The following is a 57,671-nucleotide window of genomic DNA, read 5'->3' as shown; positions in this document are numbered from 1 at the left end:
GCCTTGCAGCTGGATGTGGATGGTGTCGTCCGGCAAGCCGGCATGGCCGTATTTCTTCGCCACTTCGCCGGACAGCATGGTGCCCACCGTGCGGTTCAAGTTGCGTACGGGCGAGATGAACGAGACGCGCTCGCCCTTTTCCAGCGCCGCGCGCGCTTGCGCGATCAGCTTGTGATCGAGCGCTTTTTCCAGCGCATGGTCCTGGAATTCCACGTGGCGGCAGGCTTGGCCGCTTGGTGTTTCCGGCTTGTGGAAGATGGCCGAGAAGTCCAGACCTTGCGCCTTCCAGTGCGAAATCGCCTTCGATTTATCGAGCAAGTCGACACGGCCGATCAGCTCGTCATACGTACGGATGCCCAGCTGCGCCATCAATTGACGGGCTTCTTCGGCCACGAAGAAGAAGTAATTGACGACATACTCGGGTTTGCCCGAGAACTTGGCGCGCAGCACCGGATCTTGCGTGGCCACGCCCACCGGGCACGTGTTCAGATGGCATTTGCGCATCATGATGCAGCCTTCGACCACCAGCGGCGCCGTGGCGAAACCGATCTCGTCGGCGCCCAGCAGCGCGGCGATGACCACGTCGCGGCCCGTTTTCATCTGGCCGTCGGCCTGTACGCGGATGCGGCTGCGCAAGCCGTTCAAGACCAGCGTTTGTTGCGTTTCAGCCAGACCCAGCTCCCACGGCGTGCCCGCATGTTTCACGGACGACAGTGGCGACGCGCCCGTGCCGCCATCATGGCCGGCAACGACGACATGGTCGGCTTTCGCCTTGGTGACGCCGGCGGCGACCGTGCCGATACCCACTTCCGACACCAGCTTCACGGAAATCGAGGCGCGCGGATTGGCGTTCTTTAAGTCATGGATCAGCTGCGCCAGATCTTCGATCGAATAGATATCGTGGTGCGGCGGCGGCGAAATCAAGCCCACGCCCGGCACGGAAAAGCGCAGGCTGGCGATGTATTCCGATACTTTATGGCCTGGCAACTGGCCGCCTTCGCCCGGTTTCGCGCCCTGCGCCATCTTGATCTGGATCTGGTCGGCCGAGTTCAGGTAGGCGGCCGTGACGCCGAAACGTCCCGACGCCACTTGCTTGATGCGCGAACGCATGGAATCGCCTTCCTGCAGCGGAATATCGACGACGATCTGCTCGGCGCCCACGATGGAGGCCATAGTGTCGCCCTGGCGGATCGGGATGCCCTTCAATTCCTGCGTGTAGCGGTTCGGATCTTCACCGCCCTCGCCCGTGTTCGACTTGCCGCCGATGCGGTTCATGGCGACCGCAAGCGTTGCGTGCGCTTCCGTGCTGATGGAACCGAGCGACATGGCGCCCGTGGCGAAACGCTTGACGATTTCCTTGGCCGGTTCCACTTCATCGAGCGGGATGGCCTTGGTCGGGTCGAGCTTGAACTCGAACAGGCCGCGCAAGGTCAGGTGGCGACGGCTCTGGTCGTTGATGATTTGCGCGTACTCTTTATAGCTGGAGAAATTGTTGCTGCGTGTGGAATGCTGCAGCTTGGCAATCGCGTCCGGCGTCCACATGTGGTCTTCGCCGCGCACGCGGAACGCATACTCGCCGCCCGCGTCGAGCTTGTCCGACAGCACGGGGTCGTTGCCGAAGGCCAGCGCGTGCAGGCGCAGCGCTTCTTCCGCCACTTCAAACACGCCGATGCCTTCCACGTTCGAGGCCGTGCCCTTGAAGTATTTGTCGACCAGCGACTTGTTCAAGCCGATGGCTTCGAAGATTTGCGCGCCGCAGTAGGACATGTAGGTCGAAATACCCATCTTCGACATGACCTTCATCAAACCCTTGCCGACAGCCTTGGTGTAGTTATAGATGGCTTTGTCGCCCGACAAATCGCCTGGCAAGCCATGCGCCATGTCGGCCAGGGTTTCCATGGCCAGGTACGGGTGGACGGCCTCCGCGCCATAGCCCGCGAGCAAAGCGAAGTGGTGCGTTTCGCGGGCCGAGCCCGTTTCCACGACGAGGCCGGTGGAAGCGCGCAAGCCCTTGCTCACCAGGTGCTGGTGCACGGTGGACGTGGCCAGCAGCGCAGGGATCGCCACCTGGTCGGCGCAAATGGCGCGGTCCGAGACGATCAGGATGTTATGGCCCGACTTGACGGCATCGACGGCTTCCGCGCACAGCGAGGCCAGGCATGCTTCCACACCTTCCTTGCCCCAGGCCAGCGGGTAGCAAATGTCCAGTTCATACGATTTGAACTTGCCGCCCGTGTGGGCGCTGATGTTGCGCAGACGGGCCATGTCGTCAAAGCCCAGCACGGGCTGCGCCACTTCCAGGCGCATCGGCGGATTGACGTTGTTGGTATCGAGCAAGTTCGGTTTCGGGCCGATGAAGGACACGAGCGACATCACCATCGCTTCGCGGATCGGGTCGATCGGCGGGTTCGTCACTTGCGCAAACAGCTGCTTGAAGTAGTTATACAAAGGCTTCAGTTTGTTCGACATGACGGCCAGCGGCGAGTCATTGCCCATCGAGCCCGTCGCTTCTTCGCCGGCCACGGCCATTGGCGCCATGAGGAATTTCAAGTCTTCCTGCGTATAGCCGAATGCCTGCTGGCGATCGAGCAAGGACGGCTGGGCTTTTTCGCCCTGGGCGCGGTCCAGCTTTGCCTGGCCGTCGGCCAGCTTGATCTCGTCGAGCTTGATGCGCACGGAGTTGATCCACGCCTTATAGGGCTTGGCGTTGGCGTAGGTGTTTTTCAATTCCTGGTCGTCGATGATGCGGCCCGCTTCCAGGTCGATCAGGAACATTTTGCCAGGCTGTAAGCGCCATTTCTGGATGATTTTCGATTCGGGAATCGGCAGCACGCCCGATTCCGACGCCATCACCACGAGGTCGTCATCCGTCACGATGTAGCGGGCAGGACGCAAGCCGTTGCGGTCCAGGGTGCCGCCGATATGGCGGCCATCCGTAAACGCCATGGCGGCCGGGCCGTCCCACGGTTCCATCATCGCCGCGTGGTATTCGTAGAAGGCGCGGCGGTTGTCGTCCATCGTCGTGTGGTTTTCCCACGCTTCCGGAATCATCATCATCATCGCCTGGGCGATCGGATAGCCGGCCATCAGCAGCAGCTCGAGCGCATTGTCGAAGCACGCCGTGTCGGACTGGCCTTCATAGATCAGGGGGAACAGCTTTTGCAGGTCGTCGCCCAGCACGGCCGACTTCATCACGCCTTCGCGCGCGCGCATCCAGTTGAAGTTGCCTTTGACGGTGTTGATCTCGCCGTTGTGGGCGATCAGGCGGTACGGGTGGGCCAGCGGCCATTCGGGGAAAGTATTCGTCGAGAAACGCTGGTGGACCAGGGCCAGGGCCGAGATGCAGCGCGCGTCCTGCAAGTCCTTGTAGTACACGCCCACCTGGTCGGCCAGCAACAAGCCTTTATAGACAATCGTGCGCGCCGACATCGATGGCACGAAGAATTCTTTGCCGTGCAGCAGCTTCAAGGCCTGGATGGCGTGGCCCGACGATTTGCGGATCACATACAGTTTGCGCTCGAGCGCGTCGGTGACCATGATGTCCGGGCCGCGGCCGATGAAGATCTGGCGAATGACGGGTTCCTTGGCGCGCACGGTGGGCGACATCGGCATGTCCGTATCGATGGGCACGTTGCGCCAGCCCAGTACGACTTGTCCCTCGATGCGCACGGCGCGTTCGATTTCCTGTTCGCAAGCGATGCGCGATGCGTGTTCCTTCGGCAGGAAGACCATGCCCACGCCGTATTCGCCAGGCGGCGGCAATTCCACGCCCTGCTTGGCCATTTCTTCGCGGTAGTACTGGTCGGGAATCTGGATCAGGATGCCGGCGCCATCGCCCATCAGCGCATCGGCGCCCACGGCGCCCCGGTGATCGAGGTTTTTCAGTATCAGCAAACCCTGTTCGACGATCGAATGGGTCTTGTTGCCCTTGATATGGGCGACGAAACCGACGCCGCAGGCATCGTGTTCATTGGCTGGGTCGTACAGGCCTTGCGCTTTCATGGGCTTCTCCGCTGCATATGACTATCGAAAAACTAGAGTAGTGCAACGCAACAAAAAACTCAACCAGAACAATTAGGGTCGGAGTCGAATTAAATCTGATTCTGTAGCCCTGAAAATTTAATAGGGACACAGTCGAGGCGATTTCAATAAAACGTCAGAAAGGAGTCATTTTTTGTTTTAAATGCGAATGGGTTTCAATTGACGTGCGCTTCGGCCACGATTTTGCGGGGACGGCCCCGCTTGGCTGGCAGCACTTGCCGCTGCATTTTCTGCTCCAGGGCCTGCTTGAAAACGTCGGAACCCAGCGGCCAGCCCTTCAATACAGCCTCTTCCACCACTTTCACCTGGCTGCTGCCCAAGCCTTGCTCGAACAGGCGCAGATAGGCCGCCTCGCGGTCGAACGGCGTGTTGCCGAGCGCCCAGTACAGCGCGTGGTCGGTGATGACGGGGTCGGGCCGCACACCGGCATGGTGGGCATAGCTGGACCACGTATGGTCGAGTGCATGTGCCACCAGCCCCGTTTGCACGGGCACGCATTCGAGGTAGCGGCAGCAAGTGAGGAAGAAATTGTCGGGATCGATGACGGAAGTTTTGTAGCGTCCCTGCCACAACGCCCCTTCGCGTCCGTATTTTTGGTTGAAATGCGGCACGTAATAGCGTCCCAGCCACTGCATCAGCTGCCCCAGGCCCGTCGCATCGCTGGGCGTGGCCAGTAAATGTAGCTGATCAGGCAATAAAACGTAGGCGTGGATGGCCACCTTGAACATTTTCGCGCCCGTTTTCAGCCAGGAGAGAAATTGCGCATAGTCGGCCGCGTCCTGGAACACGGGCTGGCGGTTGCTGCCGCGCTGGATCACGTAATGGGGCAGTGCAGGAATGATAAGGCGGGGCAAACGGGCCATGGCAAGAGTCGGTAAAGATAGGCTAAGGCCTTGATTTTACACAATTGCGAGCACAAGACGCGACTCTGACCCTGTTTTATTTGACATGCTGGAAAAAGCGCTTGACTCTGTCCCTTTTATTGCGCCGACCACTTGCGGACGGCGCAATACGGCAAATCAGGACAGATTAAAGCTGGCCGAGAGGCTGTAACCCTCGCCATACGCGCTGCGCAGCGGCAAGTCCTGGCCCAAGCCCGTCTTGGCTTTCTTGCGCAGGCGGTAGACGAGCATGTCGACCCGGCGGCCCGCGTCGGGATCTTCGCCGCCCATGCCGGCCACGATGACATCGCGCGGCACGGGGCGGGTATTGATGGTCAACAGGTGCAGGAAGTTGAATTCCTTTTCCGTCAGGGCGATGACGGCGCCCATCAGCTCAAGTTGGCGAGCGCTTACTTTCAAGGTCCACTTGCCCGGCTCGGGCACGGGGTCTTGCGGGCCGACGCGGCGGTCGAGCGCCTCGATGTGGGCGGCCAGTTCGGGGAATTTGATCGGCTTGGTCAGATAGTGGTCGGCACCCAGGCGCAAGCCCAGGATGCGGCTGTCGAAAGCGACGCGCCCCGTCAGCACCAGCACGCCGATTTGCGGATACAGCTGGCGCATGCGGGGGATGACGTTGAAGCCATCCTCATCGGGCAAGCCCAGGTCCAGCACGACCACGCCAACATTGCCATGGCTCAACGCCGTCCACATCCCGCCAGCGGAGCTGGTGATATGAACTTCGTGTTCGAGCTCAACGAGAAACTCCGCCATGTCTTCGGCGTAGTCCAGATTGTCTTCGACGATCAGTATTTTCGTCATTGCAACGCCATTCTTCCGTTAGTGAGCTACCGTGGGCAAACCATGCCATTCACTTCTGCACCATGATGGACGGCACAATAGGTTTACGTCAAGGAATTATCACGGTTGCCTTCAGCGGAAGCAACTTTTTTCTAGTCTAGCCGGGAAGCGGCAGCCAAATCCGGAAAAGTGCCCCGCCTTCGGGCAGATTATGCCCCTGCAAACTTCCGCCATGCACCTCGACGACGGCGCGCGCCATGTACAGGCCCAGGCCCGCGCCAGGATGCGTGGCCTCGATTCCTCGGAAACCTTTTTCGAACAGCCGGGCCAGTTCTTCTTCCCGCAAGCCAGGCCCCGCATCACGCACGGACAGCGCCACGCCTCCTTCGGGCACCAGCCTGGCCGACACGGTGATGGCGCTGCCCGGCGGGCTGAACTTGACGGCGTTATCTAACAAGATTTTCAGGCACAGGGCCATGCCGGGCACGTCGCAGCGCAGCTTGGCCGGCAAGTCTTCATCGAGCTCCAGCTGCACGCGGTGGCTGGCCGGCACGGTGGCGGCCGCCTGCTGCAGCAAGGCCAGCGGCGCGATGCCGTCGGCGGCCCGCTCGCGGCCGATGGCCGCCATGCGTTCGGGCGACAGATAATCGTCGATCATGGCCAGCAGGCGATCGACGGCCGTCTGGATTTTCACGTAGCGCTTGCGCGTGGCCTCGTCCGCCTCGGTGGACGTCGAGACGAGGCGCTGGATGGCGCCATCGATGGTGGCCAGCGGCGTGCGAAATTCATGCGACAGCATCGAGGCGAAGCGCTTTTGCTCCTTTTCCCGTTCGGCTTCCTGCGCCTGGGCGGCGCTGACGTCGCGCACCGTGCCCACGACGGTGACGCTCCGGCCAGCCGCCGCGGGCACGATGGTCGAACTGATTTCCAGCGCCAGCTGGTGGCCGTCCGCGTGCGGCAGTTCCACTTCGCGCAGCAGGGTCAGGCGGCTGGTGTCGCCATCGCGCCAGCGTTGCAAGCGGGCCGGCACGTCGGCCGCCAGGCGCGCCGCATGCGCGCGCAAGGCAGCCGCGTCATGGCCCGTCAGCCGCAGCGCGGCGGGGCTGATGTAGAGCAATTCGAGGGTGGTGGCGTCGAGCAGGAAAGCCGCGTCGCGCCCGTGTTCGGCCAGCAGGCGGAACTGCGCTTCGCCCGCCCGCGCGCGCAGCAGGGCGCGGCGCAACTGGGCGAAACGCAGCGCCATGAGGATGGCGCCGGCAAGCAGCAGGAGGAAAATAGGCAGCATGCGTTATACCTGGCAAGAAAGAATCGCCAAGTATAAGCGTGCGGCAGCGTTAATCTTCCAGCGGGGCGAAAATCTGCTGCAAGTCTTCCTGCGTGAGGGCCATCTTCTGCGATTCGCCTTCGGCCAGGATCGATTGCGCCAGTTCCGATTTCTTTTGCTGCAGCAGCTGGATTTTTTCTTCCAGCGTGCCCTTCGCGATCAGCTTGTAGACGAACACGGGCTTGTCCTGGCCGATGCGCCAGGCGCGGTCCGTGGCCTGGTTTTCCGCCGCCGGATTCCACCACGGGTCGTAGTGGATCACTGTGTCGGCCGCTGTCAGGTTCAAGCCCACGCCGCCCGCTTTCAGGCTGATCAGGAAAATCGGCACGGCGCCCTGCTGGAAGGCCGCCACTTGCGCGCCCCGGTCCTTCGTTTCGCCCGTCAACAGCGCGTACGGGATGTCGCGCGATTCGAGCTCTTCCTCGATCAATTCCAGCATGCTGGTAAATTGCGAGAATACTAGGATCTTGCGCCCTTCGTCGAGCAAGTCTTCCACCATCTGCATCAGGTCGAGCAGCTTGGCCGAACCGGCCGACTGCTTCTTCGCCGGCAAGGATTTCACGAGACGGGGGTCGCAGCACACCTGGCGCAATTTCAGCAGCGCTTCGAGGATGACGATCTGGCTGCGCGCCACGCCCTTCTTGTCGATTTCTTCGCGTACCTTTTGATCCATCGCAAGACGCACGGTTTCATACAGGTCGCGCTGCGGCCCCGTCAATTCCACCTTGCGCACCATTTCCGTTTTCGGCGGCAGCTCCTTGGCGACATTGTCCTTCGTGCGGCGCAGCAAGAAAGGCTTGATGCGGCGGTTCAGCAGCATGCGGCGCAGCGGGTCGTCCTGGCGCTCGATCGGATGGCGGAACTGCGTGTTGAACGTCTTCTCGTCTCCCAGCAAGCCCGGCAGCAGGAAGTGGAATTGCGACCACAGTTCGCCCAGATGGTTTTCCAGCGGCGTGCCGGACAAGCACAGGCGGTGGCGCGCGCGCAGCAGGCCCGCGCTTTGCGCCGCCTTGCTGCGCGTATTCTTGATGTAGTGCGATTCGTCGAGGATGACCAGGTGGAAATCATGCTCGCGCAAGGTTTCCTCGTCGCGCGGCAGCAAGGCGTAGGTCGTCAGCACCAAGTCGCATTGATCGATCTGGTCGAATTGCTGGGCGCGGTCCTTGCCTTGCAGCAGCAGCACTTTCAGGGAAGGTGCAAACTTGGCCGCCTCGTCCTGCCAGTTGCCCATCAAACTCGTCGGTGCAATCACCAGGGCCGGATGCGTGAGACGGCCCGCTTCCTTTTCCACCAGGATATGCGCCAGGGTTTGCACGGTTTTACCTAAGCCCATGTCATCGGCCAGGATGCCCGCCAGGTCATGGTCGCGCAGGAATTGCATCCATGCCAGACCATCGGCCTGGTAATCACGCAAGGTCGCCTGCAGGCCGGCTGGCGCCGCCACTTTTTGCACGGAACCGAACTGGCTCAGCTTGCGGCCCATGGCGCGCAGCTGCTCGCCGCCCGTCCATTGCATCTCCAGGCCCCGTGCCAGCTCTTCCAGGCGCGCCGCGTCCAGGGTCGACATGCGCACGGCATGTTTGATCTTGTCGCTGAAATACAGTTCGCCCAAGGTGTTCAGGATGGGGCGCACACGGCCCCACGGCAAGGCCACGCGCGTACCGTCCGGCAAGGTTGCCAGCATCTGGTCATCGTCCGCATGCGCTTCGATGACTTTCGGATTGAAATCGTTGGGCGCGTTGCGGATCAGCTGCACCAGCACGGGCAACAGCGGCACTCTTTCGTGGTTGACGACGATGCCCAGTTCCAGCTCGAACCAGGCGTTGCCGCTGTCCGGGTCCTGGTCGTCGATTTCCGCGTACCAGTCGCCCACGTCGCTCACGTCGTAGCGGTACTTGGCCGTCTTTTCCACGATCCAGCCCTGCTCCAGCAAGGCGTCGATGCCGGACTCGGCAAAACGCAGCCATTCCGCCTGGGACGGCAGTTGCAAGGCGCCCTTCAAGCCGCTCAAGGGGGCCGAGCCCGGCTTCTTGAATTGCAGCTCGGCCAGGGTGGCCAGCGCGCGCGCTTCGTCGACCGTGTTTCTCTGGATGATTTCCGTCACGTCGCCCACTTGCCGCACCACGCGCTGCGACGGGTCGAACGAGACGCGCTCGCCATCGTAGTCGTAGGACAGCACGGCAAAATCGCTCCAGCGCTGGATGCTGCCATCGGCCAGCATGGCGCTATCGAGCAGCAGGACCGGTTGCGCCGGCACGTCCTTGCGCAAGCGCTGCGGCAACGGCTGCGGCAGCGGCATCAAATGCTGCAAGCCCTGCGCCAGCAGCAGTTGCGACACGCGCACCTTGTCGTTCGCGTTCAGGGGCGGCGCCTGCGCCACCAGCGCCTGCAAGTCGGCCAGGGAAATGTCGGAGCCGCCCTGGTTCAGTTCCAGCACGCCGCACGACAGATTGTCGATGTACCACGGCGGATCGGTGGGCAGCATGTAGTCGATCTGGTCGGCGCCATGGTGCTTCGCGCCTTCCGGTGGATCCACTTGCCAGCCCAGGCGCATGGTCTTGCCCTCGTCCCGCCAGAACAGGCGGGCGGGACGCACGGGACCTTCCTTCAACGGGTACACGAGGCCATTGCCGACATCGGCCCAAGAATTGGCCCACAACAGTTTATCCTGCTCGGCCAGCATTTTCAGCAGGGCCGCGCCCACCTTGCCCTTCGGCTCCGTGGCGCTGCCCGTCTGCGAATTCTGTCCGCTGCGCATGGCCACGAAGAAACGCACGAGGTCTTCGTCGGCCGGCGTCAAAAACGTGGGGGGCGCCGACAGCAGCGAGAAGATTTCGCTGATGGGCGACGCCGCCGCCACGTCGCCGTTCGGCCGCAGCCGCGCCTTGTACAGGCACAGGGCCACGTGGCGGCCGCCGCTGGTGGGCGCCAGCACGTAGATCAGGCGGTGCTGGTTGAGTTTGGGATCAGGCTCGGCAATCGTCAGCACGGCCTTCGGATGGGCGGCAGCCTCCACCCGCTGCAGCCAGGTGGCGACGGCATACGGCAAAGGCGCTCCCGGCGCGCTGGCCGGGGCAACTGGGGTTTCACTGGTTTCGTCGCGGGTAAAATCCATGGGGCGCATTTTTGTGTAAAGGTCGTATCCAAATCGGCAACAGGCAATATTATCCGCCATACAGCCGTTGCTGGCTTGATTCACACACGCTCTTTGAGCAGTTTTAATGCGCGATGCCTAAAAAATAAGTATTTAATACGACACTTGAGGCCCGCAGACGGCAAAAATGGCCCGTCACGGGCCATTTTTGCGTCCACTGGACGGCTTATCAGGCCGGCACAGTTTCTTCTTCTGCCACGCTGGCGGCCTCGACTACCGGTGCGGTGCTCGTATCGGCCGGCGTAAAGTTGCGCAAAAACAAGAAGAACTGGCCCATCATCTGCGTCCACAGTTGCAGATTGATATTCAGGTAGTCCTTGCTGACGCCGCCGGCGACCAGCACATCCATTTCCAGCACGACGAAATCGCCATGCTGGGCCACGCGGGCGAAACGCTTGCTGCGGTGCCATTCGGCCAGCAAGCCGGCCGGCAAGTCGCCGCCCTGCACGCGCAGCGGGCAGCTCAGGGTCAGATCCGCGTACTGGCCAGGCGCTGCTTCATTGCCCCACAGCACCTGGAAGCCGATGCCATGGCTGGCACTGTGCAGGCGCACGACGCCGTCGTGTTCGATGCTGGTCACGGCGCAGCCGGCCGCCTTGATGGCCTCGGCCGTTTGTTCCGCATTCAGGGTGGTCAGCAAATTGGTATTCGTGTTTTCCATCGTCATTCCATTCATTTCAAAAAAATTATTGGGGGGCCGGCGTTTCTGTTTGACGCGCATCAAAGCGGCCCTGGTACAGCTGGTCGCCGTACTGCTGCGCGATTTGCTCGAGTTTCACCCTGCTCTGCGCGGCGAAAGGCTGGCGCGCCTTCATGACGTCCAGCACGCCAAGACCTTCATACGCTTGCAGGATGTCCTGCCCGGCCGCATACAGCTGGGCATTCTTGCTTTCGCAGCGCGCCAGGGCACCGCGCTGGGCCGTCACTTCGCCGTCCAGGCGCGCACGCTCCGCTTCCAGCCGCTTGCCCGTGGCAGTCAATTGCTCGCTGGCCTGGCGGTACTGCGCCAGGCTGGCGGCCGCCTCTTGCGCGGCGGCCGTGCTGCGCTGTTGCTGCTCGCCCAGCTTTTCCCGCTGCGCGCGCTCGTGCGCCAGCTGCGACTGGCTGCGCGCCAGCTCCTTTTTCAAGCCATCGCTGGCAGGTTCGGCCGCAGCGGGCGCCGCCTTGGCGACAGGGGCACCCTTTGCTTTGAGCATTTCCAGCTCGCCGCGCGTCTGCTGCAATTGCGCCGTCACGTTACGCAACTCGGCCCGCAAGCGCTCTTCCATGCTTTGCCCCTTTTGTGCCTGCGCCGTACCGGCGGCCAGCAAGCTCAGCAGCAATAAAGGCAGGCGCATTTTGTTGGATATCAACATCATGGCTCCTTAGAAACGCGCGTTCAATTCGATTTGCAGCGTGTCGATCGACAGTGCCGAACCGAACACTTCGCGGCTCGACGTCCAGCGGCCGTTCAGCCAGGTATTCTTGTCGAGCGCATACGCGCCGCCCAGGTAGTAGCCGCGCGCATTCGTGCCGCCCAGGTGGAAAGTCGAATCGTTGTAGGCGTCAGGCAAGGCGTCCGGTTCGATGCGCTTGTAGCCCAGTAAGACGTTCCAGTCGCCGCGCGCCGCCGGGCTGGCCTTGCCCAAGGTCGCTTGCAGCATGTAGGCATTGCCGCCGCTCTTGAAATCGGCTTGCGATACGCCGCCCGTGCCGCCGAAATTGTTCATGATGCCGCCCTTGGCGCGCGCCCACATCTCGTTCTTGTCGTAAGCCATGTTGCGCACATAATCGCCTTCGATGCGCAAGTCCGTGCCGCCGGCGACCTTGCTATCCCAGCGCGCATTCAGGTTGGCCAGGCGGAATTTCGACGCCAGCCCCACGAATTGCGGCTGCGGCGTATTGGCCGGGTCCAGCGGGTTCAGAGCGATATTGCGCAGCAGCATCAAGCTATTGCCTTTTTGCATGCTCGACGGACGCGACCAGTCCGTGCCGCAGCCATCGGCGCCCGCGTACAGCGCACACGGCTGCGAGTACTCTCCGCTGATGTTGCGGAAGTTGTAGTAGGCCAAGGCGCCACGCAGCTGATGGTCGCTATTGATCTTCCACGACGCGCCCACTTGCGCACCCAGCAGCCATTTGTTTTCGCTGGCCATTTTTGCCTGGCTGCGGCTAGGCGCATTGTCGGATGAATACTCGAGCGGAATCAGGCCCAGGGTACCGAAGACGGTGACGGCCTTGCTCTCGCCGACCGGCTGCTGCACCTTGGCGGCGATGCCGTCGAAATTGAGTTCGCTGGAAAACAGTTCGTCGCCAGAGACGAAGGGATTGTCGAAGCGGCCCGCCGTCAGTTTCAGCCAGGAAGCGGGCTGGTAGGACAGCCAGGCCTGGTCCAGCCAGATGTTTTTCTTGCCCAGGCCGCCACCGAGGGTTTGCGTGGTGGACACAGGGCTGTCGTCATTGCCGCTGGCCAGGCGGATGCCTGCCTGCGTGGTGTCGGAAATATCGGCCAGGATGCCCAGGCGCGCACGCGCGCGCAGCAAGTGCTTGCGGTCTTCGCGCGTGTTCAGCAACGCCGGCAGGGTCAGGTTGGTGTTCGAGTTGACGTCGTAGCCGCTGCCGCTGTTGAGCGAGCGCCAGTCGATCTCGATATTGCTGTTGGCCATGTCGTAGTAGCGCGATTCGTAGCGCGCGCGCACGTCGCCTTCCAGGCGGATGCGCTTGGTCCAGGCCGGCGTTTCATTCGGCGCCGCCCAGCCGCTCGCTTTTGCCTCGGCCATGACCTGGCCCTTGATTTCGTCGCGGATCTGTTCGCGCACGGTTTGCGAAATATACGGCACGCGCACGTCGCCCGGCTGCACTTGCGCCAGGGCGGCCGGCGCGGCGGCCGGACGGGCTTGCGCTTGTGCCAGCGCTTCGCTCTGCGCCTGCGCCAGCAGCGCTTCGCCGGCATCCTTGTTCAGGGCGCCGCTCTGGATCAGGCCGCGGATCAGCTTGACCATGGTGCTGTCGGCCGGTGCCGTCTGGGCTTGTACCGCGCCTGCCGCCACACTCAGGGCCAGGGCAGCCAGCGCCAGCGGAAGGCGGCGCGCACGCTGTGGGGAAGAAAATAAGGAATTCATCGCTTCTTTCGGTAAATGAGGAATTAGTTCATGCGCTTACGGGCGCCGACCTTTAATGGAAACGCGGGCCGGGAAACGCAGGGATGCCGGTGGCCGCTCATCGGCGCGGAAATCGCGCACCATGGCCAGTACCTGCTCATCCGTCTGCGCATTGCCCGTGCCTTGCACCAGCTGCACTTTCGTCGTCTTGCCTTCCGCATCGAGCCACAGGTCGACGCGGATGTCGCTAAACGCCAGCTGGCGCGTGCGCGGATCGCGGGCAAAGGCCAGCTGCAGCGCGTTGGCCACATAGCGGCCATACGATCCCGCGCCGAGCCCACCGCCACCGCCGCCGCCCGTCATGCCGCCGCCGCGTCCGGCCTGGATGCCGAAGGCGTCGCTGCCAGCCTGCGCCGCGCCATCGATGGTGACAGGGTCGCCCTTGTCCGGCGACGGGCTTTCCGGCGCGTCATCCATGGGCTTGTCGGCCGGTGTCGGTTCCGGCTCCGACACTTCCGGCACCACCTTGTCCGGTGTCGGTTCCGGCAGTTTTTCCGGTTCCGGCGGCGGTGGCGGCGGAGGGGGCAGCATCAGCATCGGCGGGGCCGCCACTTCGCGCTTGGTGGCGGCCGTGTCCGACAGCAAATACCAGACCAGCGCGGCCAGCGCAGCGGCCAGCAGCACGCCGCCGGCCACGCCGCCCCAGCGGCGCCACCACTGCGCCGCACCCGACGATTCCGGGGCGGCCATCTTCATCATGTCGTCACGCTTCACCTTGCGCTCCTCATGCCGGCTTGCCGGTCACCAGGCCCACCTGGTTCAGGTCGATGCGGCGCAGCAAATCGAGCACTTCGACCACTTTCGCGTACTGCACGGCGGCATCGCCGCGCACGATCACGGGAAAGTCGGGCGTCAGGGCCTTTTCCGTGCGCAAGCGCTCTTCCAGCTCGGGCAGGGTGACGGGATAGGCGTCGAGAAAGACCTGGCCCGCGTTGTCGATGGTGATGGCCTTGGTCTTCGGTTTTTCCAGCGCCATGGCCGAGCTGGCCTTGGGCAGGTCGACCTTGATGCCGGGAATGCTGGCGTTGCTGGTCAAAATGAAGATCACCAGCACCACCAGCAACACGTCGACGAAGGGCGTGATGTTGATGCCGCCGCTACGCTTGCGGGGGGTAAACTTGGCGGAGGTGGCCATGGCTATGCCCCCCTCACGCCTGTTGCAGCACAGGACGCATCTGGCGTCCGTCGCCCTGCTCTTCGGCCAGGCGCGTGGCGAACTCGTCGACGAAGACGGCCATGTCGGCAACGATGGCGTCCGAACGCGAGGACAGCCAGTTGTAGCCGAACAGGGCGGGAATCGCCACGCCCAGGCCGGCGGCCGTACACAGCAGCGCTGCCGCCATGCCCGGCGCCACCGAGTTGATGTCCACGGCGCCCGCCATGGCCGCCACGACGAACACCAGCATGATGCCGATCACGGTGCCGAACAGGCCGACATACGGCGCGCCTTCGATGGTGGTCGACAGCCAGATCATGCGTTTGGACATGCGTTCGCTTTCGCGCACCATCACGCCATCCATGGCGGCGCGGATGGCGCCGATGGTCGCGTTCGAGACGGCGTTCAAGTCGTAGCCGCGGTCATGGCGGCGGCGCATCTCGTCGATGGCCACGTCATACAAACGCCACAGCGAGGAATCCGTCTTCACGGAAGCACTGAGCTTGCCGTTGCGCGACAGGTGGTCGAGCGGTGCGCCGGCCGCTTCGTGGAACGACTGCATGAATTGCGCATTGGCGCGCGAGATGGCGCCATAGCTGCGGCCCTTGCCGATCATGATGATCCACGACAAGACCATCATCAGGCCCAGCACACCGACGACGATCCACGCGTCGAGCGGCATGGCGGCGATGATGAAGCCGAAATGGCTCTTGCCTGCTTGCTGTTCGTCGGCGCCAAACACGGCCAGGCGCGATTCGGAACCTTGCGAGACGGCGTCGGCCAGCAACAGGGCATCGGGACGGGCCGTACGCGACAGGCGCAGCTCGTCGATGGCGCCCGTGAAGTTGGCCAGGGTGGCGGTACCGGAAGCGACCGGCGGCGCATCGGCGCCGACCGAGGCTGCCGTGCTGAACGCTGGCAGCGCGGTGGCCAGCGACACGGCCGGGCGGCCGCCCACGTACAAGGCCACGTTGGCTTTGTCGGCCTTGACAGCCAGGTGCGACCATTGCGCGGCCTGGATAGGCTGGCCCGGCTTGCTGCGCTGGCCATTCACCTGCACGAAGGGCACGCCCTGGTCTATGCCGATCAGCAATTCATTGGCGCCGTCGCGGCGTGCATACAGCACTTGCTGCGCGCCCAGGCTGTCAGGACGCACCCAGGCGGAAAACGTGAACGGCGCACCGGCGGCCAGCGCCAGCGATGGCGAGGCGGGCAGCATCAACGGCGTGGTGCCCAGGCGGGCGCCGGCACCGATGACGGAACCGTCGAGCGACGGCACGGCCGTCTGCGCATGGTTGCCGTAGGCGGTGCTGTCGCGCGAGGGGACGCCAGGCTCGGTGAAGTGGTACACGAGGCTGTAGTCGGGGTCGAAAGTGCGCTGGCCATTGCCGGAAGCGGGCGCCTTCGGATTGCCGTAGTACATCCACAACTGCTGCGGCGTACCGGCCGTCAGGGCCGGCACGTCGACCCAGATCAGGGCGATGCCCAGCAGCGGGTTGAATTGCTCGATCTGGTGGTTCAGCACCGTTTTATCGTCGCCCGCCACGAAGCGCAGGTCGGCGCCGTTGTCGCTGACGCCTTCGAAGTTGAAGTTACCCGAATGCAAGCGCAGCAGCACGGGAATGCGGCCGGGATCGCCGCCCACGGCGCCCGCCTTCGGGCCGGCGTCGACGGTGACGGGTTTGCGGTAAGCCCAGTCGGGCTGCCACCAGGCATGCGCCAGGCCGGGAACGAGCGTGCCCAGGATCGTGAGCAGGAAAAGAAAACGTTGCATGACAGTGATTCTCCGAAGAAAAGTCCAAAAAAGTGCAGTGCTGGTGAGCTGGCCCGTCAGTAGCTGGCCGACAGGTTGAAATTGATGCGGCGCACGTGCTTGTGCGTGCGCGGGCCATCGCGCAGCGGGTAAGCGAAATCGATGCGGCCATTCAGGTAGCGCAGGAACTGGAAGCTGCTGCCCACGCCCACCGAGGCCAGGCCGAACAGGTCTTTCTGTTCCGGCAACGGGTCGCGCAGACGCAGGCGCGCCCCATCGGCAAAGGCAAACAGACGCCAGTTCTCCAGGCGGCTGAAGTACGTCAGCTGGGGCGTGCGCCACTCGACGGTGCCCGAGACGCCGTAGTCGCCCGTCGCTTCGGCCGACAGGTAGCCGCGCACGGAATTGGCGCCGCCGGCGGCCATCTGCTCGCCCGACACGAGCGCCGCATCGGCCAGCTGGCCCGCCAGCTTGCCGTACAGCTGCGCGCCGCTACCCAGGGTGGTAGTGACGTTGGCGTCGCCCTTCAGCACGAGGAAGCTGGGCGAAGCCTTGTAGCGCTTGTTGTCATAGGCGGCGCTGTTGCTGCCATAGCCGAACGCGGCGCGCGTGCCGGCCACCAGCGACAGGCCCAGGCCGTAGGTCGCCGTCTCCGTCTGCGCAAAGCCGTTGTAGGCCACGCTGAACGGCACATACTTCAGGGGAACACTGGAGCCGGCGCCATTCAGCTGCAGCGCTTCCTGGTTATCCTTGAAATCGATGCCGCCGCTAAAGCTGTGCCACCAGATGCCGCTGTTGGGCACCGTGTAATTGAGCTTCATGCCCAGCGCATGGCCCTTGCCCAACACGCTGGTGCCGCCCGTGCTGGCCACGTTGCTGTTCGACTGGTAGCCGGTCGCTTCCACGCTCCAGCCCTGCGTGCCGATCGGCGCCACGTACGAGGCCGACCACACCTTGGTCTGGTTCAGGTCGCCCGGCGTGCCGAAAAAGCTGATGGTGGCGCTATGCCCCATCTGCCACAGGTTGTCGTGGCCGAGCGAGATGCTGCTGCGCAGCTTCTTGGTATCGGCGCTGTAATCGTTGTTCAAGCCCACGCTGGCGCGCCACGGGCTGCTGTCCTCGACTTTCAAGTCCACGTCCATGGTGCCGGGCAGGCTGCCCTGCTTGACCAAGGGCATCACCTGGCGCTTGGCCCCCCGGTTCAGGGCCGTCAATTCCACTTGCGCCTGGGTAAAATCGGGCACCTTGCCTTCCGTCAGGGCCGGCACTTGCTGGCGCACGTCGAGCGGCGAGTTGTATTGCGCACCGACCACGCGCAAGCGCCCCACCTTCGTTTCGCTCACCTGCAGTACCACCACGCCCTGCTCCACCTGCTGCTCGGGCAAGTCCACGTAGACGGACTGATAGCCGCGGGCTTGATATGCCGCAACGAGGGCGTCGCGCGCCCCTTCCACGTCCTTCAGGGTGCGGCCCGGCCCCAGGAAGGGCGTGACCGCTTCTTCGATGGCACGCGCGTCGAGCACGGTATTGCCGCGCACCAGGTATTCCTCGATCGTCACCTGCCGTTCCGGCGCGGCCACGGGGGCGACGGCCGGCACAGCGTCCTGCGCGCGCGCCATGCCGGGCAGCGCCAGCATGGCCAGGCACAGCATCGTCAAGGCCCTTGCAGGCGCCGCTGGCGGCACGCCCCTGCCCTTGGTTGTCATTTCACGCATCTTCCATTCACCTTAAAATCAAACGGTTGCCCTGTGTTGCGGCGCTGGGCCGGCGTTTTTTCTGTTAATGCTGATCTACTGATGCCTAGACAGCCGCCGCGCGCGACGACTGCCGAATGTCATCAAATGTTCATAAAACTCACGGCTGCAGGCCGCGCCGCTCGTTCGGCGTGAGCGCCTGCAACTGCGGCGCCGTCAACGGTCCCGCGCCCAGCACCTGCACCACGCCGGCCGGCTGGTAGCTGGACGCCTGCGGCTCGCCACCCTGGTGCTTGCCGGCACCGGCTTCGTCCGCCTGCTCGTTGCCAAAGCCCAGCACCTTCACCGTGAACAGCGACGGCAGCGCCTGGCGCGTGGCGGCCCGTTCCCGTTGCAGCACGTCTTGCGCCGCCGTGACGGCTTGCGTGGCGGCCGCGCTGGCATTGCTGAGCGCGCCCACGTTCACGGTAGCGATCACGGGCAGGCCCGCCGACTTGCCCTGCACCTGGACGTTTTCCGCATTGATCACCTGCAAGGCCGCCAGGTTGACGTTGCCCGAGACGCGGATGCCGGCCTCGCCCGCGTCGATGCTGCCCAGCGGGGCGATCAGGTCGATGTCGCCGGGCGGCACCTCCGGGATCGGATTCAGGGTGGCGATGCCGGCGCCCGTGGCCGGCGTGCTCGGCGACAAGCTGACGAGGCCGATGCTGTCGTAGGTGCGGCGCTGCGGCGTGTAGACGACGGTGGACTTGGTGCCGCGGCCCGCATTGATGTCGCCCGTGGCCGACCAGGCCAGGATGTTGCCGCCGAAGGTGGTGAAGATGCGGCTCTGGCCCAGCAGGATGCTGTCCTTTGCATACATCTGGATCTCGCCCGCGCCCTGCGTCAGCACGCCCGAGCCTTCGCCCGGCGCATAGCCGCCATCGACGCCGATCAGCGCCCGTCCGCCCGGCACCGTGATGCCGATATCGCCGCCGACATCCGTGTGGATGCCCGCGTCGTTGACGATCACGTGCGGCACATTGACGGTCGGACGGCCCGCCTCGGCCCACTCCTGCGGGCTCAGGTAGCGCACGCCCGCGACCGGCCGCTTGGTGTACACGCCGTCGTAGTCGTTGACCGTGTACAGCGCGCTGCTGAACATCGTCAGGTCGCCCTGGTACTCGATCTTCTGGCCCGCCTTGTCCTGCGCCGGGAACAGGGTGGCGATCGCTTCGCGGCCGCGCAGGTAGCTGCCCCGGCGCATGCCGTCCGGATCGTTGTATTCGCGTCCGGCCGCCTTCAGTTCGGCAAAGTAGACATTGCTCAGGTAGACCTGCTGCTGTTCCTTCGGCAAGGCGGCAAAGAAGCTGCGCGCATCGGTGGCCGGGTCGTAGCGGATGCCCAGGCCGCTGTCGCCACCGAAGCGCGTCGTCAGCCAGTTCACCAGGTGCAGCTGGCTGACCTGCGCATACTCGCGCGCCAGGTCGCGCCGCACGGCGCCAGATGCCGCGCCAGCCTTTTCCAGTTCCGCCTGCTTCGTGCCGAGGAAGGCGGACGCGCCCGCCTCGTCGCCGCTGTAGGCGAACTGGCCGCGCAGCCAGTCGGCCAGGGTCAGCTTGCCGCCGTAGACGTACACGGCACTGCCGGCCTGGTCGGCCAGCGGGCGGCCTGGGTCGGCCAGCTTGGCCGGGTCCAGGTAGCGCGCCGCGAAAGCCGCATAGTCGGGACCATTGCGGCCCACGCCGGCGGCCACGCTGATGCCGGCGCCATTGCCGCGTTCGCCGGGGCCCGTGTTGACGATGGAGCCGAGGCTGCGCAATTCCGCCTTGTCGGCCATGTACAGGTCGCGCCCGGCGCTCACGTTCAGCTGGCCCGGTCCCGCCACATAGAAGGTGCTGTAGCGGATGTCGCGCCCGGCGCTGACGACGGAAACGTCGTCGGCATTGCGGTGCACGAACAGATTGCCGCGCGCGGACGAGACGCCGGAGACGACCGGCTTGTCCGGAAAATCGGGCCGGCCGACGAAGCCCTGGCTGGTCCATCCGGCCGCGCCTTCCGGCACGCCTTCGACGCTGCCGAGCGGCGTGCCCGAATTGACGATGTCGCGCCCGGCCCGCACGGCCACGGCGCCGCCGCCTTCGTACCACACGCCCAGCGCGCCCGTTTCGCCCTTCAGTGTTCCCCGGTACACGATGCCGCCCGTACGCAGGCCGACGATGTCGCCGCTGTTGGCATAGAAATGCGCGGGCTGCTGACCCACCGGCACGTAGTCCGACACCGTCGGCGCCGTCATGCTGAACAGCGGATACAGTTGCTGCGAAGAATCGCTGGCGCCATTCGGCGTCAAGCCGAACCATTTCAGCGCCCCGGGCGCCAGCCCGTTGGCGCTGACGTTATGCAAGGGCAGCAGGCCGAACCAGACCGGGTCCAGTGCGCCAACGAAGCCCGGGTTGAATGGACTTGGCAACAGGCGCGGATCGGCGCCCGATGCGGTGATCGGATAGCCGGCCGCATGGATGGAGTCGGCCGCCAGCATTTCCAGCTGGCCCGTGCCCGTCTTGACAAATTGCGGCGCCACCGGCGACGGCGCCAGGATCACGCCGTTTTGCGGCATGTCGACCTTGCCGCCCTCACCCAGCCTGCCCAGGCTGGCATTGCCGTAATACAGGCTGCCGCTGGCGGCCACGGCGCGCAACACGGACGGCATGACGAAACGTGCATCCGTTGGCGCGTGGTTATCGCCCATGTCCGATTGTATCCAGGCGGACGTCGGCGTCAGATTGCCGCCGGCGCTGAACAGGTCGATGGCGGTGGCCGGCGTCCACAGCGAGAACCAGCTCCAGCCTTCGCCCTGGCGCTCAACGCCCTGGTAGTTGAACGGCGAACCATTGCCCAGCTGCTTGACGCGGCCCGCATCGGCCGTACCACCCAGCACCAGGTCGCCGCGCGCATCGATGCGCACGCCGCTGTCGCCCGGCACGAGGATGGGCCCGCCGCTGGAAATGGCCGTGCCCGCCGTATACGTTTCATACGGCCGCGATTCCTTCGGATCGGCGCGGTCGAAGCGCAGTTCGACGCCGCCCACGGCGCCCGCCTCCATGCGCAGCGCACCGCGCAGATTGGTGAAGGTGCTGTTGAGCGTCGGATACTGGCGCTCGAAGCGCGTGTCGGCATTCGGGGCATCGCTGTTGGCATCGAAGCTGCGCACCTCGGCGACAGGGTTGAGCCCGCCGCCGATGCGGATGTCGAGGTCGCCACCGCCCGTCAACAGCAGCTTGCCGTCCGGCGTCACCCTGCCCGTGCTGCCCACGGCCACGTTCAGGCCCTGGCTGCGCGGCGCGAACACGCCGCCCGGATCGGCGCGCGAGGTCAGCATGCCGGCGTTGCCGCCCGCCTGCAGCAGCACATTGCCGCCGCCGAGGGTGCCGATGCCCGTAAAGCCCGACACGACCGGCAGACCTGCAAACAGGTCGCCGCCTTCGGGACGCGCGACATAGGTGCCGAAATTGATCCACCATGCCGTTGGCACGCCCGCCCCCGTGCTGCCGCTGCCCTGGCGCCACAACCAGGCGCCGATGTCGCTGGTGTCCTGCTGCGCGCTCAGGGTGCCGATGGCATCCTCGCGGCGCTGCAGGGCGGTGCCCACGGTGTCGCCTTTGACGTCGCCCTGGGCGCGCAGCAGCAGGTTACCGCCGTGCTCGGGATACCAGGCGCGGTACAGGCTTTCGCTGCCGCCATCGACGAAACGCGTCAACTTGTCGTCGCCCAGCGCGCCGAGCAGCTTGCCCTTGGCGTTCAGGCCGCGCGGCAGGTTGAACAGATCCTTGCCATCGACCAGCGGCGAGGCCGACTGCGTGCCCGCCGTGTAGACGCCATACAGCGAACGCATGTCGAAATCGCCGGCAGCGAGCAAATCGAGGTCGCCCATGCCCGTGCGCAGCACGCTGAACAGGAGCTGGCGCGCCGGCTCATCCTTGGTCACCATTTCGGGCGGCGTACCGTCGGCAATCTTGGTCACCAGATCCGCATAACTCTCCAGCATGTTCGCTTCGGTACCAAACCACATTGTGATATCGACCTCGCCTTCCGGGTACCCCAACATGGTGGCGTACTCGTTGAAAATATAGGTGCTTGGCAAGCCCGTGCCCGGCTTGACCGACGTCCGTTCCTCCATGCCGTAATGCGTATCGGCCAGCATCAGATGGGCGTCCTTCGCATGCGGCCGCAGCGCGCGCGTATCGGCGGCGGCCGTATCGGCGCCGCCCACCAGGCGCAGCGACCACGCTTGCGAACCCTGGGCCAGCATGGGCGCCAGCGCCAGGTTGCGGCCCTGGCGGCCCGCGCCATCCTCGGCGCGCAGCGCCACCATGGTCGCGTCGCCAGGCAGCTTGACCAGCGTGCCGGCCGGCAGCACGCTGCCCTTGTCCAGCGCCAGCGCCGACGCCAGCACCACGCCGTTGACGGGATTGACGCTATCGCCCGTGTCCCGCGGCTTGCCTTCCGGGAAAGGCAAAGCCACATTCGCCGGCCACAGCATGGCCGCCACGCTGGCCGCGCCAGGCAGGCGCAGGCCGGGATCGAGCTGCATGCCGCTCGATAAGGCCAGCGCCTTCGGCAAGACCGTACCGGCCGCGTACAGCACCTTGCCGTCGGCATCGCGCACGGCGCCGCCCAGCACGCTGCCGGCAGGCAAGTTCAATTCCGCCGTCAAGGTGGCGCGCGCCGCCAGCAAGGTGCCGCCGCGCAGCTGCATGGCCTTCATCGGCACGGCGAAATTGACGCTCGTGCCCGATTGGAAATACGTGTCTTCGGCCAGTGTCACGAGGCCTGCTTGCGGCACGACGACCTCGCCGCCCCATGGCAAGCGGCCCTTCACCAGTTGCCAGCCCTTGTCGTCCGACGTGACGGGCAAGGTGCGGGTATCGAAGCCATCCGTGATACTGCCAAAGACGCTGAGCTTGCCACCGGCGCGCACGACCAGCGCGCCCGCCTCGCCCGAGCCGTACACGCCGCTCAGGCGCGCCAGCGGATTGACGCCGTCGTAGCGGTGGCCCGACAGGTCGATGTCGCCATCGATGTGCAAGTCGCCGCCCGGCGTGGCGCTGACGATCTCGACGCCAGGGCGCAGGTGGAAAGCGTTGGCATCGCCGCGCAAGCCGCGCAATTTGTTGTTCATCAAGTTGCCGTTGGCCAGCGCGTGGGCCATGAAGAGCTGGCTGTCCCCGTGTTTCTCGTCCAGATAGGCCTGGTTGATACCCTGGTAGCTGCGGCCGTCCGCATCCTTGCCTGTACCGGCCGGCGCATCCTTGTATTGCCAGAAAGCGTTGACGTTGATGGTGCGCGCGCCAGCGATGTTCAGCGCGCCAGCCGCATCGATGTCGACATCGTTGCCCGTGGCGCCGCCCAGGCGGCGCGCGTTCAGGTCGATGCTGCCATAGTTGCCGCCCTTGTCTCCGCTGCGCAGGTCGAACCGCGCGCCGTTTTCCAGGCTCAGGCGTCCACCAGGCGCGGCCAGTTCGATGACGGCGCGGTTCGGCGCCTCGATCGCTTGCCCGTAGCTGTCCGTGCGCAGCACCGTGCCATGCGCGTCGAGCACGGCGCCCGATTGGATGGTGACGCCGTCGCGGCCGGCCAGGCGGATGCTGCCCACCTGCTCGCCGCTGGCGTCGATACGGCCACTCACGCTCAAGCTGCCGCCATCGACGGAGACGCTCACTTCGCGCGCCTTGACCTCGTCGCCGATGGTCAGATTGCCCTGCTTGAGCTGGAAGCTGCGGCTGCCGAACACCTTGCCCGTGGTCAGGCGCTGGTTCAGGCCGGCGAAGTCGCCGATCTGTTGGGCGCGTACCTCCACGCCGCCGGCCGCGTACGGCACGAGGGTGCCGCCCGCGTCATAATGGCCGCTGGCGCCGCCCAGCAAGCTGCCGCGCAAGTCGGCAGTACCCGCCGCGTCGCCCGTGGCGATCACGCTCAGCTTGCCGGCACGGTTGTTCACGGCCGACACGTCGATCACGGAAGCGGCCGCCTGGCGCACGTCGCCTGCGCGGCTGTCGAGGATCACGTCGCCGCCCCAGCTGTACTTGCTGGTGTCGTAGAAATCGATCTTGCGGCCCGCCAGGTCCAGCTTGGCCTTGTCGCCCAGCAGCACATCGCGCTCGGCCGACAGGGTCAGTTTTCCGCTTGGCAGAACCACCGACGTATCCACGCTGACACTATTGCCGCTCAGCGCCACTTCCGCGCCCAGGGCGCCGGCCAGCGCCGCGTTCGTCGGCGTGGCGGGGGTGGCGGGGGTAGCGCCGGCCGGCGCGCTCACCTTGAGGTCGCCGCCCGCCGTGATGCGGTTGACGGAACCGGCCGCGCCCGTCAGCAGCGGCGTGTTGATCAGCAGATCGCCGCCGCTGTAGCGGTAGCCATTGGTGGCCGTATCCCACGCGCTTTGCGACTGGTAGACGTTCAGGCTGCCCTTGTTGTTGGCGGTCAGCTGCTCGCTGGCATTGAGCGCCACCTGGCCGAAGCCCAGTATCAAACGGTCGAGGTTGTGGATGGTGTCGGGGCGGCTGTCCGGCGTGAAGCCGAACTCGATGCGCTTGGCGTCGATCTGCAAGCGGCCGGTGCCCGTGCCGGGGCCGTTGGCAACGACGGCGCCAGGCGCATTCGTCGCGCCCTGCCACACAAGGGTGTCCGTGTGGATGCGCGCCAGCGCGTCCGTGCCGCCATAGCCGTAGATGGCGGGCGTGTTGAGCACCAGGCGCGACAGCGACGACTTGCCCGTCGCCGCATCGATGGTCGACAGCTGCGACGAATCATAGAAATTGAAGGAATTGCGCGCCGTCAAGCCCAGGCTTTCCAGTGCAGGCGCGCCCGTGCTGGTATCGCCGCGCAGCAGGCGGTCGAGCACGTCCTGGTTCAGCGCCAGGCCGTCCGGCAGGGCACCGCGGGCGCGGGCGTCCGCCAGCGACGCTGCGCTGCCGATATTGATCGAACCCATCCCCAGCACCAGGTTGCGCGTGCCGTAGCGCACGTTGTCGCGCAGGGTAAACGCGCGCTCCGTGACGGCGGCGATGGTGCCTTCCGAATACAGCGAAGTGGTGCCCGCGCAGGCGCCGCCCGCCTTGGCGCATGTGCCGATATCGATGATGCCGGGGCCACTCGAATCGGACGGCGTGCGCACGGCCGGCAGCATGTCCAGCCAGCCGTTCGAGACGGCCAGCACGCTGCCCATCGGCTGGTACACAAAGCCGTCGCGCGAATCCCAGGCCGCCTTGCCGCGGCCCAGCGTATTGATGCCGGAACCTTGCTCGAGGAAGATGCCGTCGTCGGTTTTCGTGGTCACCAGGAACACTTCGGCCGCCTTCAGCACGGCACCGTCGCGCAGCACGATGCCGCCCGCCGATTCGTTGATGGCGGCGATATTGGCACGCTGATTGGTACCCGTGGCGAAATCGCTGTAGGTGACGCGCGGCAAGCCGCCGATGCCCAGGCGCTGGGCGCCGAAGGCGTTGATCTGCGAAGCGTGCACGGAGACGCCATCGAAGTCCGCCTGCGCTGCCGTGCCGTCGGCCAGCACTTGATAGCGGGTACCCGCATGGCCACCCGTGCCCAGCAGCAGCGAGCCACCGAAGCCGCCCTCGGCCGGCGTGTACAGGGCGCTGCCATCCATCATCAATGGCGTGTGGTTATTTTCAACGCTGTGCAGCGACGGGGCGATCAGTTGCACCCGCACGCCCTTGGCGTCGCGTTCCAGCGTGGCGCGCGGCACGCCGTCGCGCGTGGCTTGCGCCACGGCAAAGGCGGCATAGCCCGTTTCATTGTATTGCGAGTAGGTACGCAGCACGTCGGCCGGCGTCAGGATGGCCTGGCTCGGCACGGCGTCGCGGATGGTCGTGCCGGCGATGCCCGTCTGCGCCGCCGTCGCATACGAACCATTGCGCATGGCCACCGTGCCGCCCGCCTCGACGGCGCCGGCCAGGCCATTCAATTCCACGCGGAAGGCGCCCGGCAGCAAGGCGAAATTCGATGGCAGCAGGGTGTAGGTACCGGCCGCCAGGCCGGGCACGCCCGCGGCGATGGTGATCTGGCGTCCCACGGCCGGCTTGCCCGCGCCCTGCTCGGCCGTCAAAGGCGCCACGTCCGGCTGCACGCCGGGAATGATGGCGTACACGGGGTTGGTATTCAGGCCGGGCAAGGTAAAGCCGCCATTCGGCTTCATCTGCACCAGCGGATTGAGGCGCGCATCGGTGGAGCCGCCCCGTCCGGCCAGGAAGGCCGCGCCCGTCAAGGTGCCGCCGCCCGACAGGTCGAGCACGGCGCCGGCTTGCACGTCGACGGCGGCGCCGACCAAGGCGATCTCGGGGCCGTTGCCCACGCCCTTGAAGACGACGTCGTTGCCGTCATACAGGTAGCTGAGGCCATCGAGCGTGCCGCCGTACGGCATCGTCAAGCCTTTTGCGCTGACGGACGTCAGGCTGCCCGGCAGCAGATTGACATGGCCCGTATTGGCTTCAAAGCCTTCGGCCCCCAGTGTGATCTGGCCCAGCGGCGCGCGCAGCACGCCGTGCTGGTTGATCGTGGGCGCGACCAGGCTCAGGCTGCCGAACACGGAAAACGGCTGGTTCGGCGTGGCGCTGCCGGCGCTGCGCTCGACAGTGAGCGTGCGCAGCGGATCGAGCGTGACGCGGATATTGCCGTATTCATCGACCCGGCTGCTCTGCCCCACCGTGACCATGCCGCTATCGCCCGTGGCCGGATAGATTTGCGCGGCGACCAGGGTGGCGTTGCCGGGCTGGTACAGGGCGGCGTTGTTCGACATGCGCAAGTCGCCGCGGCTATTCAGGGTCAGCTGCTCGAAGGCATCGCGTTCGACGGCCAGCGGCGTGCCGCTGCTCTGCACGATCTCGCCGCGCGTACCCATGTTGACCTCGCCAGCGAGGTCGAGCATGCCCGCATCGATCTGCAGCAGCGAGCCGTCGGCCACCAGCGGCACGCCCAGCATGCCGCGCCCCTTGCCCGAGTTTTTCGAGCCTTTCACGGCATTGGGCACGATGTAATTGTCTTTCTGCGCGCGCGCGGCCGTTCCCAGGCGCACATACGGCGCCGCCAGGCGCACCTGGCTGGCAAGGCTAGCCAACTTGTCCTGGCCGTCCGCATCGGGCTGTGGCGTCTGCGGAGGCTGCTGCGCCAGGCCCAGCGAACTGGCGCTCAGGCGCAGGCTCTGGCCCAGCGCCAGGCTGACGTCGCCATCGACGCTGAGCATGCCGTTCACATGCATGGCCAGGTTATCGAAGCCGCCTGCCTGCACGCGGTCGACGCCCAGGCGCGCACTGCCGTAGCGCAAGGCTTCATCCTGCTGGCCGGCGCGCAAATCAACCGGCAATACGCTGTCGCCCTGCACTTGCGCCAGCACGAATTCGCGCGGTACGCGCACCGCATTGTCGACGCTATCGCCTTCCAGCGTCTGGCGGTTCACCTGGCCATAATTGGGCGTGTCGAGCGCCATCGCCAGGGTGCCGCCGGCCGCCCCGGCGCCACCGGCCACCGCGCGCAGCGTGCCATCGGCAAAGATGCCGTTGTACGAACTGAGCGAAATCAAACCGCCGCTGCCGGCCACGTTGACGGCGCCCTGGTTCGGCAAGTCCAGCGTGGCTTGCGCGCCGCTGGCGTCGAGCAGCGCGCCCGGGCGCACGACGACAAAGGCATCGGCCGCGTCGACGCTGGCCGCGTCGGCCTTGTAGCGGGCGCCGATTTCGATGCTGCCGCCCTTGTCGGCGCGGCCATAACGGCCGCCGCGCATGTCGGTGGCGACGGTGGCGCGGCCGGCGACGTCGAGCACCGCGTGTTCGCCGATCCAGATCGACGTGGCTTGTCCCTTGCCGTTCGGCACATCGGCATCGCTGCCCGTGCCCAACGTGCCGGGCAGGATGGCGATCTTGCCGCCCCAGGCATCGAGGCGGCCGTCGATGCTGACCTGGCCATTGCTCGTCATGCTGATCTGGCGGCCCGGATCGACCGTGACGACGGCGCCTTGCGCCACCGCCAGGGCACCCTTCACGTACGGGCTGCCGGCCGTCAGCGTCAGGTCGGCGCCGGCGCGCTGCGTCAAGCGCCCCTTGCGCGCATCTTCCTGGTACAGCTCTGGCGTCCACACTTCCAGCGCGGCAGCCGGATCCGTGCCGCTCGCCACCGTGTGGCCGGTAGCGGGATTGAAGCGCAGCACGGGCATTTTCACATCGATCCGCGCATCCTTGACCACCACGACGCCGTCGCGGCCGGTGACGGCGTAGTCGGCAAAGCCGCTCTGGAACAGGCTGGCGTCCAGCGCCAGCATGGGCTGCACGGCAACGTCACGGCCCAGCATGGTGCCGGTCGGCAGCAGCGCGCCGCGCGGCGCGCGCACGTCGTCGGCGGCGATGCTGCCGGCCGCATACTGCGTCGTCATCGGCAAGATGGGCAGGCCGTTCGGGAAAGCCGCCGCCGAGACCTCGAAGCCCGTAGCAAGGCCGTTGATGGCCGTCACCACGCTGCCGGCGGGCGCGATGGAGCCGCCCCAGACATATGCCGTGCCGTCGATGACGACGTTCGCGCCCGGTGGCACCAGCAAATCACTCCCCAGCACCAGCGGTTTCTGCGCCGACACGTCGACCGTCACGGGCTGGTCCAGGATCTGGCCCGGCTTGATCAGGCTGCTGGTAAGCGCAAAATCGAAGGGAATCTTCTCGCCCTTGGCAATCAAAAATTCATCGGCCAGGCGCAAGCCGACGGGGGCGCTGCTTCCTCCTGGCAGCACGTCGCCGTCCTGCAGCTTGCCGCCGATGCTGACGGCCGTGCCGCTGTCGATCGTCAGGCGTCCGCCGCCCTTCACGCCATGGCCGCGCAACTCGCCGTCAAGCTTGAGCAAGGCGCCCGTCGGCGTTTTTTCGCGCGGCAAGTCGACGGCCAGGGCGATGTCGCCGCCGCGCCCGCCCTGCAGGCTGCCATTGCTCATCAAGGCAGCGCCCGACGAAACGTCAATGACGCTGCCGCCGGCCAGTTCGATGCCGCCCGAACTCTTCAATGTGACCTTGCCGCCATTCACGTACGGCAGGCCGGCGACCGCGCCCGGGTCCAGTTCCAAATTGCTCCACAGCCCCCGCGCATCGAGACGCACGCCCGGCGCCACGCGCACGCCGGCCGGGCCCGTGGCTCGTCCTTCCGGCGACACGGGCCCTTCCACCCACACGGCGCCCGCGTTCGCCAGGTAACGCGAGATGATGTCACCGGCGGCGATGCTGCCGCTGCGCGCGCTCACGTTCGCCTTGATGGCCACGTCGGTGGCGTGCAGGGCAATGTCGCCGCCATCGGCCACGCGCACGTCCGCGTTGACGTCGAGCTTGTCGTAGGCGTAGATATTCAGGACGCCCAGTTCCAGGCCATTGAGCCAGTCCGCATCGAGCTGCAAGGTCTTGCCGCGCGCGGCCGGCAAGGCCTCGTTCAGCAGCTGGCCATCGGCGACGGATGCCACCTTGCCGATCTCGACGTTTTCCAGCACGGCTTGCGGGCTGTCGCGCAACTGGCCCGCCTTCGTATCGAAGACGGGCGTCATTTTGCCGACGATCAATTGACCGGCGCGCGCGGCCGACGTCTGCGCCTGCTTGTAGCTATCGACGCCGTCGTCGCGCTTGCGCTGCTGGCGTTCGCCCTGGAATACGGACGTGTCGATATCGCCTTCGAGCACGGCGGCGCCCGTGGAGACGATCAGGCGGCCCGCATCGCGGCCCACCGTGTAGCCGTTTTCCAGGCGCTCGCGGGGACCGATCAAGGCATTCGCGTGGGTTTCCGTCGTGTTCGCGCCCCAGCGCGCATGCGTGCTTTCATAACCGCGGTACAAGCCCGTGTACAGATTGTCGCCAGGGGCAGTGCTCAGCTTGTACATCGCGCCATCGGCGCCTTTCAGCCACGTCTGCTTGACCATGCCCGTCTGCACGTCCAGCGAACCGCCGGCGATATTGATGCGCGAACCGGCCTGCGTCACCACTTCGCCGCCGCCAAAGCCGACGGTGCCGCCCTGGGCCGCCCATTCGCCGATGCCGTGGCCGCTGGTATTGAGGTAACCGCTCACTTCCAGCAAGCCGCCCGCCGTGTACCAGCGGTCCGTGGCGTAGCCGTTGGTGCCGGCCGGCACCAGTACCAAGTCGCGGCGGTCGACCCACACGTCGCTGTTGTTCAGGTATTTGGCGTCGCGGCTGCCCGGCGCGTCGCGCTGCTCGTTGCCCTGCACATTGATCAGCACATTGTTGCTGCTCATGTCGACCTTCACGCCGACGGCGCCGGAGACGTCGATGGCGGCGCCGCGCGCCACGTGGCTGCGGCGGGCCGCATCGGCCAGCACCTGGCCGCCCGTGGCCAGAGTCAGCGAATCGCCTTCGAACTCGATGTTGCCGGCGGAAACGATGCGCACCAACGACTGGTCGCGCCGGTCCTGCGGCGTGTCCGTGCCCTTGCCCGTGTCTTTCAGCAAGGTGTCGCGCTGCACGTCGAGCGCCGTGGCGCCATTGTCGTCGATGACGATGGCGCTGACGCTGCCGCGCGCCAGGGTCACGCCGGCGTTCTCGCCCGCCGCCGCCAGGTGGATCGTGCCGCGGCCATTGACGGTCGTGCTCGACAACAGCACGCCATCCTGGCGCACGCTATTGCCGCTGAGCGTGATGTCGCCCGTGGCCGCCTGGATCAAGCCGTTGTTGACGACGCTGCCGGCGCCGCTGTCGGCCACGCGCAGCATCTCGACTTCATTGCCGCGCGTGCTCGAATACTGGTTCTTGTCCGTGCCCATGCCCTGGCGCACGACGATGGCGTCGCCGGCCGCCAGGGTGGTCTGGCCATTCGGCGTGGTGATGGCGCCCGCATTCTCGACGGCGCGGCCGGCCAGCAGCACGTAGCCGCCGCCTTCCGTCACCGTCTGCGGCTTGCGCGTGTCGATGCGCGCGCCGGCGGCGACGACGACGTCCGCTTCGGCCGCCACATGCGTAAAGGTATTCTGGTCCAGCAACAAATCATTCGCGAAGGTCGGCACGGCGCCCGTGCCCTGCACCTTGCCGTACAGGCCGCTCTTGAACTGGCTGTCGCTCATGCCCATGGCGGCGGCCGCCAGGTTGCGCGTATCGATCTGGCTGCTGCCCGTAAACACGATGCCGTTGCGGTTGACGATCATCACCGTGCCGTCGGCCTTGATCTGGCCCTGGATCTGGCTGGGGCGCGCCAGCGGATCGTTGACGCGGTTCAACACGGACCAGTGCGATTTCTGGTCGAACTGCAAGGTGGTGTTCTTGCCGACGTTAAAACTTTCCCAGTTCAGGATTGCCTTGTCGTCCGTCTGCACGACCTTCACGACGGTCTTGCCATCGGCCTGGCTCTGCACGGGGCCCTGGGCGTTGAGCCAGCCCGCCGTCAGGCTGTTGCTGTCGACCTGCAAACCGCCCTTGACGAGGCCGTCGGGCGCGCCGCCGGCCGCCAGCGCCGCCTGGCGCGCGGCCGCCTGCACCGCCTGTTCGGCGGCGATGCCGCGCGCGGCCAGCAAAAGATTGTTCAGCGATTGCTGCAGCTTGCCTTCGGCCTTTTGCTGCTGCAACAAAGGGTTATTCAGCGCTGTGGCCGGCTGGCCATTCGGCAAGCGTCCCGTGGCGGCGGCCGTGCCCTGCTGCGCGCCCTTGCCCGCGAACCAGGCGCCGCTGAACGGCTGCTGCGCCTGCGCGCCGCCCGCCTGCAGCAGCATGGCGATGGCCAGCGCCAGCGGTTTCAAACGCACCGGGCGCCCGTTGTGGCTGCCCGCCATGGCGGAGGAGGATGCGTGTTTCGTGACCGACTTGCTTCGCTGCATGGCGACATTCCCTTTTCATGTTCCGTTGCTGACCGATATCGCGAGGCGGCGCGCGGCACGCACGGGGGCGGGCGGCAGGCACTGATTCGCGGCTTCCAGCAGCATTGACAGGGAACAAGGTCCGGGACTGCAAAAGGTCATGAAAATGTCATAATTGGCGCCAGGCCTTTGCGCTCAACCAAACAGCACGATACCGCCCGGCAAACGCGTCACGCGTGCGCCATACGCATCCTGGATCAGGGCGATCACGTCGTCGAGGCGGTCGAGCGAAAAGCTCGCTTGCACGCGCGCGTGTTTCAAGGCGTCGCCATTGAGGATCAGCTTGCCGGGACGGTAGCGGTTCACCTCGTCCACCACCTCGGCCAGGGTGCTTTGTTTGAAGACCAGCAGGCGCTGGCGCCACGCGCTGACGTCGCCCCTGGCCACGGCGCGGGCGATGCCAAAATGCTCGGGCCGGTAACGCAGCTGCTGGCCGGCCGCCAGTTCCGCATCGTTGCCGGCTTGCGCCACGCGCAGGCGGCCCGCCAGACACGTCACGCACACTTCCTGGCCGAACAGGCGGATATTGAAACGCGCGCTGCCGGCCGATACCGTGCCATCGCCCGCCTGCACACGCACGCTGGCCGCGCCGCGCAAGCCGGCCTGGAATTCCGCTTCACCGGCCAGCAACACCAGCGACGCGGCGCCGTCCTGCACGGGCGCCGCGTCGAGGCGCGTCTGCGTATTCATCTGCACCAGCACGCCGCCATCGAGCGCCACTTCGCGCTGCTCGCCCGTGCCCGTGGCGTAGTCGGCGGCCAGCCCCGCCACGGCCGGCCACAGGTCCGTGGGCGGGCGCAGCACCAGCAAGCCCAGCGAAGCAGCGACGGCGCCGCCGAGCCAGGCGCGCCGCGCCACGTTGACAGGCGCCTGCGCCCGCTTGACGGCGCGCGCGGCCGGCGCCATGGCGCCCCACACGGCGCGCGCTTCGGCAAACGCCGTCGCATGCCTGCGGCTGCGCGCGCACCAGTGACGGAACACTTGCGCGTCGCGCTCGCTGACCTGGCCCGAGGCCAGGCGCACGACCCACGCCTGCGCTTCCTTCTGGATGACACCCATGTCGTCTTCCGTTTGTTCAATCATGATGTTTAGACGTTTTTCCCGCGCCAGGACCGAAGCGCTGGATGAAATCGCGTCCCATGCGTTCGCAGCAATGTTCGAGCCCGGCGCGCAATTCCTTCTCCACCGTGCGGGCGGAAATGCCGAAGCGTTCGGCGATGTCGCGGTGCGGCAACTGGTCGACGCGGGCGGCGATGACGATGGCGCGCCGGCGTTTCGGCAACTCCTGCAAGGCCCGTTCCAGTTCTTCCAGTTCGGCGCGCGCGCTGAAGGTGCGGGCCGGGTCGGCCAGCTCATCGGCCATCTCGTACAGGTCGTCGATATCGGGCAGGCTGAGCAGGCGCGCATTGTCGCGGCGTTGATCTTCCGCAATGTTGATGGCGATGCGCATCAGGTAGGCGGACGGGTAGCTGATCGCCTCGGGCGCCGTCATCCGCTCCACCCGCAGATACGTTTCATGCAGCGCGTCATTGGCCAGGTCTTCCGAGCCCAGGCGGCGCTGCAAATGGCGGCGAAACTGTCCGTAGCGTTCCAGGAACAGCTTGCGCAAAGTGGCTTTCAGTAAATCCGACATGGTCAGGGCACCCCAGGCAAGAGGTAGGGTGCGCAATCGGCATCCGGGTCGGGCCGCGGCGTCAGTAAAATCGTCAGCGGCTGCGGCAAGCCCGCCGGCGGCGCGCCATCCATCAGCAGGCTGCGCAGGCGCTGCAGCACGGCGCGGTCGCGCTGTTCCACGCCGCTCGGTTCAAGCACGTGCACGGCGCGCACCTTGCCCCGCTCGTCGAGCCACAGCTGGAAGGCCAGGCGGTAGCGGCCGAAGGCGTCCGGATGCAAACGACACAGGGCGCGCGTGAGCGAGCGCTGCAGGACGGCCGCATAGCCTTGCAATGGTGCGGTGGCGGGGGCAGCTTCGGCCGGCACGGGCGCCGGCGCCACGGATGCATCGGCCAGCGCCAGCAAGGTGAACGCATTGCTGCCGCTGAAGCGCGCGCCCAGCTGGGTGCCCGCCAGCAAACGCTGCAGCGCTTCGGCAGGCGTGTAGTCGCCGCGCACGGGCGCCGCCACCCTGCCGGCCGCCAACTGGCTGCTGACGAGCACGGAATACCCGGTCACTTCGCCAAACGCCACCAGGGCCGCGTCGAGCGGCTGGGCGGGCAAGTCGAAGCGCAGGGTTGCGTGCGCGGCGGCATCAGCACCGTCCGCGCCCGCAGCCGGCCGCACGAATGTCATCAACGTCATCAATGTCATCAGCAAGCAGGCGGACAGGGCATTGCCCTTTGCGGCGCGGCGGTGGCTTAGTGTCATTTTCCAGGGGACGCAACGAAAAGTCCTGCTCATGAAGTGTCTTGACTGCAATAGTTCAAGCAGAATGGCAAGATGGTAGCTTCGTAAAATGACAACTGCATGACATGGCACCGGCCCACATCCCGGCCTGTGTCATCGCCGCGACACATGACTTTGCTATGCTGAACGCTGATTCCACCGTTCCGGGAGCCGCCATGGCACGCCTGTTCTTGACTGTTTTATTCGCTTGCGCCGCCCTGCCCGCGCAGGCGGACGAGCACACCGTCGTCGTGAAGGCCGCCGCACCGGATAAGGGCTGCGTGGAAGTGGAAGTCAATGGCCAGCGCGCGCAATCGATGTCATGCTTGAATGAAAAATTATTGCCAAATAGCAACACCATGAACCGGCAGCCGCCCACCCTGTCCGGCGCGGAAGCCGTCATGCAGCGCCCGTCGAACCAGCTGGGCCTGTACAACCGTGCCGCCCTCGAACACCGCATGGGCAATGCCTTTGGCAAGTCCGTCACGCCGCAGCGCCCGAGCACGCCACCACCCGCGAGCCCGCTGCTGCCGCCACGTTGACCTTGTTGTCAACGCACAGTCCATTTGCGCTGTCAAGATTGCGCAATCGCGCCGATTGCGTATCATTCCAGGCTTGATCGCTCTGGAAACAACCATGCTGCCCACTATCGAACAACGCCTTGCCCTTGAACTTGCCGCCAAACCGGTGCAGGTTGCCGCCGCCATCGAACTGCTCGACGAAGGCGCCACCGTGCCCTTCATCGCCCGTTACCGCAAGGAAGCGACCGGCGGCCTCGACGATATCCAGCTGCGCCTGCTGGAAGAGCGCCTGCGCTACCTGCGCGAGCTGGAAGAGCGGCGCGCCGCCATCGTGGCGTCGATCACGGAACAGAACAAGATGACGCCCGAACTGCTGGACGCCGTCATGCACGCGGAAGACAAGACACGCCTGGAAGACCTGTATTTGCCGTACAAACAGAAGCGCCGCACGAAGGCGCAGATCGCCATCGAAGCGGGCCTGATGCCGCTGGCCGACGGCTTGCTGGAGAACCCGGAACTGACGCCGGAAACGGAAGCGGGCAAGTTCCTGCGCGACGCGTTTACTAGTGCCGACGGCAACAACCCGGGCGTGCTTGACACCAAGGCGGCCCTCGACGGCGCGCGCCAGATCCTGATGGAACGTTTCGCCGAAGATGCGACCCTGCTGCAAACCTTACGCGAATACGTGCAGGAACACGGCATCGTGGAATCGAAAGTGGTGGAAGGCAAGCAGGACGAAGGCGAAAAATTCGCCGATTATTTCGATTACTCGGAAACCATTTCCACAGTCCCTTCGCACCGCGCGCTGGCGCTGTTGCGCGGCCGCCGCGAAGGCATCCTCGACGTCACCTTGCGCCTGGATACGGAAGCGGAAAAACCGAAATGGGATGCGCCGCACAATCCGTGCGAAGGCCGCATCGCCGCCCGTTTCGGCATCAAGCAACAAGGCCGCCCGGCCGACAAATGGCTGGCGGACACGGCGCGCTGGACCTGGCGCGTGAAAAGCTTCATGCATTTGGAAACGGAACTGATGGGCGCGCTGCGCGAACGCTCGGAACTCGACGCGATCAACGTCTTTGCCACCAATCTGAAGGCGCTGCTGCTGGCCGCGCCGGCCGGCCAGCGCGCCACCATGGGCCTCGATCCTGGCCTGCGCACGGGCGTAAAGGTCGCTGTCGTTGATGCCACCGGTAAAGTGGTCGACACGGCCGTGATCTACCCGCACCAGCCGAAGAACGACTGGGACGGTTCGCTGCACACCCTGGGCCGCCTGGCCGCCAAGCACAATGTGTCCTTGATTTCGATTGGCAATGGCACGGCGTCGCGCGAGACCGATAAACTGGCGCAGGACCTGATCAAGCAGCATCCGGAAGCGAAGATGACGAAGATCGTCGTCTCGGAAGCGGGCGCGTCGGTATATTCGGCGTCCGAGTTCGCCTCGAAAGAATTGCCGGACATGGATGTGTCGCTGCGCGGTGCCGTCTCGATCGCGCGCCGCCTGCAAGACCCGCTGGCCGAACTGGTGAAAATCGACCCGAAATCGATCGGCGTGGGCCAGTACCAGCATGACGTGAGCCAAAGCCAGCTGGCCCGCTCGCTCGATGCCGTGGTGGAAGATTGCGTGAATGCCGTCGGCGTGGATGTCAATACGGCATCCGCTCCCCTGCTGGCGCGCGTGTCCGGCCTGTCGGCCAGCGTGGCGCAAAGCATCGTCACCTACCGCGACATGAAGGGCGCGTTCACTTCGCGCGCAGCCCTGAAAGCCGTGCCGCGCCTGGGCGATAAAACATACGAACAGGCAGCCGGCTTCCTGCGCGTGATGGGCGGTGAGAATCCGCTGGACGCCTCGGCCGTCCACCCGGAATCGTACCCGCTGGTGGAAAAAATCCTGGCGGACATCAAGAAGGATATCAAGGCCGTCATCGGCGAAACCGCCTTGCTGAAAACCTTGAGCCCGGCAAAGTACGCGGATGAAACGTTTGGCGTGCCGACCATTTCCGATATCTTGAAGGAACTGGAAAAGCCGGGCCGCGACCCGCGTCCGGAGTTCACCACCGCCACCTTCAAGGAAGGCGTGGAAGAAATCCGCGACTTGCGCCCGGACATGATTCTTGAAGGCGTGGTCACCAACGTGGCCGCCTTTGGCGCCTTTGTCGATATCGGCGTGCATCAGGATGGCCTCGTGCACATCTCGGCCCTGTCGAACACGTTTGTGAAAGATCCGCACACGGTGGTCAAGGCTGGCCAGGTCGTGCGCGTGAAAGTGTTGGAAGTCGATGAAAAGCGCAAGCGCATCGCGCTGACCATGCGTTTGACGGACAGCGCGCCGCAAGCGGGCAGCAAGCCCGAGCAGCGTGGCGACCGCAACGACCGCCGCAGCATGGCGCAGCACCAGTCGCAATCGCGCAACGCGCCCGAGCCGGCCGGCAGCATGGCCGCCGCGTTCGCCAAGCTGCGCGGCTAAGTCCATGGCCGCCAGGCATGATTTCGTCATCCTGGCGGTGGACGCCGCCAGCGTGGAGGCGCAGCTGCTGCTCGACGCATTGTCGGACGCGCTGATGCGCATCAATGGCGACAGTGGCCGTTCTTCCTTCGATGTCGAAGCGGCAACGCCGCGCGGCGGCTTTTACCTGGCCCGCGATGCGGCTGGAGAACTGCTGGGCTGCGCCGCCCTGCGTCCGCTGGGCGAAGCGGACAGCGCCATAGGCGAACTCAAGCGTATGTATGCGCGCCCGGGTTCCGCTGGCGTGGGCGCGGCCCTGCTGGCCCATGTCGAGGCGCAGGCGCGCCAGCATGGCTACCAGGCCCTGCACCTGTCCACGCGCGTGGCGAATACCCGCGCCGTGGCGTTTTATGCCAAACACGGCTATGCACCCGTCATTGCTTGGGGCAAATACGTGGGCGCGGCACAATCGACCTGCCTGGGCAAGACCTTATAAGCGTCAACGTGGCTGACTTGCCCAATTTATGACTTGAGCGCATACCCGTGCCGGCGTTTTCTTATAAAATGACGGCATCTATTTATTTACCCCATCAGAGGCAGCTATGAGCGACGTACAAACCTGGATCAAAGAAACCGTGACGAACACGCCAGTCGTGCTGTTCATGAAGGGCACCGCCCAGTTCCCGCAGTGCGGCTTTTCCGGCCGCGCCATCCAGATCCTGAAAGCGTGCGGCGTGGAAAACATCGCCACTGTCAACGTGCTGGATGACCCGGAAGTTCGCCAGGGCATCAAGGATTACTCGAACTGGCCAACCATTCCACAGCTGTATGTCAAAGGCGAGTTCATCGGTGGTTCCGATATCATGAATGAAATGTTTGAATCGGGCGAACTGAAGTCCCTGCTGGATGCCTGATAGCCAAACGCAGCGGCCGCGCCGTATCGTCGTGGCCATCACGGGCGCCACGGGCGCCGTGTATGGCTTGCGGCTGCTGCAATTGCTGGGCGCCACTCCCGGCGTCGAGACGCATCTGGTCTTGTCGGATGCGGCCGTATTGACCCTGCACCAGGAAACGGGCGTGGGGCGCAAGGAAATCGAAGCGCAGGCGCACGTGGTGCACAAGCTGCGCGACATCGGCGCCTCTATCGCCAGCGGCTCGTTTCAATCGGATGGCATGGTCGTCGCACCGTGCTCGATGAAGACCCTGGCGGCCGTCGCGCATGGCTTGTCGGATAATTTGATCACGCGGGCAGCCGATGTCGTGCTCAAGGAGCGCCGCCGCCTGATCCTGATGGTGCGCGAAACGCCGTTCAACCTGGCGCACCTGCGCAATATGACGGCCGTGACCGAAATGGGCGGCATCATCTTCCCGCCCTTACCGAGCTTCTATCACCACCCGCAAAGCATTGCGGAGATGGTCGACCATACGGTGGCGCGCGTCATCGACCTGCTCGGCATCGAGCACAGCCTGGCGCCGCGGTGGAATGGTCTCAAGTCTGCAAGCGACACCCCTATTCTGTAGTTGGCGTCACGATGTAACTCTGGCGTCACGATGCCTGACAAAAGCGTAGCGAGCGGAAGGAAGAGGTGGTCGAGAAGCGCAACCGTACTCTAGTACGGTGAGCATCGCAGGCCGCCTATGCCGACGCGCAGTAGCTTTGGTCAGGCATTCCTCATCTCTTGTCGAATTGATGGGCACTTGCCTGCTTCAAATCCCTGGCTTCTTCAACCATCCTGCGGTGGGCGATCCGTTTGCGCATCACTTCCGCATGTTGCGCGGCAGTCATGGGGGGCACGGTCATCAAGTCCTTCAGCTGCGCGGTATTGCTGTAGTTACTTTTCATAAGACGGCTCAAATGCTCGGCTCCGTAGTGGATGAACTGGCTGCTTCTGATGTGATTATGCGCTGGTATTGGCCGCTGCGCCGCCGCACGCGGGATTATTGTCAAATAATTCCGCTGCAGCGCAACATGCGAGGTCTTATTGTGCGGCAAAATCATGTCTCCAGTATGACCTTGCGCAAATAAAAGGACAGGGGGAGCACCGCCAGCGAAAGGCGGACGGCGCCGGCCGGGGAGGGCCTGGATGCTTACTTTTGGTAGTTGACGCGGACCAGCATGCGAATAAATTCTCGCGCGATTTGACGATGATGTTCATCTAATCTTTGCAAATCGGCAATCAATTTCACATCGGCGGACTCAAATCGCGACAAAGCGCTGCCCGCTTCGCCATTCGGCGTGGCGCTTTCCGGGCCGCCAAAACGCAACCATTCCGCCGGAACGCCCAACCATTGGGCAATCATGCGCAATTTCTCTTGCGTCGGAATTGCTTCACCTACTAACCATTTCCTAGCTGCATGCACGGTAATCGGGCGCCCGTCGAAACGGATATTGAATTCCCGGGCCAGTCTGGTCGGGCTGTCTGGAGAATAATGGGCGTTTTTGAGAGCCAACTGAAGTCGCTGGCTGAAGCTTTCGCGTTCGTTAGAAGAATTCATAGGTGTACTATTTCATGTTGTAACATGAAAGTCAGTTTCTTGAATGACCATACAGATTGTTACATTTGAAAAGAGCATCAATTAACAATTAACACTCCGGCCGGGCTTTTCAGGTCAAAAAGTGGGCCGAATTTTCTCTTGCGATTCTGCGTGGCTTCGGGTCAAATTCGCGGCTAGCCTTGATTTTCGCACTGCAGCACGATTCAAAGCCTCGGTTTGGCATTACAACGTACGGTATCGGATAATGCCCTCCTCTACCGATACATGCAATGCCCATGTCATACAATTTCTTGTAGACAAAGTTTTCAGAAGGGCCATTTTGTTTCCAATATAGAAACGACATCAACAACGTGCTCATGGTGAAACGTTGTTTTTTGACCGTGCCTATTGGAAAGAATCTGCGCCTAAAAATTCTACTGCCATCGCAGCGAAAAGAATGTCGCCGTTATGCCAGGAAAGCTCTTTTTGGTGTCATCTTGGCCACCAACTCTCGATCTTAAGCGCGTTTGTGCGAGAAGAATCAATTTATTTTCAGTAATTGTTGCCTGATTCGCCAAATTCTCCCGTTCATGCCTTCTTTTTTCTTTGTTGCAGCACGGGCAGGGCACGCTACAATAGTATTGACGTTGACGTAAACGGCACTTTGCCACCCATTGCCTCTCAACACTCTTCCAGCGACCGACCACCCATGCAACCGACACCGCCCGCACCCATGACGACCTATACGATTACCGAACTGGCGCGGGAATTCGACATCACGGCGCGCGCCATCCGTTTCTATGAAGACCAGGGCTTGCTCAGCCCGAAACGCGAAGGCGCTGGCGGACGCAGCCGCGTCTACACACCGCGCGACCGCACCCGCTTGAAACTGACCCTGCGCGGCAAGCGCCTGGGCCTGGCATTGTCGGAGATCAAGAGCTTGGTCGATATGTACGAGTCGCCGAAGGACACGCGCGCGCAGATGGACCGCTTCCTCGGCGTGCTGGCGCAGCACCGGCAGACCCTGGAGCAGCAACGCATCGATATCGAAATGGCGCTGGCGGAAATCAGTGCGCATGAAGACGCCTGCGCGCGCATGCTGGCGGACTTGAACCTTGACAAGGCGCAAACAAACTAAATCGATGCGGCGGCGCTTGCCACGCACAGCGCTTTACACGCCTCACTTTACGTTTACGTAAACGTCACAACTGAGTATCATAGCTTCACTGACCCGGCACCCATGACCGCCACACTTATAACGACGACGAGGACGACATGCTCCATCTCCCAGGCTTGACCTTTGACCACGGCGACGACATCGCCTCCTTGCGCGAAGCGATCCAACAATTTGCCGCCGCCGAAATCGCGCCGCGCGCGGCCGAAATCGACCGTACGGACCAGTTCCCCATGGACCTGTGGCGCAAGATGGGCGACATGGGCTTGCTCGGCATCACCGTCAGCGAAGAATACGGCGGCGCCGGCATGGGCTACCTGGCGCATATCATCGCCATGGAAGAGATTTCGCGCGCCTCGGCTTCCGTCGGCCTGTCCTACGGCGCCCACTCGAACCTGTGCGTCAACCAGATCAAGCGCAACGGCACGGCCGAGCAAAAAGCCAAATACCTGCCGAAACTGATCACGGGCGAACACATCGGCGCCCTGGCCATGTCGGAACCGAACGCGGGCTCGGACGTCGTCAGCATGAAGCTGCGCGCCGACTTCAAAGGCGACCGCTGGGTCTTGAACGGCACCAAGATGTGGATCACCAACGGCCCCGACGCGGACGTGCTGGTGGTGTACGCGAAAAACGACCTGGAAGCGGGTCCGCGCGGCATGACGGCTTTCCTGATCGAAAAGAATTTCAAGGGCTTTTCCATCGCGCAAAAGCTCGACAAGCTGGGCATGCGCGGCTCGCACACGGGCGAACTGGTGTTCCAGGATTGCGAAGTGCCGGCCGAAAACGTGCTGGGCGGCCTGGGCAAGGGCGTCAACGTGCTGATGTCGGGCCTCGATTTCGAGCGCACCGTGCTGTCCGGCGGCCCGCTGGGCATCATGCAGGCTTGCATGGATCTGGTCGTACCTTACGTGCATGACCGCAAGCAATTCGGCCAGGCCATCGGTGAATTCCAGTTGATGCAAGGTAAGCTGGCCGATATGTATTCGACCATGATGGCGTGCAAGGCCTATGTCTACGCCGTGGGCCAGGCCTGCGACCGCGCCACCACGCCGGAAGCCGTGCGCCAGTTGCGCAAGGATGCGGCCGGCGCCATTCTGTATAGTGCGGAGAAGGCCACCTGGATGGCGGGCGAAGCGATCCAGGCCCTGGGCGGCAACGGCTACATCAACGAGTATCCGGCCGGCCGCCTGTGGCGCGATGCCAAGCTGTATGAAATCGGCGCCGGGACCAGCGAAATCCGCCGCATGCTGATAGGCCGCGAACTGTTTGCGGAAACCAAGTAAGCACGGGCGCGCGACGATCGACTGGGTGATGAGCCATTTATGCGAGCACAGACATGACGCAAATTGCCTTCCCCAAATTGCTCTCTTCCCAGATTGCATTCGATATCGCGCGCACCATCCGCGACGGCTTCGACAAGCATTACCGCTTGTTCCGCGAAACAAGCCAGCAAGCCAAGCAGTATTTCGAGCAAGGCGCCTGGGCCGCGGCGCAGACGGCGGCCCGCGAACGCATCGATTATTATGACAAGCGCGTGCAGGAATGCGTGCAGATGCTCGAAGATGAGTACGAAGAGTCGGAGTTGAGCGACGAAGTGTGGCGCGAACTCAAGTTGCACTACATCGGCATGCTGACGGAGCACAAGCAGCCGGAACTGGCGGAAACCTTCTTCAATTCCGTCTGTTGCAACATCCTGCACCGCACGTATTTCAATAACGACTATATTTTCGTGCGCCCCGTCGTTTCCACCGAATACATCGAAACGCAGGATCCCGCCCCCACCTACCGCGTGTACTACCCGGGCCAGGATGGCTTGCGCCACACCCTGACGCGCATGGTGAGCAACTTCCAACTGGACTGCGCATTTGCCAACCTCGAGCGTGACGTGGCCCAGGTGGAAGCGCGGCTGCAGCAGCTGTTCGGCGGCGACCGGATCGAGCCGAACCACCAGATCCAGGTCTTGACCAGTTTGTTCTACCGCAACAAGGGTGCCTATCTGGTCGGCAAGGGCATCAACGGCAACCGCGAATATCCGTTCGTCGTGCCCATCCTGCACAACCGCCACGGCAAGCTCGTGCTGGACACGGTGCTGTTCGAGCACCAGCAGATCGCCGTGCTGTTTTCATTTACCCGCGCGTATTTCCTGGTCGATATGGAAGTGCCGTCGGCCTATGTGCAATTCCTGCGCAGCTTGCTGCCGCGCAAACCGCGCAGCGAAATCTATACGATATTGGGTTTGCAAAAACAGGGCAAGACCTTGTTTTACCGCGACTACCTGCAGCATCTGAAACACTCGTCAGACCACTTCGAAAGCGCGCCCGGCATCCGCGGCCTCGTGATGCTGGTGTTTGCCCTGCCCTCGTTTCCGTATGTTTTCAAGGTCATCAAGGATTTTTTCCCGCCGCCCAAGGAAACCACGCGCGCGCAAGTCCAGCAAAAGTATTTGCTGGTAAAACACCACGACCGGGTGGGCCGCATGGCCGACACGCTCGAGTATTCCAACGTGGCCTTTCCCCGCGCCCGTTTTGCCGAGGAATTGCTGGCCGAGCTGAAACAGTTCGCCCCCTCGCTGATCGAAGAAGACCACGAGCAGATCATCATCCGCCACCTGTACATCGAGCGGCGCATGGTGCCGCTGAACATGTGGCTGAGCAATGCCGAAAAGGAAGGCCGCGATGACCTGGTCGAACACGCCATCGTCGAGTACGGCAACGCCATCAAGGAATTGGTGGCGGCGAATATTTTCCCGGGCGACATGCTGTATAAAAACTTTGGCGTGACCCGTCATCAGCGCGTCGTTTTTTACGATTACGATGAAATCGAGTACATCACCGATTGCCAGTTCCGCGTCATCCCCGAGGCGCGCACGGAGGAGGAAGAAATGTCGGCCGAACCGTGGTATCCCATCGGCAAGCACGACGTGTTTCCCGAACAATTCGGCACCTTCCTGCTGGGCAATCCCCGCATCCGCCGCTATTTCATGCAGCACCATGCCGACCTGCTGACGGCGCAATATTGGCAGGCGCGCAAGCAGCGCATCGAAGACGGCCATATCGAGGACGTCTTCCCGTATCCGCAGCACCTACGTTTTTGTATGCAGTCACCCTCCCCACCCTTAACCGGAGATCCAACATGAATGATCCAGTCGTAATCGTCGGTGCCGCGCGCACCCCCATGGGCGCCTTCCAGGGCGACTTTGCCAACGTCACCGCCAGCGACCTGGGCGCCGTGGCCATCCGCGCCGCCGTCGAACGGGCCGGCGTGGCGCCGGACGCCGTTGAACACGTGTATTTCGGCAATTGCCTGATGGCAGGCCAAGGCCAGGCGCCCGCGCGCCAAGCCTTGCGCAAGGCCGGCTTGCCCGATTCCACGGGCGCCGTGACCCTGTCGAAAATGTGCGGCTCGGCCATGCAGACGACCATGTTCGCGCATGACACCTTGCTGGCCGGCAGCGCCGACGTGGTGGTGGCGGGCGGCATGGAATCGATGACCAACGCCCCTTACCTGGTGCCGAAGGCGCGCGGCGGCTACCGTATCGGCCATGGCATGATCTATGACCACATGATGATGGATGGCCTGGAAGACGCCTACAGCCGCGATGAAAAGGGCAATGCCCGCTCGATGGGCACGTTTGCCGAAGAGTGCGCCAGCCAGTACCACTTCACGCGCGAAGCGCAGGATGCGTTCGCCATCGAATCCGTGAAGCGCGCGCAGGCGGCCACCAAGGATGGCAGTTTCGAGTGGGAAATCGCACCCGTGACCGTTTCCGGTCGCGGCGGCGACACCATCGTCAGCATCGATGAAGGCCCGCAAAAAGCCCGCCTGGAAAAAATTCCGACCTTGAAAGCGGCGTTCAAGAAGGATGGCACGATCACGGCCGCCTCGTCTTCATCGATCAACGATGGCGCGGCAGCCCTGGTGCTGATGCGCGAATCGACGGCGAAAAAACTCGGCTGCACCGTCATCGCGAAAATCCACGGCCACGCCACGCATGCGCAGGCGCCGAACGAATTCACCACGGCCCCCATCGGCGCGGTGAAAAAGCTGTACGCCAAGACGGGCTGGAGCAGCAGCAATGTCGATTTATTCGAGATCAATGAAGCGTTCGCGGCCGTGCCGATGGCCGCAATGCACGACCTCGACATTCCGCACAGCAAGATCAACATCCACGGCGGCGCGTGCGCGCTGGGCCACCCGATCGGCGCCTCGGGCGCGCGCATCATCGTCACCCTGCTGGGTGCCTTGAAAAAAACCGGCGGCAAGCGCGGCGTGGCGGCCCTGTGCATCGGCGGCGGCGAAGCGACGGCGATGGCAATCGAACTGGTATAAGCTGCTCTGTTGACGACAGGCGCGCGCGGCGTAGTCACGTACGCTGCGCGCCTTTTCATTGATTACTCAGGGAGAAAGACATGCCTACCGCATTGATCATCGGCGCCTCGCGCGGCATCGGCCACGAAATCGTCCATCAATACCGCCACGACGGCTGGCGAGTGATTGCCACGGCGCGCACGCAAGACGCTTGCGACGCCCTCACGCAACTGGGTGCCGAAGCGCACCGGCTCGACGTGACGGATGTGGAAGGCTGTGCCGGCCTGGGCTGGAAGCTCGACGATGAAAAGCTCGACGTGGCCATCCTCAACGCGGGCGTGTATGGCCCGCGCCACGATGGTACCCCCACGCAAGAAGATTTCGATGCCGTCATGCACACAAACGTGCTGGCGGCCATGCGGCTGCTGCCGATCCTGGCGCCGCTGGTAGGCAATGCCAAAGGGAAACTGGCCGTGCTGTCCTCGCACATGGGCTACTTGAGCGAGCGGGGCAACCCCAGCGGTTCGTTGTACCGCGCCAGCAAGGCCGCCTTGAATTCCGTGCTGATCGACACGTCCCTCGTGCATGGCCCGCAAGGCGTCAGCTGCGTGGCTTTCCACCCGGGCTGGGTGCGCACGGACATGGGCGGCGCCGGCGCCGATATTTCGCCAGAGGAAAGCGCCGCCGGCATCCGCGCCACCCTGGCCAGCCTGCCGGCCACGGACAAGGCCGTGTTCCGCAATTACGATGGCAAGCCCATCGCCTGGTAATTCCACCACCCACCATAAAAACAAACGAGACGACGTCCCATGATACTCAATGAAGAACAATCGATGATCCAGGAAGCGCTGCGCAGTTTTTCGCGCGAACGCCTGGCGCCCAACGCGGCCCGCTGGGACAAGGAACATCATTTCCCGAAAGAAGAATTGCAGGAACTGGCCGCGCTGGGCGCCTTTGGCGTGGCCGTGCCGGAAGCGCTCGGTGGCGCCGGCCTCGACTATGTGTCGCTGGCCCTGGTGCTGGAAGAAATCGCCGCCGGCGATGGCGGCACCTCGACTATCATTTCCGTCAACAATTGCCCCGTGTGCAGCATCGCCATGATGTACGCCAACGACGCGCAAAAGGAACAATGGCTGCGCCCGCTGGCGCAAGGCACGATGCTCGGTGCGTTTTGCCTGACGGAACCGCACACGGGCAGCGATGCCTCGGCCCTGCGCACGACGGCCACGCGCGACGGCAATGAGTATGTAATCAACGGTACCAAGCAGTTCATTACCAGTGGAAAATATGCGGACGTGGCCATCGTCATGGCCGTCACCGACAAGGCGGCCGGCAAGCGCGGCATCAGCGCCTTCTGGGTACCAACGAACACGCCTGGCTACATCGTGGCGGGACTGGAACAGAAGATGGGCCAGCACTCGTCGGACACGGCGCAAATCTTGTTCGACAATTGCCGCATCCCTGCGGAAAATCTGATAGGCGAAGAAGGGCAAGGCTACAAGATCGCCCTGTCCGGCCTGGAAGGCGGACGCATCGGCATCGCCTCGCAAGCCGTGGGCATGGCGCGCGCCGCGTATGAGGCGGCCCTGAGCTATGCGCGCGACCGGGAAAGTTTCGGCAAGCCCATCTATGAACACCAGGCCGTGCAGTTCCGCCTGGCCGACATGGCGACACAGATCGAAGCGGCGCGCCAGCTGATACGCCACGCGGCAGCCATGAAGGATGCGGGCTTGCCGTGCCTGAAGGAAGCGGCCATGGCCAAGCTGTTTGCGTCGGAAATGGCGGAAAAAGTGTGCTCGGACGCCATCCAGGTGCACGGCGGCTATGGCTATGTATCCGACTTCCCCGTCGAGCGCATCTACCGCGATGTGCGCGTGTGCCAGATTTATGAGGGGACCAGCGATATTCAGAAGATTTTGATAGCGCGGGCCCTATAAACCCCAGGGCAGATGCTGGGGTCGTACCCTGCAGGGTACGACCCCGGGGTTACGCCGTTGGGTTTTCAATAGACGAAAAAAAGCCCGCTAAAACGCGGGCTTGTTCCAATGTATTACCAATGCTTTAATCGTGTCATGGACGCCAGTGCTATCTGCAAAGTGCCTCCTGATTTTCGGACTCCCATGCTATCTGCATGGTGACTCCAAGTGTAAATCGACCATCGTATCCGGAATTACAAAATCCATTTCTTCGCACTGTCACGCCATCGACATTACACCTGTCGGTCGCCGCGCTGAAACTGGATGGTGAGATAATTTGCTGCCAAATCTCAATCACTGAACGGAGTATAGCACAGCTTTTTGTGCGGTGCAATAATCTTTTTAAATCAAGTCCTTAGCGCCAGCGGCTTGTCCTCTTCGCCGCCACGGGCCACTCTTTCGTATTCGGAAATCACTTGCGCGCCCAGCAGCAGCAAGGTCGCGCCGATCTCCAGGCTGAACATGACGACGATGGCCGTCGTCATCGAGCCATACACGATATTCACCTGCGACAAGGTGGAGAAATACCAGACCAGCACGTGCCGCGCGATTTCCCACAGCAGGGCCGCCGTCACGCCGCCGATCAACGCATGCGTAATCGATAATCGCCCCACCGGCATGACCAGGTAGATCGAGCTGAGCACGAGGATTTCGCCAGCCAGCCCCAGCAAATACAGCAGCACGCCCGATACCCCTTCCAGGCCCCAGTCGTGGCGCAAGAAACGCACGCTTTCCTCCCCCATCACTTGCAGGCTGCCCGCCACCAGGGTGATCAGCAAAATACCGATACCCAGGCACAGGATGTAGCAATACGGCAGCACGGCGGAAATGAGGAAATGGCGGCGGCGGATGGCCACGCGGTGGATGAAGATCACGCTCATGGCGTTTTCCAGCACGGTAAACGCCAAGGAACTGAAAAACAGCATGGTCAGCAGCAAGAGCCAGCCGATCACGCCCCGGTTGTTGAGGAAATGCGCGACCTCGGCCACGATGGCTTTCGATTGCCCGGGTACCAGCCATTCCAGGTAATGACCTATGGTTTGCAGCAATTCGTCCTGCGCGATCACGTGCGACAGGGCCACCACCACCAGCATCAGCAGGGGCACGATGGACAGCAGCGAGTAGTACGCGACGGCGCCCGCCAGCAGCAAGCCCTGGTTGGCGCGGAAACCCTTCAGCACCTGCAGCACGAAGGCCAGCGGGTGGCTGAGGATGTAGGTACTGGCGTGGCGGTTGATCATGTCGGGTACGGTGAAGAAGGCGGCGCGGCCTCGTGCCACGCCTGCATTCACACTAGCATACTGACAATCGCCCCGCTGCACCGTACGCTAACAGACGGCCGGCTCCAATAAGGTCAAGGTTTGCCGGTCCGCATCCAGGGTGGCGAGGATGCCCATCGGTAGCGTGAACTGGTGGCGGATGTGGCCAAACGAATAGCCGCTGACGGCTGGCACGCGCAAGGGCTGCAGATGCTGGTCCACGGTGGCGTCGAGGGTCAGCGCGGTATCGCCCTCGGCCGCCTCGCAATGCTCGAAGATGCCCAGCATCAAGGCCGCCGCCTTGTTGAACCCCACGGACAAGTCGAGCTGGCACAGCATGCGGTCGATGCGGTAGGGCACTTCGTTGATTTCTTCAAGGAACAAAATATGCTGGCGGAAATCGGCCGCATACGGCGTGCCGGCCAGCGCGCTGACCATGCACAGGTTGCCACCCGTCAAGCGCCCCGTCGCCTGGCCGCCGTGCACGGTGCGGATGGCAAAGTTCGGCTGCGTCTGCGCGCGGCGGTGATTGTCGAGCGCCATCGGGATCGTGTACTGCTCTTGCGGCGTCATCAGCACGTTTTGCAGCTGCGTCACCGTGTACTCGGAAAACGTGGACGAGGCCACGGGGCCGTGGAAGGTCACCAGACCCGTCTGGCGGGCGATGGCCAGGTGCAGGGCCGTGATGTCGGAATAACCGATCAGCACTTTCGGGTTGGCGCGGATCAAGGCGTAATCGAGCAGCGCCAGCAGCGAAATGCAGCCGGAGCCGCCGCGGATGGCCCACACGGCCTTGACGTCCGGGTCGCGGAACGCCGCGTGCAAGTCGTCGAGGCGTTGCTGCACCGTGCCCGCATAATTGCCGTGCACGGCGCGGATATTGGCGCCCAGGCTGGCGCGCAATCCCAGCGATTCGATATTGCGCACGGCCTTGGCGATGGCGTCTTCATCCGTAAAACCGCCCGGTGCGATGATGGCGACCAGGTCGCCCTGGCGCAAACGCGCCGGCTTGATCAATGCGTGTTGCTGTTGCATGCGTTTGCCCTTCCCTTGCGTGGCCGCCGCCCACGCCGGTGTGCCTGCCGCCCCCAAAGTGGCGGCCAGCAAGCCGCCGAAGCGGCGCCGGCTGAGATTGGTCTGACTGGACATGCGACCCTTTCCTGGAATAAAAACGGCGACGCCAGGCGCCGCCGCACGAGGTTAGCACGCCAGCGGGATCGCCGCCGGCATGGTTGCCTTACATGAACTTGTACTTCAGCTGGAACGACAGCGAACGGCCGCGTGGGTCGGCCACGCGCGGGTCCCAGCCGGCGCCGACCACTTCATCCACGTTGTGCGCGGTGAATGGCGGATCGCGGTCGAACAAGTTCTGGATGCCCACGGTAATCGTCGTATTTTTGAAGCCCGTGTACGTGCCCGACAAGTTATACGTGGTGTAGCTGGACACGTCCGGCTTGAAGCCCGGTGGCGGCGCCCCCTTGCCGCCGTTCGGCAACTGGTCCTTGTAGCCCGATGAAAAACTCTGGATCAGCAAACCGCTCCAGTCGCCGCGCGACACGCCAAAGCTGGCATTGTGTTTCCAGCGCAGGTACAGATCGCGCGTGTAAAACTTGCCAACCAGTTCCTGGTATTCCTGGCCCTGGTATTCCGCAAACTTGAAGCTGTCCATATACGTGCCATCCAGGGTCGCCGTCCATTTTGCGTCCTGGATCTTGCCTTCGCCACGCAAGCCCACGTCGAGGCCGCGCACGCGGCTGCCTGCCGCATTGATCCAGCCCGCCTGCACGTACTCGATGGTGCCATCCGGATTGCGGTGGATGTACTGGTTCAGCGCCTGGTAGTTGGCAAGCACGATTTGCGGCGTGCGGTTCAGGATGCGGTCCTTGGTATTGATGGCCCAGTAGTCGAACGAGGCCGAATAGCCCTTGAATGGCTCAATGACAAAACCGACGCTGCCCTGCTTCGACGTTTCCGGCTTCAGGTTCGTGTTGCCGCCCGTCCTGTAGTCGAGGCGGTCGATGGCGCAGTACTCGGGCACGCCCGGATGCTTGGCGCAGCCTTCCTGATCGATCACGCCGTTCGGCAACTCCTGGCTCAGCGAACCGGAATACAGCTGCTGGAAGCTTGGTGCGAGGAAACCCTTGCTGGCCGAACCACGGAACAGCAGGAAGTCGGTCGGCTGGTAGCGGAAGGCCAATTTCGGATTCGTCGTCGCGCCCACCAGGCTGTAATCGTCGCGGCGGATGGCCAGTTGCATTTCCAGGTCCTTCGTGACCGGCACCAGCAGCTCGGCATACACGGCCTTGACGGTACGGCTGGCATCTTTTAGTGCGGCATTGCCTGGCGACAGCAAAATCTGCGTGGCATCGACGTCTTGCGCAAAGCTGTAACCTTCGCGGCGCAAGTCAAAACCGGCCGCCATGGCCAAGGCACCGGCCGGCAGCTGGAACAGCTCGCCCGAAACGGAACCGTCGATCTGCGTCAGGGTCGTCTTGCCGTGCTGGAAGTCGCCACGGAACTTGGTCGATTCGATCAATTGCTTGGCCGCTTCCGTCTGGCTCTGGCCGGCGCCCACCCATGGATTGATGATGCCGCTGGCCAATGCCGCGTACAGCTTGTCCGTGTAGGAATAGCCATCCGTCAGCTTGGTCTTGGTGCTGCTTTCGGCGCGAGAAATGCCGGCCTTGTAATCCCACTTGCCAAAGTTACCTTCAAAGCCCACCAGCACGCGGGCATTGTCGGTGGTGTTTTCCTGCGTGCGGTTGCCCACGTCATTGGCGCGCCATTTGTAGGAAATCGGCTTGGTCCTGTCGAACGAGGGGATGTAGGCCGACAGGTCCTGGTAATACGCGCCGCCGACCGGATACAAATTCTTGTTGGCAACAGTCGCCTGCACCTGCATCGGCGTCAAAATGGCCGTGGCCTTGGTGCGCGAACCGAGCACTTCGACAAACATGCGGTGGTCGGGCGCCAGCTGGAACGTACCGCGCGACAACAGATTGGCCCGTTCGACGGGGAATTGCAGCACATAGTCGGCGCCATAGTCATACGCGCAGGAATACGTGGTGCGCAGCGGCGAGGTCACGTCTTTCCACAGTGCCGTCTGGTACTGCGACATGCCGGCGATGCTGTCGCACTTGCCCTGGAAGCTCAGCGGATTGGCTTGCAGGTATTTATTCGCATCGCCTGGCAGCTGGAACGAGGTGCCCAGCGCCGTTCCGGTACCCGCCATCTGATTGGCAAACGGCGTGCCCGTGGTATCGGGCGACAGGCCGCGGCCCGGCTGGTAGCCGTTGACGAAAGAGCGGTCGCGGCCATTGAGCTGCTGCGCCTTGTCGACGGTCAGGCTGGCCATGATGTTGTAGCGGTCGCTTTCGAGCGAACCCGTGCCGGCCAGGAGCGAGGCACGGCGCGTGGCGCCGCCGCCTGCTTGCGTGTCGTTGGTGGAGACGGACGCTTCCACACCGCTGTAATTGGTTTTCAGAATGAAATTGATCACGCCGCCGATGGCGTCCGTGCCATAGATGGCCGAGGCGCCGTCCTTGAGAATTTCCACGCGCGAAATCGCGCCCAGCGGGATCGAGTTCAGGTCGACCGACTTGCCGCTGGCGCCATGCGTGGCGATGCGGCGGCCATTCAACAGCACCAGCGTGCTCGACGGTCCCAGGCCGCGCAGCGAGGCGAACGAAGCGCCGCCGCTGACCCTGTCGGCATCGGCGCCAAACACGTTATTGCCCGAAGTCATGTTATCGGCACCCGTGCCATTCGCTGACAAGGTGCGCACCAGTTGCTCGGTCGTCGTAATGCCCTGTTTTTCGATCTGGTCAAAGGTGATGACTTGCACGGGCAACGCGCCTTCCTTGGCCACCCGCTTGATGCTGCTGCCCGTCACTTCGACCCGTTGCATCGATGGCGGCGCCGCTTCCTGTGCGACGACCGGCCCCACCACCCCCATCAATGCCACCAACTGCGCTAGCTTTTTCAATTTCACAGGTCTTCTCCTTGTTGGGCAATCGAAACTTGAGTTCTCAAGTCAGGCTGTATAGATATGTCGCAACGTCTGTCTCGCGGTACATTTTTTTATGACAATTGCGCATGACTTTATTTGTTTTCATTTTCAGAGTAGCGCGATGCATCCGCGGCCAGCCAATGAAAAATGCTTTCCTAACCATAACTTTTTGGAATGAATGCCCTTTTCAGCGACATGGTCACTTGTCTGCGGGGCTACCCTTGGCTTTATCCACGTCCAGATAGCGCCAGGACGTGAATTCCACGGGGTGGCGCCTGTAGTTTTTTAGCCACGGTTGCTGCAGGTCGGCAGAGATGGGATGCGTCAGCAGCACCCACGGCGTGTAAGCGTGGATCAGCTGAAACAGGTCGAAGTACAGACTGCGTCGGCGCGGCGTATCGGATAGCAGGCGCGCCTCCTCATAGCGTTTATTGTAATCGGGCAAGTTGAAGCGGGCATAGTTGGCGCGGCCACTGTTGGGACCGTACAACAATTGCATAAAGTTATCACCATCGGGGAAGTCGGCGATCCAGTTGGTCTCGAACATCTGCACCTTGCCCAGACGCGAGGCCTTGATGATTTCCGTCTTCTTGTCGCTTTTAAATTCCACGCGCACGCCGATGGCATTCAGGTTACGCCGCCACAATTCGTCGCGCAAGCGTCCTACCGTGCTCGGCTCCGTATGCATGGTCAGGATCAAGGGCGTGCCGTCCGGCTGGGTGCGGAAACCATCTGGACCCGCCTTGTAGCCAAAGCGGTCGAGCAGGGCGCGCGCCAGGGCCGGATCGTAGCCGACGGGGCTGCGGTAGCTCTTGTCGTAACCGAGCACATTGGGTGGCAACGGCGACTGGGCCGGCAAAGCCAGCCCCTTTTTCAGCAGCGCGATGTCTTCGCGGCTGTTGTAGCTGAGGGCGATGGCACGCCGCAGGGCCAGCTTGTCCTTGCTCGTGCCGCCCAGCACGGGGTCGTCCATATTCATCCACATGTAATACGTCTGCAGCACGGGAAAGCGCGTCAGCTGCATGCCCTTGGCGGCCAGCGCCGGTTTCAGCGCGCCGTTTTCCAGCACCATATCCGTCATCGATTCCGGCACTTGCTCCAGGTAATCGAACTCGCCTTTCAAAAAACCCAGCATGCGCGATTGATATTCCTCGACGATACGCACCTCGATGCGTTCGACCAGCGGTAATTGCTTGCCTTCCAGCGCTGTGGCGATGGCGCGCGCGTCGACGGGCAAGGCGGCCAGCGCCTTGGTTTCCGTATGGAACACGGTGGCACGGAAAGTCGAATTGGCCTGCAGCACGATCTTGTCGCTGCGTTTCCATTCCTTCACCAGGAACGGCCCCGTGCCCACGGGATGGTTGCCGATCTGCCCTGCCGCCGGATACGCTTCGGCCACTTCGCGCGCCACCACAGCGGTCGCCGGCATGGCCAGGTAAAACAGGAAGTTCGGGTCGACGCCGTTCAGGCGGATGCGCAAGGTGTATTTGTCCAGCGCCTGCAAGCCGGCGATCGGCGTGTCGTAACTGAATTTTGTTTTCAGGGCCGCATCGCCCACCAGCTTGTCTTCCAGAAGGAACAGCCACGGCGACTTCAGGCTGGGGTCATACAGCCGCGTCAGGCTGTAGACATAATCCTGCGCCGTCACTTCGCGCGGCTTGCCCTTGAAGGCGGGATCGGGCGTAAAGAAAATGCCAGGCTGTAAGTGAAAGGTATAGGTGCGCCCGCCATCTTCCACGGTCGGCATGGCGCGCGCCGTATTGCCCTGCAGCTGCACAGGGCGCGCCAGGTAGTCATAGCGCAGCAAGGGATCGAAAATGTTTTCCATCAAATTCAGGCTGGCCAGGTCCGATGCCACGGCCGGGTCCAGGCCCGTCTCGCTGGTGCTGAGGAACAGGTGCAAGGTCTTGTTCGCGCGGGCATCGGCGGCGGCGTGGGCCGGTACGGTAAAAAGCGTCAACAGGGCCAGGCCGGCGGCGCAGGCGGTTTTGCGTAAAAACATCATCAGTAATCCAGTGCAGACAAGGGTAAGGAACAGCAGTAAGCAACAGGCATCCCCCACACTACGCGGGCACGCTGCGGGGCGCCAATGAAAACAGGCTGCCAGCTTATAACTTTTTGGCATGCGATTGCTGCATTCTTTCATCAACTCGTATCGGGCTGCCCCTATACTTTGTTTGCAGACATTTTTCACTCCCGACACACAGAACTGATCGCATATGGCACTTAATTACATCTGGTCCGGCTTTTTCCTCGTTGGCTTCCTGGCCGCAGTGCTGCAGTGGCTGTTTCTCGGCGATACCGATATCTTCAAGCGCATCATCGATGGCACGTTCGAGACGGCGCGTATGGGCGTGATGGATATCGCCCTGCCGCTGGCGGGTGTGATGACCTTGTGGCTCGGCATCATGAACATCGGCGAAAAGGCGGGCATCGTCGGCTGGCTGGCGAAAGTGATCGCACCGTTCTTTTCGCGCATCTTCCCGGAAATTCCGAAAGACCATCCGGCCACGGGCCACATGGTGATGAATTTCTCGGCCAACCTGCTGGGCCTGGACAATGCGGCCACACCGTTCGGCTTGAAGGCCATGGAAAGCCTGCAAACCTTGAACCCGAACAAGGAAGAGGCGACGAATGCGCAAATCATGTTTCTGGTGCTGCACACCTCGGGCCTGACCCTGATTCCGCTGGCCATCATGGCGCAGCGCTCCATCCTCGGCGCGGCCGACCCGTCCGACATCTTTATCCCGTGCATGATCGCCACCTATGTGGCCACCATGGTCGGCATCATCACGGTGTCCATCAAGCAGCGCATCAACTTGCTCAACCGGGTCGTGCTGGGCTGGATGGGCGGCATGACGAGCGCCATCGTCGCCATGATCTGGTACTTCACGCAATACCTGACGAAACAGGAAATCGAGCTGGTCTCGAAAGTGGTCAGCAACCTGGTGCTGATCAGCGTGATCGCCATATTTATTATTGGCGCGCTGCGCAAGAAAGTGAACGTATATGACGCCTTCATCGAGGGGGCGAAAGGTGGCATCCAGACCTCGATCACCGTGATTCCCTACCTGGTCGGCATGCTGGTGGCCATCAGCGTCATCCGCAACGCGGGCGTGTTCAATTTCCTGATGAGCGGCATGAACTGGTTCTTCGCCAACCTGGGCATCAATACGGACTTCGTGCCCGCGCTGCCGACGGCCATGATGAAGCCGCTCAGCGGCTCCGGCTCGAAAGCCATGATGATCGACGCCATGAATACCTACGGCGTCGACTCCTTCGTCGGCCGCCTGGCTTGCGTCTTCCAGGGCTCGGCCGACACCACCTTCTATATCGTGGCCCTGTATTTCGGCTCGGTGGGCATCCGCAAGACGCGCTATGCCATCACGGCCGGCCTGATCGCGGATCTGGCTGGCGTGATCACCGCCGTCTTTGTCGCCTACGTCTTTTTCCACTAAGGAGCACCATGTTACGTCCTGTTCTGATGGCGGCACTGTTGGCGGGTCTTGGCCTGTCGGCTGCCCAGGCGCAATTGCCCGAATCCGTCAGCCTGCTGTTGCGCAGCGCGAATATTCCCGAAGACGCCATGGGCGCCATCGTCTTGCGCGGCAACACCACCGTGTTGTCGCATGGGGCCGAGCGCAGCATGCAGCCGGCCTCCACCATGAAACTGGTGACGACGGCCGTGGGCCTGGAGCAGCTGGGGCCCATCTTTCGCGGCCGCACGGAATTGCGCACCAGCGCCGACGTCATCAATGGCGTACTGAAGGGCGACTTGATCCTGCGCGGCGGCGCCGACACGGATTTCAATGCGGACGTACTCGAGCACATGCTGCAAACCCTGCGCACGCAAGGCATCGTGAAAATCAAGGGCGACCTGATCCTCGACCGCCAGCTGTTTCAGCCGGCCCGGCCCGACATTGGTGCGCCGCCGTTCGACGAATCGGCCGAGTTCCGCTACAACGTCATCCCCGATGCCTTGCTGCTGAACACCAATCTGCTCGATATCAATATGAACTCGACGGAGCGGCAATTGAGCATCCTGATGCAACCGGCGCTCGAGAACGTCAGCATCACGAGTGACATGAAACTCATCAAGGGCAGTTGCGCCAGATGGGAAGACGGCTGGCGCCCGCCCGAATACCGGCGCGATGCGAGCGGCAAGCTGCAAGTGATACTGCATGGCACCTTCCCGCAAAATTGCAGCAAGGCTACCAGCATCAATGTGCTTGATCGCAACGATTACGCAGACCGCTTGTTCCGTGCGACCTGGAAACGCCTGGGCGGCACGATCACGGGCACGGTGCGCGAAGCGCCGGCAACAGGCTTGCCGCCGACGGCCGAACCGGTCGGCACGCGCATGCTGGCCGACCACGTGGCGCGCGCCTTGCCGGAAGTGCTACGCGATATCAACAAGACGTCCGACAATACCCTGGCCCGCACCCTGTTCCTGAGCCTGGGCAGCTTGCAAAGCGATGGCTGGCTGGGTAGCCGCCCCGTCGCCATGGCGCTGCCGGAAGACACGGCCACGCGTGCGCGGCAAGTGATACAGGAATGGTTCCAGCGGCATCAGATCGACACCCAGGGCATGCTGGTCGACAACGGTTCCGGCTTGTCGCGCACGGGACGCATTGCGCCTGCGCAAATGGCCGGTGTCCTGCAGGCCATGCAGCAAAGCCCGTGGGCGCCCGAGTTCCAGTCCAGCCTGCCCATCGTCGCGCTGGACGGCACCATGCGCAAGCGCCTGTTGAACAGTCCGGCTGCCGCGCGGGCCCGCATCAAGACGGGAACATTGAAGAATGTGGTGGCCATCGCAGGCTATGTCCCCGACGCCAACAACCAGCTGTGCGTGGTGGTCGCCATGATCAATAGCGACCTGGTCGGTAACGGCAACGGCCGCGCGGCTGTCGATGCGCTGATCGAGTGGGTCGCCAGGAGCGGCGCCACGCAGGCGGTGGCCGGTCAATAAAAGGGTAAAAGGCAGCGCGTAGCGCTGCCTTTTTTTGTCTGTTGCATTGGCTGCTGAGTTGTCGGATTACGCTACGCTAATCCGACCTACCCGGCGTTCTATGAGCGTAGGTCGGATTAGCGCTACGCGCGTAATCCGACACCAACCGCGGCGTATCAAACCACCAGACGAAAAAAAACCCGCCAATTGCTTGACGGGTTTTTCTCTACTGCGAATAACAAGCCTGACGATAACCTACTTTCACACTGGTTGCAGCACTATCATCGGCGCAAAGTTGTTTCACGGTCCTGTTCGGGATGGGAAGGGGTGGGACCAACTTGCTATGGTCATCAGGCATAACT

35 protein-coding genes and 1 rRNA gene (1 of these 36 running past the window's edge) are annotated in these 57,671 nt (G+C 63.6%); 13 read left to right on the top strand and 23 right to left on the bottom strand.

Features of this window, described 5'->3' with window-relative positions:
• The 16 genes from MRBLMS1_RS28265 to MRBLMS1_RS28190 all read right to left on the bottom strand — a co-directional run.
• Positions 1-4,002, bottom strand: the 5' portion of a protein-coding gene (locus tag MRBLMS1_RS28265; protein ID WP_485883662.1) for a glutamate synthase-related protein. The gene continues 699 nt to the left of window position 1, outside the view; the window shows 4,002 of its 4,701 coding nt (coding positions 1-4,002); its start codon is at positions 4,000-4,002; its stop codon lies beyond the left edge, outside the window.
• Positions 4,003-4,196: 194 nt separating this feature from the next.
• Positions 4,197-4,904, bottom strand: coding sequence for a transposase (locus tag MRBLMS1_RS28260; protein ID WP_485883659.1), 708 nt, complete (start codon positions 4,902-4,904; stop codon positions 4,197-4,199).
• A gap of 156 nt (positions 4,905-5,060) precedes the next feature.
• On the bottom strand, positions 5,061-5,741 hold the full coding sequence (locus MRBLMS1_RS28255) for a response regulator transcription factor (protein ID WP_034753797.1): 681 nt from the start codon (positions 5,739-5,741) through the stop codon (positions 5,061-5,063).
• Positions 5,742-5,877: 136 nt separating this feature from the next.
• The gene (locus tag MRBLMS1_RS28250; protein ID WP_485883656.1) at positions 5,878-7,005 is read right to left on the bottom strand and encodes a PAS domain-containing sensor histidine kinase; all 1,128 of its coding nucleotides are present in this window, start codon (positions 7,003-7,005) and stop codon (positions 5,878-5,880) included.
• A gap of 49 nt (positions 7,006-7,054) precedes the next feature.
• Positions 7,055-10,159 (bottom strand): DEAD/DEAH box helicase, encoded by a 3,105-nt coding sequence (locus tag MRBLMS1_RS28245; protein ID WP_070303719.1) that lies wholly within the window; start codon positions 10,157-10,159, stop codon positions 7,055-7,057.
• Positions 10,160-10,367: 208 nt separating this feature from the next.
• Positions 10,368-10,859, bottom strand: a complete 492-nt coding sequence (locus MRBLMS1_RS28240) for a YbjN domain-containing protein (RefSeq protein WP_223279040.1) — start codon at positions 10,857-10,859, stop codon at positions 10,368-10,370.
• Positions 10,860-10,884: 25 nt separating this feature from the next.
• Positions 10,885-11,553, bottom strand: a complete 669-nt coding sequence (locus MRBLMS1_RS28235; RefSeq protein ID WP_485883653.1) for a hypothetical protein — start codon at positions 11,551-11,553, stop codon at positions 10,885-10,887.
• Between the two features lie 9 nt (positions 11,554-11,562).
• A complete protein-coding gene (locus MRBLMS1_RS28230) occupies positions 11,563-13,299 on the bottom strand; it encodes a putative porin (protein ID WP_485883651.1) in 1,737 nt (578 codons plus the stop codon).
• A 36-nt stretch (positions 13,300-13,335) separates the two neighbouring features.
• Positions 13,336-14,052, bottom strand: a complete 717-nt coding sequence (locus MRBLMS1_RS28225) for an energy transducer TonB family protein (RefSeq protein ID WP_223279041.1) — start codon at positions 14,050-14,052, stop codon at positions 13,336-13,338.
• A 10-nt stretch (positions 14,053-14,062) separates the two neighbouring features.
• The gene (locus tag MRBLMS1_RS28220; protein WP_034753784.1) at positions 14,063-14,473 is read right to left on the bottom strand and encodes an ExbD/TolR family protein; all 411 of its coding nucleotides are present in this window, start codon (positions 14,471-14,473) and stop codon (positions 14,063-14,065) included.
• Positions 14,474-14,486: 13 nt separating this feature from the next.
• On the bottom strand, positions 14,487-16,268 hold the full coding sequence (locus MRBLMS1_RS28215) for a DUF2341 domain-containing protein (RefSeq protein ID WP_485883649.1): 1,782 nt from the start codon (positions 16,266-16,268) through the stop codon (positions 14,487-14,489).
• 56 nt (positions 16,269-16,324) lie between these two features.
• The gene (locus tag MRBLMS1_RS28210) at positions 16,325-17,962 is read right to left on the bottom strand and encodes a ShlB/FhaC/HecB family hemolysin secretion/activation protein (RefSeq protein WP_485883647.1); all 1,638 of its coding nucleotides are present in this window, start codon (positions 17,960-17,962) and stop codon (positions 16,325-16,327) included.
• 139 nt (positions 17,963-18,101) lie between these two features.
• Entirely contained in the window at positions 18,102-31,772 is a 13,671-nt protein-coding gene (locus tag MRBLMS1_RS28205) for a filamentous haemagglutinin family protein (RefSeq protein ID WP_485883645.1), read from the bottom strand.
• 174 nt (positions 31,773-31,946) lie between these two features.
• Positions 31,947-32,894 carry a FecR family protein gene (locus MRBLMS1_RS28200; protein ID WP_485883643.1) on the bottom strand — a complete coding sequence of 316 codons (948 nt, stop codon included), beginning with the start codon at positions 32,892-32,894 and terminating at the stop codon, positions 31,947-31,949.
• On the bottom strand, positions 32,887-33,444 hold the full coding sequence (locus tag MRBLMS1_RS28195; protein ID WP_034753775.1) for an RNA polymerase sigma factor: 558 nt from the start codon (positions 33,442-33,444) through the stop codon (positions 32,887-32,889). Before MRBLMS1_RS28195 ends, MRBLMS1_RS28200 begins: the two co-directional genes overlap by 8 nt.
• Positions 33,445-33,446: 2 nt before the next feature.
• Positions 33,447-34,109, bottom strand: a complete 663-nt coding sequence (locus MRBLMS1_RS28190) for a secretin and TonB N-terminal domain-containing protein (RefSeq protein ID WP_485883640.1) — start codon at positions 34,107-34,109, stop codon at positions 33,447-33,449.
• 260 nt (positions 34,110-34,369) lie between these two features.
• Between MRBLMS1_RS28190 and MRBLMS1_RS28185 the strand changes: the two genes are divergently transcribed.
• The 5 genes from MRBLMS1_RS28185 (at position 34,370) to MRBLMS1_RS28165 (ending at position 38,678) form a co-directional block, all read left to right on the top strand.
• Positions 34,370-34,735: a hypothetical protein gene (locus MRBLMS1_RS28185; protein WP_485883638.1), complete on the top strand. Its 366-nt coding sequence runs from the start codon at positions 34,370-34,372 to the stop codon at positions 34,733-34,735.
• Positions 34,736-34,829: 94 nt separating this feature from the next.
• Positions 34,830-37,178 carry a Tex family protein gene (locus MRBLMS1_RS28180; protein ID WP_046683175.1) on the top strand — a complete coding sequence of 783 codons (2,349 nt, stop codon included), beginning with the start codon at positions 34,830-34,832 and terminating at the stop codon, positions 37,176-37,178.
• Positions 37,179-37,182: 4 nt separating this feature from the next.
• Positions 37,183-37,653: a GNAT family N-acetyltransferase gene (locus tag MRBLMS1_RS28175; RefSeq protein WP_485883635.1), complete on the top strand. Its 471-nt coding sequence runs from the start codon at positions 37,183-37,185 to the stop codon at positions 37,651-37,653.
• A gap of 106 nt (positions 37,654-37,759) precedes the next feature.
• Positions 37,760-38,071 (top strand): Grx4 family monothiol glutaredoxin, encoded by a 312-nt coding sequence (gene grxD, locus MRBLMS1_RS28170; protein WP_034753766.1) that lies wholly within the window; start codon positions 37,760-37,762, stop codon positions 38,069-38,071.
• Complete coding sequence (locus tag MRBLMS1_RS28165; RefSeq protein ID WP_046683173.1) at positions 38,064-38,678, top strand: UbiX family flavin prenyltransferase; 615 nt, start codon at positions 38,064-38,066, stop codon at positions 38,676-38,678. The genes grxD and MRBLMS1_RS28165 overlap by 8 nt, the downstream gene beginning before the upstream one ends.
• A gap of 151 nt (positions 38,679-38,829) precedes the next feature.
• Here the strand turns inward: MRBLMS1_RS28165 and MRBLMS1_RS28160 are convergent, their stop codons facing one another.
• On the bottom strand, positions 38,830-39,156 hold the full coding sequence (locus tag MRBLMS1_RS28160; RefSeq protein WP_139092041.1) for a hypothetical protein: 327 nt from the start codon (positions 39,154-39,156) through the stop codon (positions 38,830-38,832).
• Between the two features lie 89 nt (positions 39,157-39,245).
• On the bottom strand, positions 39,246-39,653 hold the full coding sequence (locus MRBLMS1_RS28155) for a hypothetical protein (RefSeq protein ID WP_034753756.1): 408 nt from the start codon (positions 39,651-39,653) through the stop codon (positions 39,246-39,248).
• Between the two features lie 712 nt (positions 39,654-40,365).
• Between MRBLMS1_RS28155 and MRBLMS1_RS28150 the strand changes: the two genes are divergently transcribed.
• The 6 genes from MRBLMS1_RS28150 to MRBLMS1_RS28125 all read left to right on the top strand — a co-directional run bounded on the left by MRBLMS1_RS28150 (position 40,366) and on the right by MRBLMS1_RS28125 (position 47,054).
• On the top strand, positions 40,366-40,770 hold the full coding sequence (locus MRBLMS1_RS28150) for a MerR family transcriptional regulator (protein ID WP_034753754.1): 405 nt from the start codon (positions 40,366-40,368) through the stop codon (positions 40,768-40,770).
• Positions 40,771-40,907: 137 nt separating this feature from the next.
• Positions 40,908-42,092, top strand: coding sequence for an isovaleryl-CoA dehydrogenase (locus MRBLMS1_RS28145; RefSeq protein ID WP_034753750.1), 1,185 nt, complete (start codon positions 40,908-40,910; stop codon positions 42,090-42,092).
• A 53-nt stretch (positions 42,093-42,145) separates the two neighbouring features.
• The gene (aceK, locus tag MRBLMS1_RS28140; protein ID WP_485883632.1) at positions 42,146-43,945 is read left to right on the top strand and encodes a bifunctional isocitrate dehydrogenase kinase/phosphatase; all 1,800 of its coding nucleotides are present in this window, start codon (positions 42,146-42,148) and stop codon (positions 43,943-43,945) included.
• Positions 43,942-45,138, top strand: a complete 1,197-nt coding sequence (locus tag MRBLMS1_RS28135) for an acetyl-CoA C-acyltransferase (RefSeq protein ID WP_331778953.1) — start codon at positions 43,942-43,944, stop codon at positions 45,136-45,138. The genes aceK and MRBLMS1_RS28135 overlap by 4 nt, the downstream gene beginning before the upstream one ends.
• A gap of 80 nt (positions 45,139-45,218) precedes the next feature.
• The gene (locus MRBLMS1_RS28130; RefSeq protein ID WP_485883629.1) at positions 45,219-45,887 is read left to right on the top strand and encodes an SDR family oxidoreductase; all 669 of its coding nucleotides are present in this window, start codon (positions 45,219-45,221) and stop codon (positions 45,885-45,887) included.
• A 39-nt stretch (positions 45,888-45,926) separates the two neighbouring features.
• The gene (locus tag MRBLMS1_RS28125; RefSeq protein WP_485883627.1) at positions 45,927-47,054 is read left to right on the top strand and encodes an acyl-CoA dehydrogenase family protein; all 1,128 of its coding nucleotides are present in this window, start codon (positions 45,927-45,929) and stop codon (positions 47,052-47,054) included.
• Between the two features lie 386 nt (positions 47,055-47,440).
• Here the strand turns inward: MRBLMS1_RS28125 and MRBLMS1_RS28120 are convergent, their stop codons facing one another.
• The 4 genes from MRBLMS1_RS28120 to MRBLMS1_RS28105 all read right to left on the bottom strand — a co-directional run bounded on the left by MRBLMS1_RS28120 (position 47,441) and on the right by MRBLMS1_RS28105 (position 54,366).
• Positions 47,441-48,334, bottom strand: coding sequence for a YihY/virulence factor BrkB family protein (locus MRBLMS1_RS28120; RefSeq protein ID WP_034753736.1), 894 nt, complete (start codon positions 48,332-48,334; stop codon positions 47,441-47,443).
• Between the two features lie 87 nt (positions 48,335-48,421).
• Positions 48,422-49,501 carry a S66 peptidase family protein gene (locus MRBLMS1_RS28115; protein WP_456148051.1) on the bottom strand — a complete coding sequence of 360 codons (1,080 nt, stop codon included), beginning with the start codon at positions 49,499-49,501 and terminating at the stop codon, positions 48,422-48,424.
• 88 nt (positions 49,502-49,589) lie between these two features.
• Complete coding sequence (locus tag MRBLMS1_RS28110; protein WP_485883625.1) at positions 49,590-52,343, bottom strand: TonB-dependent receptor; 2,754 nt, start codon at positions 52,341-52,343, stop codon at positions 49,590-49,592.
• Between the two features lie 217 nt (positions 52,344-52,560).
• Positions 52,561-54,366: an ABC transporter substrate-binding protein gene (locus tag MRBLMS1_RS28105; protein ID WP_485883623.1), complete on the bottom strand. Its 1,806-nt coding sequence runs from the start codon at positions 54,364-54,366 to the stop codon at positions 52,561-52,563.
• A 214-nt stretch (positions 54,367-54,580) separates the two neighbouring features.
• Between MRBLMS1_RS28105 and MRBLMS1_RS28100 the strand changes: the two genes are divergently transcribed.
• Both MRBLMS1_RS28100 and dacB read left to right on the top strand, forming a co-directional pair.
• On the top strand, positions 54,581-55,819 hold the full coding sequence (locus MRBLMS1_RS28100) for a nucleoside recognition domain-containing protein (RefSeq protein WP_034753725.1): 1,239 nt from the start codon (positions 54,581-54,583) through the stop codon (positions 55,817-55,819).
• Positions 55,820-55,827: 8 nt separating this feature from the next.
• Positions 55,828-57,330 carry a D-alanyl-D-alanine carboxypeptidase/D-alanyl-D-alanine endopeptidase gene (gene dacB, locus MRBLMS1_RS28095; RefSeq protein WP_485883620.1) on the top strand — a complete coding sequence of 501 codons (1,503 nt, stop codon included), beginning with the start codon at positions 55,828-55,830 and terminating at the stop codon, positions 57,328-57,330.
• A 221-nt stretch (positions 57,331-57,551) separates the two neighbouring features.
• On the opposite strand, the gene rrf is transcribed toward dacB, so the two are convergent.
• Positions 57,552-57,664, bottom strand: a 5S ribosomal RNA gene (rrf, locus tag MRBLMS1_RS28090).
• Positions 57,665-57,671 lie beyond the last annotated feature (7 nt).

The organism is Massilia sp. LMS1-1-1.1 (assembly GCF_040815535.1).
GTDB classification, from domain to species: domain Bacteria; phylum Pseudomonadota; class Gammaproteobacteria; order Burkholderiales; family Burkholderiaceae_D; genus Janthinobacterium; species Janthinobacterium aestuarii.
Note: the sequence above shows the minus strand (reverse complement) of the source record. Positions and strands in the feature narration are given on the sequence as shown.

Excerpts from the sequence above, each read along its gene's own strand:
- MRBLMS1_RS28105 (WP_485883623.1), bottom strand. The coding sequence starts at position 54,366 with ATGATGTTTTTACGCAAAACCGCCTGCGCCGCCGGCCTGGCCCTGTTG.
- grxD (WP_034753766.1), top strand. The coding sequence starts at position 37,760 with ATGAGCGACGTACAAACCTGGATCAAAGAAACCGTGACGAACACGCCA.
- MRBLMS1_RS28185 (WP_485883638.1), top strand. The coding sequence starts at position 34,370 with ATGGCACGCCTGTTCTTGACTGTTTTATTCGCTTGCGCCGCCCTGCCC.
- MRBLMS1_RS28220 (WP_034753784.1), bottom strand. The coding sequence starts at position 14,473 with ATGGCCACCTCCGCCAAGTTTACCCCCCGCAAGCGTAGCGGCGGCATC.
- MRBLMS1_RS28235 (WP_485883653.1), bottom strand. The coding sequence starts at position 11,553 with ATGTTGATATCCAACAAAATGCGCCTGCCTTTATTGCTGCTGAGCTTG.
- MRBLMS1_RS28125 (WP_485883627.1), top strand. The coding sequence starts at position 45,927 with ATGATACTCAATGAAGAACAATCGATGATCCAGGAAGCGCTGCGCAGT.
- MRBLMS1_RS28160 (WP_139092041.1), bottom strand. The coding sequence starts at position 39,156 with ATGATTTTGCCGCACAATAAGACCTCGCATGTTGCGCTGCAGCGGAAT.
- MRBLMS1_RS28175 (WP_485883635.1), top strand. The coding sequence starts at position 37,183 with ATGGCCGCCAGGCATGATTTCGTCATCCTGGCGGTGGACGCCGCCAGC.
- MRBLMS1_RS28205 (WP_485883645.1), bottom strand. The coding sequence starts at position 31,772 with ATGCAGCGAAGCAAGTCGGTCACGAAACACGCATCCTCCTCCGCCATG.
- dacB (WP_485883620.1), top strand. The coding sequence starts at position 55,828 with ATGTTACGTCCTGTTCTGATGGCGGCACTGTTGGCGGGTCTTGGCCTG.
- MRBLMS1_RS28165 (WP_046683173.1), top strand. The coding sequence starts at position 38,064 with ATGCCTGATAGCCAAACGCAGCGGCCGCGCCGTATCGTCGTGGCCATC.
- MRBLMS1_RS28230 (WP_485883651.1), bottom strand. The coding sequence starts at position 13,299 with ATGAATTCCTTATTTTCTTCCCCACAGCGTGCGCGCCGCCTTCCGCTG.
- MRBLMS1_RS28260 (WP_485883659.1), bottom strand. The coding sequence starts at position 4,904 with ATGGCCCGTTTGCCCCGCCTTATCATTCCTGCACTGCCCCATTACGTG.
- MRBLMS1_RS28200 (WP_485883643.1), bottom strand. The coding sequence starts at position 32,894 with ATGATTGAACAAACGGAAGACGACATGGGTGTCATCCAGAAGGAAGCG.
- aceK (WP_485883632.1), top strand. The coding sequence starts at position 42,146 with ATGACGCAAATTGCCTTCCCCAAATTGCTCTCTTCCCAGATTGCATTC.
- MRBLMS1_RS28255 (WP_034753797.1), bottom strand. The coding sequence starts at position 5,741 with ATGACGAAAATACTGATCGTCGAAGACAATCTGGACTACGCCGAAGAC.
- MRBLMS1_RS28145 (WP_034753750.1), top strand. The coding sequence starts at position 40,908 with ATGCTCCATCTCCCAGGCTTGACCTTTGACCACGGCGACGACATCGCC.
- MRBLMS1_RS28155 (WP_034753756.1), bottom strand. The coding sequence starts at position 39,653 with ATGAATTCTTCTAACGAACGCGAAAGCTTCAGCCAGCGACTTCAGTTG.
- MRBLMS1_RS28240 (WP_223279040.1), bottom strand. The coding sequence starts at position 10,859 with ATGGAAAACACGAATACCAATTTGCTGACCACCCTGAATGCGGAACAA.
- MRBLMS1_RS28100 (WP_034753725.1), top strand. The coding sequence starts at position 54,581 with ATGGCACTTAATTACATCTGGTCCGGCTTTTTCCTCGTTGGCTTCCTG.
- MRBLMS1_RS28250 (WP_485883656.1), bottom strand. The coding sequence starts at position 7,005 with ATGCTGCCTATTTTCCTCCTGCTGCTTGCCGGCGCCATCCTCATGGCG.
- MRBLMS1_RS28195 (WP_034753775.1), bottom strand. The coding sequence starts at position 33,444 with ATGTCGGATTTACTGAAAGCCACTTTGCGCAAGCTGTTCCTGGAACGC.
- MRBLMS1_RS28130 (WP_485883629.1), top strand. The coding sequence starts at position 45,219 with ATGCCTACCGCATTGATCATCGGCGCCTCGCGCGGCATCGGCCACGAA.
- MRBLMS1_RS28215 (WP_485883649.1), bottom strand. The coding sequence starts at position 16,268 with ATGCAACGTTTTCTTTTCCTGCTCACGATCCTGGGCACGCTCGTTCCC.
- MRBLMS1_RS28180 (WP_046683175.1), top strand. The coding sequence starts at position 34,830 with ATGCTGCCCACTATCGAACAACGCCTTGCCCTTGAACTTGCCGCCAAA.
- MRBLMS1_RS28150 (WP_034753754.1), top strand. The coding sequence starts at position 40,366 with ATGACGACCTATACGATTACCGAACTGGCGCGGGAATTCGACATCACG.
- MRBLMS1_RS28245 (WP_070303719.1), bottom strand. The coding sequence starts at position 10,159 with ATGGATTTTACCCGCGACGAAACCAGTGAAACCCCAGTTGCCCCGGCC.
- MRBLMS1_RS28210 (WP_485883647.1), bottom strand. The coding sequence starts at position 17,962 with ATGCGTGAAATGACAACCAAGGGCAGGGGCGTGCCGCCAGCGGCGCCT.
- MRBLMS1_RS28120 (WP_034753736.1), bottom strand. The coding sequence starts at position 48,334 with ATGATCAACCGCCACGCCAGTACCTACATCCTCAGCCACCCGCTGGCC.
- MRBLMS1_RS28135 (WP_331778953.1), top strand. The coding sequence starts at position 43,942 with ATGAATGATCCAGTCGTAATCGTCGGTGCCGCGCGCACCCCCATGGGC.
- MRBLMS1_RS28115 (WP_456148051.1), bottom strand. The coding sequence starts at position 49,501 with ATGTCCAGTCAGACCAATCTCAGCCGGCGCCGCTTCGGCGGCTTGCTG.
- MRBLMS1_RS28190 (WP_485883640.1), bottom strand. The coding sequence starts at position 34,109 with ATGACGTTGATGACATTCGTGCGGCCGGCTGCGGGCGCGGACGGTGCT.